We start from the raw sequence: 57,253 nt of genomic DNA, 5'->3' as shown, positions 1-57,253 counted from the left end.
GCTGATCGAGATCGATCTGGGAGCTGAGCACGGACCATATCGGCGCGAGTTGGCGCGCCATGAATTCGACGGGCTGATCGCTGAACTGGCCGAGCGCACGATTGGCCCCTGCAAGCAAGCGCTGAAAGACGCCGACCTCGTTCCCGAGCAGATCGATGAAGTCGTGATGGTAGGCGGCTCGACGCGCATTCCGCTGGTCCGCAGCAGAGTGAAAGAACTGTTCAAGCGCGAGCCACACATCGAGCTAAATCCGGACGAGGTCGTCGCGCTCGGCGCCGCCATTCAAGCCGATGTGCTTGCAGGCGGGCGAAGAGACTTGCTCTTGCTCGACGTCACTCCGCTGAGCCTCGGAATCGAGACGATGGGTGGGGTCGTGGCCAAGATAATCAATCGCAACTCGACGATCCCCGCTTCGGCAGCGGAGATGTTCACCACGTGGGTCGACAATCAAACCGGCATCGACGTTCACGTTCTTCAGGGTGAACGCGAGTTGGTCGAAGATTGCCGGAGTCTCGCGAAGTTCACTCTGAAGGGCATACCGCCCCAGCCCGCCGGGTTCCCTCGAATCGAGGTGAGGTTCTTGATCGACGCCAACGGCATTTTGACCGTCAGCGCGCGCGATTTGCGAACCGGTCAAGAGCATTCGATCGAGGTCAAGCCTTCGTACGGGTTGACCGATGAGCAGATCGAGAAGATGTTGATCGACTCGTTCGAATTCGCCGAAGAGGACATTCGCAAACGTCAACTCATCGAAGCTCGCAACGAAGCCGAGACCGTAATGCGCGCCGCGGAGAAAGCGCTGGCGGAGCACGCACAAGGGTTGATCGATGACGACGAGCGTACGGGAATTCGGCGCGCTCTCGATGATCTTCGCCAGGCTGTCGGCGGCGAGGACTATCAATTGATACGCGAAAAGATCAAAGGCCTGGACGACGCTTCGCATCATTTGGCGGAGGTCATTATGGACACCGCGCTGCTGACAGCGCTCAAAGACCGCAAGGTATCGGAAGTTGCGGAAGGCTAAACATGGAAGCGAGAGAAGGAATCGGTAGCGTCATCGTCGAAGAAGAGAAAGCGGAGACTGACAGGAAGACATGCAAGGTCACGTTCCGGCGCTCGAACACCGAGCCGGTGACCGTCGAGTACGAGCCGGGGGTGACGCCCTATCACGAGCACGGCAAGGAAGGGTCGCTGCTGGACATCGCGCTGAACTGCGGCGTTAACCTGGAGCACTCATGCGGCGGAAACTGCGCGTGTACAACCTGCCACGTGATAGTCAAACAGGGCGAAGAGAATTTGACGGAGATGGACGAAGACGAAGAGGACCGGCTCTACATGGCCGACGGCTTGACGCTGCATTCGAGGCTTGGCTGCCAGTGCGTGGTCACCGGCGACGTGACGGTTGAGATTCCGGACACGCTTGAATTCCTTCGTCACTAACGCGTGACAACGACGACCAGGAGCATTATGAGTATAGAATTCTGTCCGAAATGCAAATCGCCTCAGAATCTGCTGCTCTCGACTGCGGTGAGGGAGCAGGCTGACTCTGAAGGTGCGGTTAAGAAGATCATGACGAAGAACTACCAATGCGAAGTCTGTCATTCGTTCGTTCGCAGCGAGGAGCTCGAAGTGACCGATGAAGACTCCGGCGGCGAAGCGGCGACGACCGACGGTGCCGGAAACTGAGGCTTGAAGCCATTTCGCGATTGACCGAATTCATTGTGGAGGAACGATGCCCGAAGTGAATTGGACCGACACCGAAGAAATCGCCATCAGGCTGCTGGAAGCTCACCCGGATGTTGATCCGCTCACCGTGCGCTTCACGGACTTGCACCGATGGGTGATGGAACTGCAGGGTTTCGCCGGCGATGCCAAGGAGTCCAACGAGAAGAAACTCGAAGCGATTCAGATGGTCTGGTACGAAGAGTGGCAGGAGGAGCATGGATAGCAGCAAGCCGGTTCCGGGTTCAGGGTTCAGAGTTCCGGGTAAACCCTGAACCACGAACCCGGAACTCTGAACCCTGAAGTTATGAAGGTCTACCTCGACAATAGCGCGACGACGGCAATGGCGCCCGAGGTCATTGAAGCGATGCTGCCTTATTTCTCACAAGAGATGGGCAACGCGCAGTCCGTGCACTCTTTCGGGCAGCGCGCGAAGGCCGCCGTCGAAAAGGCCCGCCGTGAAGTCGCCTCTCTCATCAACGCTGCTCCTGCCGAAGTGGTTTTCGTATCAGGCGGAACCGAAGCAGACAACCTCGCGGTGCGAGGAATAGCCGACGCCCATCGAGAATACGGCCGGCACATCATTACGACTACGGTCGAACATCCGGCGGTGCTCGCAACGTGCGAAGCCCTCGAAGCGGCCGGTTATCGAGTCACTTATCTCCCAGTATCTCGAAGCGGGATCGTCAGCATTGACGATATGCGCCAGGCAATCAGCGACGACACGATTCTGATTTCAGTGATGCTCGCCAACAACGAGACGGGAACGATTCAGCCCATCGGGGAGATCGCCGCCGTGGTCGCCGAAGCTCGAACCCGGGGACTGGATCATCTACATCTTCACACCGATGCGGTTCAAGCAGTCGGCAAGATCCCGGTCGACGTTAAGAGACTCGGAGTTGATCTGCTGTCGTTGTCGGGCCACAAGATTCACGGGCCGAAGGGTATCGGCGCTCTGTACGTTCGAAAGGGAACACGCCTGGCGAAGCTGCTTCACGGCGGTCATCACGAGCGTGACCGAAGAGCTGGTACGGAGAACGTGCCGGGGATCGTCGGTCTCGGAAAGGCGGCTGAGCTTGCACGCATGCACCTCGACGAACGCGTAAGCCGAATGCTCGAGCTGAGGGATCACCTCGAGCAGGACGTGATTTTCCGTTTCCCAGATGTCCGAGTGAATGGTGATAGACAACAGCGCGTGCCCAATATCTCGAACATGAGCATTGATGGTATTGATGGTGAGAGCTTGCTGATCGCGCTTGATCTAAGAGGTATCGCGGTATCAACTGGCTCAGCGTGCGCTTCAGGGTCGCTCGAGCCAAGCCACGTACTGCAGGCGCTTGGGCTCACCCGCGATGAAGTACGCGGGAGCTTGCGCTTCAGCCTGGGGGCTTATACTACGCGAGAAGAGATCGAATACGCGGTTTCTGTCCTCGCGGAAACCGTGGTTCGGCTTCGCGAGATGATCCCGGCTGATGAAGCGGAAGCGACGAAGCTGGCTCTCTCGTAGATCTTACTAGGACCAACTAAACCCACGCACGAAGGATTACGAGATCGTTGGCTAATACCTTGTACATGGTCGTCGAGCACTTCAAGAACAAGGACGCTGTGCCGGTCTATCAGCGGTTTCGTGACCGTGGCCGGATGGCTCCGCAGGGGTTGGTGTACGTGTCCAGTTGGGTTGATGAAAACCTAGAGCGCGCCTACCAACTTATGGAGACGGCAGACCGGACGCTTCTCGATCAATGGATGGCAAATTGGAGTGACATCGTGGACTTCGAGGTGTTTCCGGTTTTGACTTCAAAAGAAGCGGCCGAGAAGATCGCGCCCTCGCTGGAACCGTGAACGCCGTGTAACCGATCTGAGATTCATAGTCGAAGGCAACGAAGATGTACAGCCCCCAAATCGCCGAGCACATCGCAAACCCCCGCAACGTCGGCGAGCTCGAAAACCCCTCAGGCGTCGGCGATGTAACCAATGAAGTCTGCCTTGACCGAATCAGGCTGACTATTCGGCTCGAGGGCCGCCGGCTCATTGAAGCAAAGGTCAAGGCGTCCGGCTGTCCTCCGACGATTGCTGCCGCGTCAGTGCTGACTGAAATGATCATCGGAAAGTCTGTTGAAGAGATTGGATCGCTCACTAGAAAAGACGTCGCAGATGCGCTGGGTCATCTGCCGCCCGCCAAGGCCCATTGTGCGGCTCTCGCAATCGATGCGCTCCGTGCCGCGATTGACGGCTTTGCGAGTTAGCCGTTTCGCCAGGATTGCGTTGGCGTTTACCCGGGGAGTACGGACCCGCACCCGGGACAGAATATTTCACCGGCCACGATTCGCAAATTACAATCCGAGCAGGTTGGGTTGAGTGGTTGCGTCGGTCGTTGAGTCGAGTCGACTTCGTCGATGAAGACTCCGCAAGTTATGCAGAACAAGTCATCGACTCCCGACTCGGCGCCACAGGCGAGACAGACGCCTCTCGATAAGGCGCCGATGAAGAGAAGCAGCGGACTCATCTCGGTGAGTGGACCGCTGGCGTAGGATATCTCGAAGGGTCGCAGATGAGCTTCGACGGGCTCTTTAGAGCCTTGATAGACGGACACAGATTCTACCGCGCGACGGGCGGGCGCTGAATCGGCGGCTTCGAGCACTGGCAGTTGAGTGAGCACCGGTTCGGCAACGGGCTCATTAGAACCTTGGTAGACGGACACAGATTCTACCGCGCGACGTGCAGGCGCTCCGTCGGCGGCTTCGGGCATCGGCGGTTGAGTGAGGACCGGTTCGGCAGGGAGAGATTGGGAGACCTCTTCCGCAGCAGCCGCATTCTGGAGACGTTCCACCAAGCGCCTTTGCTCCGCGGACGTTAACTCTTCGAAGGCCTTCAGTTCCTCGTAAAGGTCTATCTCGCCCGCGACAGTTGAGGTTGCTTCCGCGCTAGTCGGGCTAGCGGGGATCGCCGCGTCAGTCTTGTTGAACTCCATCCGAAGTTTTCTTTCGTTGAGAATCAATGAGGAGGCTGGGCGAGGTCATTCTACAATACGGTCCGGCGAGTTTGCTATAGAATTGTAGGACATGCCAAGCGAATCGGAAATCATCTCGCGACTGAGAAGGCTGGCCGGTGTCGGCGATGAAGTGGCGGTGGGGATTGGCGACGATGCGGCCGTAGTCAGCTTGCCCGGCGGAAGAGACCTGATCGCGTGCTGCGACCTGATGGTCGAGGGCGTGCACTTTCGCACGGAGTGGACTACACCGCGCCTCTTAGGCCGCAAAGCACTGGCGGTCAACCTGAGCGATATAGCTGCGATGGGCGGCTTGCCGAGGTTTGCGATGATAAGCATCGCGATTCCTCACAAGTGTTCCTCCGAGTTCATCGATGAACTGTTTGCTGGTCTGTTCGAACTTGCAGACGCCAGCGGTGTTTCGATCATAGGCGGCGACACATCAAGCTCGCGTGACTCGTTGTTCATCGACGTAAGTGTGATCGGCGAGTGTGAAAGTGGGCAAGCTGTCACCCGACGAGGCGCAAAGACCGGCGACAGAATCTATGTCAGCGGTTCGCTTGGCGCGTCGTCGCTGGGACTGTCGCTGCTCGAAGACGGGTTCAGGCTCGAAGATTTGAAAGACCGAAGTGATGCCAGGCAGCAGGCGATATTCAAGCACCTTGCGCCCGAGCCTCGATTGAAGCTCGGCCGAGCACTCGGTGAGGCAAGACTGGCGACGTCGATGATTGATATCAGCGACGGTCTTAGCACTGACCTGTGGCACGTACTCGACGAGAGCGATTGCGGCGCGATCATTCATGCCGAGGCCATTCCGATTGCCGAGTGTGTGCGCTCCGTCGCGGCGGCGGAGCCGGGACTTGATCCTCTGAGGTTGGCGCTTAACGGCGGCGAAGAATACGAGTTGCTTTTTGCCGTTCGGCCCGAGTACCAGCAACGAGCCGCCGAGCTGGCAACCGTGTGTGGCATAGAGATCACCGCAGTGGGTGAGATCGTAGCGGGCAGGGGACTACAGCTTGAACGCGAGGGCTCACTCGAAGCGGTTCAACCCGCTGGGTACGAGCATCGGTTTGACCGGTGATTTAGAAGTTCGTAGCGCGAGAAGTTTGTAGTACCGCCTTCAGGCGGAAGTTCGCAATTGCGATGTCTCCGACGCCCTACAAACTTCCGCCTGAAGGCGGGACTACAAACTTAATACGATGAGCCCGGATTATTTCTTGCTTTCAGTCTTCTGATTCAAGCTACCGCCCAACACCGCCATCAACGCATCCGGCAGCATCCCGCGCCAGTTCAGAAAATCATGTCCGCAATTGCATTCTCCGTAGCCGACCTCGTAGCCTTTCGCCCTCAAGATATCGCGCAGATGCCGGTTCACAGTCACCATGTCAGCACCGCCCTTCGGCGTCGGGCCCCTCTCAAAATCGCCAACGCTGAGATAGAACCGCAGCGGCAACTTCTTGCTGGCGACGAACTGACGAGTTAACCACTCGGGCTCGTTTTCACTGTCCGGCTTCCACCAGAACGAACCAGACTGGGATATCACGTTGCCGAAGATTTCCGGATGACGAAACCCGATGAAGACTGCGGCCAGACCGCCGAAGCTTACGCCGCTCACGACCGTCTGCCCTGGATCGGCGGTGACGTTGTAGCGTGCCCGCACCCACGGGATAGCTTCCTTGGCAATGAACTCTGCGTACGGCTCATAGCAAGCAAACTCGGTGACGCGAGAGTAGGGAGTCGGGTTGTCGAGCACGACGGCAACCATCGGCGGCAGCTTTGACTTCGCCAGAAGATTGTCCAGAATCGCCGGCGTCGGAACCAGCAGCGTGTAAATCGGCCCGTCGAACATCACGATCAATCCATAAGGCTTGCCGTCGCGAGTGTAACCGGGCGGCGTGTAGACCCAGCCTCGACGTTCGTTCTTGAGAATCTCGCTCTTTAGCTTCACGTTTTCCACCGAGCCCTTCGGGACTTCGGGTTGTCGCACACCCCACAGTTGCGGGGGCGCGCCAGGCAACTCCGCGATTGAGCCGCCGCGTTTGTTGAGCGGATCGATTCTGAACGTCGCAACCCGCGCCGGGATGTCCTTTTCTTCGAGGTCTTCGATCGGCACCAGCGAATCGTTAGGCGAGAGCTGATATGTGAAGCGCGCATCGCGCGGCAACCGGTATGTTTTATACCAGAGGTCGGTGTCCGGCAGGCGGCGCATTTGATTCTTCGCGATGCCGCCGCCGTTTAGGCCGGCAAAAACGAGAACGTTTCTCGTTTCTTCTCTGGCCCGCCAGAGAAAAGTCACCAGCACGTTTCGATCATCGGCTTGAATGGGTTCGACAAGCGGAGTGCCTTGAGAGGCGGCTTCTTTCCAGAACTGTTCAAGCGCATCGCGGCTTCCGGTCTCAAGCTCTTTCCGCAACCTGGCCAGTCGCGGGCTGTCCATCTCCTGCTTTGTCTGAAGCTCTGCTGTCGATGAAAAGCTCGAATCTGTTGTTGTGCCCGAAGCGGTGGGCCATGCCCGGAAGCCAGAAAACATCAGCGCGAATGCGGCAATCATCGCCAGTCTTTTCATCTCACTCGTCTCCTCGACTGTTCCAAATCTCTATTCTCGAGCTTCTTTGATTTCGTCTTCGTAGAAGAATGCCGGGCCGCAAGCGACGAGCAGCGTGATAGGTTGATCGCCGGTGTTTTCAAGAGTGTGCCGATGGCCTCGCGGGACGTAGACGGCATCGCCAGCTTCGACGTCACTAGTCTCGTCGCCAACCGTCATCAAGCCACGACCTGAAACGACGTAATAAATCTCTTCGATCTCGCGATGATGGTGTGGAGTCACGGCGCAGCCCGGCGGGAGTATCTCTTCAGCGAGACTGCATTGAGTGATTTCCGACGACGTCCGATCGATGAGCGGCCGAAGCTCGGAGCCGTGAGCCGTATTGATGATGCCGGCGCGTTTGCGGTTTACGATAATCATTGTTTGCCGAGGGACCACCCCTGCGGTTCCTGAGAAGCATTCTGCCACGTGCGGCGAGTTCGATCCAGCACCGTCCTTCGTAAGCGCGTGTCGCGGAGGCGGGCGGTGACCGGCCATTCAGCGCTTTGATTGTCCTTGATCTGGTCAGCGGAAAAGAATAAGATTCTCCCACGCGCACGCCCTCACATGCGCGTGAGAGTTTAACAACCAGGAGTTCATACAGTTGAAGCCCAATCGCAAACCCGCGACGCTTGTAACTTGCCTGTTACTGCTCAGCCTTGCAGTTGCGCAGGGAAGCGATCGAACCAGGCTTTCTCGAGTGCGCAGCGTCTCGCTGCCTTCGTCCGCCATCCTCGACGAGCACGCGCAACCGCTGATCGCCTCGAGCGGCAAAGTCGGCTTCGTCGCGTCGGTCACCGGCGGATCGCTTATCTCATTCAGCTTAACTTCAGGCAGGATTCTTTCATCGGTTGCTATCGGCGAGAGTTTGGGCTCGATATCGATCGTAGAGACGGCCGGTCGCAGGCTGATCGCGGTTCCGGCTGTGAATGATCCCTCGAGCGGTAGTCCTGCGACGGTGAGCGTCATCGATGCGACCAGCGCAAAGCGGCTCGAGTTGAAATCGCTGCTGGTGCTTCCTATCGACGCGCGGATCACGGCCGCAACCGGCGCGGTGCTGACCCGAGACGGACGGTTCTGTCTGATTGCATCGAGCTTCGACGTGCCGACCCTTTACTCGTTCGACGTAGAAACCGGACAGTTGGCTTCTCATCTTGCCCTGATCGGACGGCCATCCGAGATGGCGCTCTATGATGACGGCACGCGGCGAAGGTTGGCGGTTTCGAGCGCCGCCGGGAACAACCTATCGGTGATACGGATCGATGACCAGGGCGAGCTGACATCAGGCGTGAACTTCAACCCGTCGATCGCGCGCTTTGATGAAGCGAACAATCCGGCGTTCAGCTCAGATGGACGATTAGTCTACGTTGCAGCGTCGACCGGCGACCGCCTGTTCGCGTTAGACACCGAGAGCGGCATCATCATCGACAGCATCTCCATACCTTCTCCCGAACGCATAACCGTTGCCACGGGGCGAGACGGAAATGAAATGATAGCGGCGACTCGAATACGGCGGCCATCTAACGCCAAGCGCGGAGGAGTCACGATTATCGCAAATCAGGACGGCCGCCTCGTGGACCTGTCTGAATTCACGCCTCCCGAGGGGGTCGACTTTTCGCTCGCCAACAACGTCGCGTTCAGCGGCGACGCTTCGATAGCGTTCGTCGGATCGACTACGGGGATGCTGTTGGCCTTCAACACCGGCACAGGCGAGTTGGAATCCTATCACGAGGTTGGCAGCGAGCTTCGGCGAATTGCGCTGAGCGAAAAGACGCATTCAATTGCCGCGGTGCGCTCGGCGGCGAGTGGCGACCAGGTGACGATCATCAATTTCGATGTTGTCGGACCCAACGAGACGGACCCGTCAGCTCCGATGATCGAATTGATGTCGCCCGAGGCCGTAGGTCAGGGCAGGCTAAGGAATCTGAAGCTTATAGTCGCCGGGAGGAATTTCACCGAAGGCTCGTCGCTCTTAGTGAACGGTGTCGAGATGGGCGCCGACCTTGTGAGAAGGGGAAGCGCGCTCGAGACCAGGCTGCCCAAAGCACTGTTTGATCAAGTCACCTCGATCAACATTCTGGTCAAGGGCGCCAACGGAGCGCTGTCTCAACCAAGAGAACTGAGAGTGGTAAGACCCGACGCGCCGATGATAGATCGCATCAGCCCGGCCGAAGTGGCCGGACCGAGCACGCCGTTCACGCTCAGAGTGACGGGAAAAAACTTCCGCGCCAGCTCAACAGTAGTCGTTGCCGGCCGGCCGCTCAACACTCAACAAATCAGTACCGGCACGCTGCAAGCCGTCGTTCCCGCGGACCTCGCCGACAGCGTGAAAGCGGGCGGCGTTAAAGTGCAGGTGAGAGATTTGGCGGTGGCGGACCTGGTGTCGGCGAATGAGAAAGAGCTGCGCATCTTTGGTCCGCGCGTAACAGACTTGAAGACGACCGTCAAAAGCGTCGTTGCCGGCGACGGTAGCTTCGGGCTCACGATAGCAGGGTACAACTTCCGAGAAGGGGCTCAGGTCGAGCTGCGGGTTGGTCGCGACGTGTTTACGGCAGTCCAGGTTCAGCGCCTGAACAGCAAGGCTATCAAGCTGGGCGTTCCGACGCATATCTTTCAGGAATCCGGAGACCTCGAGGTGGTCGTGCGCAACCCTGACGGGAGCGCATCCGAGCCGCGCGAACTTGAAGTGCAGGCGCCTGAGATCACCACCTTTGCGCCGGGCAGAATCTTCGCCGGTTCATCCCAGGTGAGGATCGACATCCTTGGTAAGAGCTTCCGCAAGAACGCACGGGTGTACGCCGGAAATGCCCGCGTTGAGAACAAGCACGTGCGCTTCCGGAACAGCTCTCATTTGACCGTAACTCTCACGGCTGATTTGAACAGGCTGCTCGAGAAACCGGACACGCTAAGATTTCAGGTGGTCAACCCGAACGACGCAGACGGCGTGGCTTCAACGAACATGGGGCTGAGCATCGTCGGACCCGAGATCGCAGACGTCTCAATTCAGCCTGTGAAAGATGACGCTTCGCAGGTCCGTGTTGTGATTCGAGGCGCGAACTTCCGCAGAGGCGCAACAGTCGAGTTCTTTAAGTTGGGTATGGAGGACGCTCCGGTCATTCAACAGAAGCCCGAGACGTTGAAGGGCGGTCGGCTGATTGTGGTGGTTCCGGCGAAGAAGCTTGAGCGGATGGGCAGCTTCCAAGTGCGGGTGGTCAACGCCGGAACCGTGTCGGTTCCATCAGCCTTCTTCCGGCCTCGGCAGAGTGAAGTCGCGAGCAGCGATGACGAGTAAGTCAAAGGTTTTAAGAGTCGCGTAAGTTTTGAGAGGCGGGACTTCGGTCCCGCCTTTTGGTTTAGCGCTGCTCTCGATCACCCACCGGCTCGCCAACCGTTTCCGGTCTCCTCAGCACGTAACCCGCGCCCCGAACGGTGTGGATCAGCTTCGGCGAAAAGCTACGGTCTATCTTGTTTCGCAGATAGTTCACGTACACATCGATGACATTCGTGAAGGAGTCGAAGGTTTCATCCCACACGTTCTCTGAAAGTACCGTTCGCGAAAGCACTTGATCCGGGTGCCGCATAAAGCACTCGAGCAGCGCAAACTCTTTGGACGTGAGACTGATCGGCTGATTCGCTCGTGTAACGCGGCGGGTCAAAGGATCAAGGACCAAATCGCCGATTTGTAGCCGGAGACTCACTTCGGCACGGTCGCGCCGGCGCAGGGCTCGAATCCGGGCGAGTAGTTCGGCGAATGCGAAGGGCTTGGTCAAGTAGTCGTCGGCGCCGCTGTCCAGTCCGCTAACCTTCATATCAACCGAGTCGCGGGCAGTCAGCAGCAGAATCGGCGTCGAGATTCGGCTTTCCCGAAGCCTCCGGCAAACATCGAGGCCATCCATTAACGGAAGCGTGATGTCGAGAATGATTAGGTCGTAGGTACCGGTCGAAGCGCGATACAGCCCATCTTGTCCGTCGGTAGAAATGTCAACGGCGGCGCCTTCTTCCTCAAGCCCTCGCTTGATGAAGCTGGCCATCTTGGCTTCGTCTTCGACAACCAGAATACGCATTTGTGTCAGTATAAGAGCGCGAAGAGCACAAGGGCAAAGGGGCGTTCAGGGTTCCGAGTTCAGGGTTCAGGGTTCAGGCTGGGGTTGAGCTTCCCCAAACGACGTCGGACCTCAGGTATCCGAACTCCTCATCTTTTGAGGACTCGGAACTCTGAACCCTGAACCCTGAACTCCACTTAGCCCTTTAGCCCTTAGCTCTTCACCCTCTGTGTTATACTTTCGCTGGTTCTTTGGAGCGGGTTGGACGGTTGCTGGCGCTTACGGTTTCTAGTCTTTGAGATTTCAATTTGAGATTTCAAATCCTGGATCCGCGAGCGCGAGAGGAAAGTCCGAACACCGCAGGGCAACGGACTGGCTAACGGCCAGGCGGGGTGACCCGACGACAAGTGCAACAGAGAAAAGACCAGCCGATGGCTCCTGGGCGGCGGCGAAAGCTGCTTCTTCGGAGATCAGGTGATGGGTGAAACGGTGGGGTAAGAGCCCACCAGCACTGGGTGGTAACACTCCGTGGCTAGGCAAACTCTCCGTGGTGCAAGACCAAATAGGGAGGCGTCATCAGGGCTGCCCGTCCGAAGCGCGCACCGCAAGGTTGTCGCGCTACGACCTCCGGGTAGGTCGCTCGAGCGAGCGGAGTAATCCGCCGCCTAGATGAATGACCGTCGCTGACTTCTGATCGCGCTCGGGTGGCTGTGCCGCTCGGACACATCGGGAGCCGGAACAGGATTCGGCTTACAGACCCGCTCCAGAATCATCGGATGCACCGTAGGTTGTCTAACCTTCGGCTCGTTTCGTAGTTCCGCAGGTTAGACAACCTACGGTACGGTTTTATCGGAGACAAACGTGAACAAGAACAAGTACCTTATCGGCATCATCGGTTTGGCCATCGGATTCATTATCAGCTTCTTTCTCACGCAGAATTACAACAAGAGCAACGCGTCGCCGGCCTCGAATCCGACGCAGCCGGGGATGGCAAGCGCGGCAGGCGGCGGCCAGCAGGCCCAGCAAGCAATGATGGGTCAGGTACAGCAAGTCATCGAGAGCGCCAAGAATAGCCCCAACGACTTTCAAGCGCAGGTTGAAGCTGCGAAGATTTTTAATCAGGTCGGCCGGGTCGCCGAGACCGTCGAATATTTGAACAAGGCGTATGCCATCGACCCGAACCAGTTTAATCAACTCGGGGGCGCGGGCGCCTTCTTAGGTCAGTACTATTTTGACCAGAAGAACTATGCTGAAGCGGAGACATGGTTCAATCGCGCGATCAAGGCCGAACCGAAGGAGGCTGATCTCTACGTTGCGCTGGCTGAAACCTACGTTCAGCGCGAACCGCCGCAACCCGATCAAGCGATCCCGCAGCTTCAACAAGCGCTCGGCATTGATCCCAAGAACGGGCACGCTCTTGGCCATCTTGTTGAAGCCTACGTGTTAAAGAGAGACGCGCGCGCGGCTGAAGAGACGGTCAAACGCCTCAAGGAAACAGACCCGACCAATCAGAGGATCTCTATTTTGGAAACGCTGGTCGCGGACTTGAAGGCTGGCAAGGCGGTGAGCATTCCCAAGGAGTAGGCAAACTGCTGAATTGCGGCGATGCGTTTCGGATTCACGCATCCCGAAGTCGTCAAGCACAATGTTTTTCCGATTCATAGTCTATTGTCTCCTGGCTTACGTCGCGGTTCGTTTAGTCAGGCGGCTTCTGTCTTTGCCGTCTGGCCGCGGCTCTGGCGCAACAACCCGTGAAGGTCGTCCGGCACATATGACCCGGTGCCAGAATTGCGGCATGTACATAACCCACACAAGCGCCTTGCTCGTCGGCGGGCGCGAGTTTTGCTCTAAAGACTGTGCTCAGAAAGTTAACCGGGTTTGATTCCAGCGAAAAAAACTTTGATCTTATTTGGAAGATTCTTGAATCGTCCGCCAAAAACTTTCCGTCAATAATAAGTGGAGGGAAGAGACGAGAGAGCAGGATTTCCCTTCATTGGCCGGCGCTTCGGCAGAGTGGGCCGGGCCAATTGCCAAGCTAGCATTCCAATTGGCGCTAATTGTGAGCGTTCAGGACTGCGCCCCCGTAGCTCGGCGGTGTTCGGCGAAGGCAATACCGTATATGGAGGCAAGGAAGCCACAATGAAAATAAGTGATGTTCTACTACGCCTGGTCGGGGGGAGAACCCCTGGTTGCCCCAATGAAGCTGACATTCTCGCCTATTCCGAAAGCAGACTTCCAGCACACCGCAGTGTCCAGTGCGAGCAGCATTTCGCCGGGTGCGATGATTGCCGGCAAGTCCTGGCTTTTCTTGGACGCTCCGAGGAAGCGGCGGCTCCGCTCACCGAGGAAGCCGTGTCTGCACAGACCGAAAGAGTCCTCGCCTACATACAGAGAGATGAACGCAACCGCCGCAAGCCGGCTCAGAAAGCGCGAGCTGCCGGCGGTTTCTATGTTTCTTATCCGAGACTCGCGTCAGTCGGACTTGTAACATGCGCAATCGCCGCTGCGAGTCTCTTTTTGATTACCAGGGGCCAGGCGCCCGGCCAGGCCGGTATGGAGGCGCTCAGATTGGCCAATAAGGACGTGCGATACATAGAGGCTCGAGTCTCGGGTGGATTCAATCACTCTCGCTACGCGGGCGTGACTCGAGGCGGTGATCGTCACGATGACGAGCTGCAGTTCAACCTCGCCCTCATCAAACTGAAATCGGCCATGGATGTGACCGCTCCAGTCGACGATAGACACGTGTTGGCTCGCGTTTATCTGGCGCGCGGAACACGGGCCGATGCCCGGCAGGCGCTCGAGATTCTGAATCAACTGGCCGCCCGCGGAGTCGAAACGCCCGAAGCGCTCAGCGACACGGGTGTGGCGCTTCTACAACTGGATAGGTACTCCGACGCTATCGAGTATTTCAGCAAGGCTCTGGCGAAGTCTCCCCCTTACGGCGAAGCTCTCTTCAATAGAGCTCTTGCTGAAGAGCGCGCCAATCGCAATGACGACGCGCGGCGGGACTGGAAGCAGTTCATCAGCCAGGCATCGAATGATAATTGGAAGACTGAAGCAATTGGAAGACTGAAGCAATTGGAAAACTGAAGCGATTGGAAAACTGAAGCCATGCGCTTGAATTCGCTCAGCCGCCTGGCGAAGCAAGCGTGACGTCCGACCGCCGTCTATGCCGTAGATTCTCCAATCTGCCTGTTCGCTACTTCAACCACGCATCCCCGATCACGATATCGACCGCGACGGGCACGCTGCGGATGAACTCCCGTGCTGCTTCCATCATTTCGCGATCGAGAATCGCCGCGCACTCCTCGGCCTGTGCCTCGGCCACTTCGATGACAATCTCGTCGTGAACGCAGTTCACGATTTTCGCGTCCAGCGGCTTGAGCGCATCATACAGCAGCGCCAACGCGCGCTTGATGATGTCCGCCGATGAGCCCTGAATCGGCGCGTTCTTTCCGAGCCGCTGAGTAGCGCCCACCTGGCTGCGATCATTCGCGTCGAAACTGAAATAGATCAACCGGCCCGAGCGTGTGCGGCTTTCGCGATCCGTCACCGCTCGGTCGGCCGCATCTCGCAGGAACGCGGCCACTCCGCTATACGCATCGAAGTATTTCCGTAACAGTATCTCGGCCTCGTCGAGCGAGCATCCGATTCGCGCGCCTAACCCCTGAGCGCCCAGTCCGTACATAATTCCGTAGTTGAGCTGCTTTGCCGCCGCGCGTTGATCCTTGGACACCTGTTCCAGCGGGATGCCGAACATCTGACTGGCAGTCACGCAATGTAAGTCCTCGCCAGACAGCAGGGCTTTAACCAGCGCGGTGTCTTGGGACCAATCGGCGAGTATGCGCAGCTCGATCTGCGAATAGTCCGCGATCACAAGCTTGCGGCCCGATGGCGCGCGAAAGCACGAGCGATATTCGGGCGTGTTGGGTACCTGCTGTAGATTTGGGTCAGAGCAACTCATGCGTCCGCCAGTGGCGCCCATTTGCCTGAAGTCCGCGTGGATGCGTCCGGTGACGGGACTGACGTGTTCGAGCAGCGCAAGACCGTAGCTCGAAAGAAGCTTCTGGACACTACGATATTCCAAGAGCTTTTCGATCGCGGGATGATCCTTTGCAAGCGCTTGAAGGTGCAAGCTTCGCGTGCCTTCAACCTTGATGCCCATGTGGGCAAGCGCGTCCGTTATCTGCGTCGGACTATCGAGGTTGATGTTTGGCGGCTCGCCGAACAGCGTGAGCTGGGGAATCCCCGCTGCCAGCTCACGTTTCAGCTCATCGGACAACACCTCGTGCGCGCGCTCGAGACCGGCTACGAGCCGGCGCCAGCAATCCACATCAAGCGCCATGCCTGCGAGCTCCATCGCCGCGATAGGCAGGACGCAATCAAACTCGAGCCTGGCCACTTCCTCCAGGTTCAGTTCATGAAGGCCGGCCGAAAGTTTCTCGTAGAGCGGCAACATCAACGCCGCATCCTTCGCCGCGTACTCGTATTGAGCGTCGGTGAGCTCCCGCGACCAGTCGCTAATCTGGAGGGATTTGTCCACGAGCTCGCCGAGATGACGATCGCTAACAGCGGCGAGGCCGTGCCCGCCTTCGTGTCGACCGGCGCCGATCAACTGGCTCGCCAGCAATGTGTCGAACAGCCCGCGCGTTTCGAGATCGAAGTGATGAAGCAGCATCTTCACATCGAACTTGGCATTGTGGAGAGTTTTGATCGGCTTGGTCGATGACAGCAGCTCGCGCAGCCCCGCGTGTCTCATCGCCGGAAGCTGAAAGAGGTCGATGACGAAGCTCTGTTCGGGAGTTGCAAACTGAAGCAACCTCACTCTGCCCTGAAGGGGATCGAGCGAGGTAGTCTCGGTGTCGACACCGATGATCTGATGGCGAGAAATGGCTTCCAGAGCCTTTTCCAGGGCTGGCTCCGTGGTAACGAGTTGAAAGGGCGCCCTGCTCACTCTGCTTTGCCTCGCTTCACGCCTTCGGCTGTCGCATGCTTGATCCCGCGCAAAAGGGCCGTTCGGGCTCGATCGGACGCTCGCTTGAGAAAGTCACACGTGCTCGATATAGTTGAGATTCTTACATCAAGGTTGGACACAATCAAGCACCCGAAGTCCCAACGTCATGTTAACAGCTAGTCCAAGCGAGCCCACAACACAACGAACCAGGCAGCGGCGCGAGGAGTTCATGCGCCGGATACACGGCGGCATCGCGATATTCCCTACCACGCCGACCGCTCTTCGCAACTCGGACGTCGAGCACGAGTATCGTCAGGACACGGACTTCTATTACCTCACTGGTTTCGAGGAACCGAATGCTGTCGCCGTGCTCGCACCGAACCATCCCGAGCACAAGTTCGTCCTGTTTGTTCAACCAAAGGACCGCGAGCGCGAAGTGTGGACCGGCTGGCGCTCCGGAGAAGAGGGGGCGAAACGTGAGTACGGCGCTGATGCTGCGTTCACTATGGACAAGCTGGATGAAGAACTGCCTAAACTTGCCGAGAAGGCTGATCGGATTTATTACCGCTTTGGCGGCGATCCATCATTCGACGAGCGGCTGATCGGTTTGATGCGCCGGTTCCAGCGCCAGCGGCAGCGAGAAGGGACAGGCCCGAACTCGGTGATTGACCCCGCGGAGCTGCTGCACGAAATGCGGCTGATCAAAACCCCTGATGAGCTCGAACTGCTTCGCCGAGCTGTAGACATCACATGCGAAGGTCATCTTGCCGCGATGCGCGCTATGCGCCCCGGCGCTTACGAATACGAGATCGAGGCCGAGCTGCGCTATATGTTTCGCAAGAAGGGGAGCCCTCGCTCCGGGTATCCGCCCGTTGTAGCGTCGGGCGCAAACGCGACCGTGCTCCACTACACCACGAACAACCGGCGGATCGAGGACCGCGATCTCGTGCTGATTGATGCGGGGGCCGAATTCGGCTACTACACGGGCGACGTAACCAGGACATGGCCGGCGCGGGGGAGCTTCACTGAGGATCAGGCCTTGCTGTATCAGCTAGTGCTCGACGCGCAGGTCGAAGCCATCAAAGCGGTGCGGCCCGGAGCTACATTCATCGAGCCTCACGACCGAGCCGTCCGTGTGCTAACGGAAGGATTGATGCGGCTCGGCTTGCTCGAAGGCGAGATCGATAAGCTAATCGAAGAGGAAGCGTTCAAGAAGTTCTACATGCACCGAACCAGTCACTGGCTTGGAATGGACGTGCACGACGCTGGGCCATACAAAGTCGCGGATGAATGGCGCCGGCTTGCGCCGGGAATGGTTATGACAATTGAGCCCGGTCTTTACATTGCTGAAGACGCGGAAGGCGTCGACCCCCGCTATCGAGGAATTGGCATCCGCATCGAAGACGACGTGCTCGTGACTGAACAGGGAAACCAGGTACTTTCAGCGCGTGTGCCGAGAACCATCGAGGAGATCGAAAGCGCTATGACGGGCTCGAGCTCCGGCGGGTAACCGCGCAGGGAGTGATAAGGAGAGAGGATGCTTCGGAGGCAATTGATGGCCGGCTTCGTGACACTGCTAATGTCGCTGACCGCTTATGGTCAAGTTCCTCAGCAGTCAATGAAGGGTTATGAGCTCTACAGTTGGAAGGTCAAAGGCAAATGGCATTATTCGCTTTTCGTCGGGACCAACCGCGCGAAAACCTATGGAGAAATCACATCCCGGGGCGCGGAGCGCATAGGGATCGAAGCGCTTGAAGCTGAACTCAAAAAGATTCCAAGAGGCGGAGAGGTGTTTTGGATGGGCGATGCGCCTGCCGGCGCGAGAAGGCCGGCAACGGATCGGGCTATCGATTTCAAGCACCCGTCCCGCAAGCGCATAGAGAGCGTGAGAGCGATTTGCGACAAGTTAGGCATCCAGCTTAGGCTTGCTTGAGCGACCGGACTTTTTAAGACTTGACCCGCCAACGAGACGCGCCGTCATATAGAATCCGCTTTTGACAATGCTCTCTTCCTCTGGTTACTATCTCCTCGTTCACAGTATGTCTGCCGAGGTTGCTCGCGGCGTTTTTGTTAGCGCGAGACGAGCAACGCGGGGGAACCAAAGCCCAGCCAGGAGCTGGGCACGGGGCGCATCGAGCAACGCGGCTTTAGCCGCGGATCTCGTAGGACACTTCCAGTCCGAGCCCGTCAGCTAACCTCGTAGGCTAAAAGGAAGGGCATTACGCCGCGACGAATCATACGGAGCGAGGGCGCCTCGCACCGTTCATGATCTGCACCTCGCGCGGCTAATTCCCTCTGTAAAAGTTAAAGAGCATTTTCGTTCGGTGGACGAGCGAGGTCTACTCTTAACCTTAGAGGAGATAGCCTTCTATGAACACTAGAGCAAGCAAACGGAGAGGTGTATGCGTGGCATTAGTCACCTCATTCACGGTGCTTTTCATCATAAGCGCGCTTCAGGGGTGCGGAAGCCCGTCGGGCAAGGGCGGCAACAAGGTCACGCTGATTCTCGGCGGCTATACGACGCCGCGCGAGGCATATGGCAAAGCTGTCATTCCCGCGTTCCAAAAATACTGGAAGGACAAGACCGGGCAAGATGTTGAGTTCCAGGAATCCTACCAGGCCAGTGGCGCCCAGTCTCGCGCGATCATCGGCGGGTTTGAAGCCGACATCGCCGCGCTCTCGCTCGAAGGCGACATAGATAAGATCGCCGAAGCCGGTCTCATTACCCACGACTGGAAAGCGAAGCCTAATCACGGAATGATCAGCAGCTCGATTGTTGTCATCGCTGTGCGTCAGGGGAATCCGAAAGGCATAAGAGACTGGCAGGACCTCGCTCAACCGGGTCTGAACGTGCTGACTCCCGATCCGAAAACATCAGGGGGCGCACAATGGAACATCAATGCCATTTACGGCGCGGCGCTCCGAGGCTTCACGGGGGTTGCCAAGGACGACAAGGCTGCTGCATCCGAGTTCCTCAAGAGCATTCTTCGAAACGTTTCGATCATGGATAAAGGCGCGCGCGAGTCAATCACCAACTTCGAGAAGGGCATCGGCGACGCTGCGATCACATACGAGAACGAGGTCCTCGTTGGGCGACAGGCGGGGCAGACCTACGACTATGTGGTCCCACATTCGGTTATTTTGATCGAGAACCCGGTCGCGCTCGTTGACAAGAATGTCGATAATCACGGCGCGCGCGAAGTCGCCGAAGCTTTTGTTCAATTCCTTTGGACGCCGGAGGCGCAGCGTGCGTACGCAAAATTTGGCTTGAGGCCCGTCGATCAAACCGTTGCTCAAGAAGTCAGTGCTCAATTCCCGGCTGTCCAAGATCTTTGGAAAATAGACTATCTGGGCGGGTGGACAAGAGTGATCGACGAGATATACGGACCGCAAGGCGTCTATTCGAAGGTCACCGAGGAGCTTCAGAAGTCGCGATGAGTAGCGCGCAAGCAAATCTCAATACTCCCAGGCCGGCCGCTTCGGCTCGCGCTCTATTGCCCTGGGGAAAGTGGGGGCTGAGGGCCACAGCTTTTGTCTATCTCGGCTTCATGGTAGTGCTGCCTCTGACTGCGATCGTTCAGAACGGGTTCGCCGGCGGGCTTACAGCGTTTTGGGGCGACGTGACAAACGCCACGGCTTTTGCCGCGCTAAAATTGACGCTGATGACTGCAGCTATCATCACGATCATCAACTCGGTGATGGGCACGCTCACCGCTTACGTGCTGGTTCGGTTTCCGTTTCCCGGAAAAGGCCTGCTCAACGCAATCATCGACATGCCGTTTGCGATTCCAACTCTAGTGACCGGAGTGATGCTGGTCGCGCTTTACGGCCCGCAGCGCACGGTCGGTGCGTGGCTCAATGCGCACGGCATTCAGGTCATCTTCGCGACCCCCGGAATAGTGCTCGCGCTACTGGTCATCACTTATCCGTTTGTCATTCGCGCCGTGCAACCCGTGTTGATGGAGTTGGAAAAAGGACAAGAAGAAGCAGCCTACACGCTCGGCGCGTCAAAGTGGACGACGTTCCTGCGGGTGGTGTTACCGACGATTGCACCGTCCATCATCACAGGGTCATTGTTGTGCTTCGCGCGAGCGCTCGGCGAGTTTGGCTCGGTCGTCGTAGTCGCGGGGAATATTCCCGGAGTCACGCTCACCGCGCCGGTGTACGTGTTCGGGCAAATCGAGTCGCAGAACCAGCGCGGAGCCAGCGCGATGTCAATCCTTCTGCTGGTGCTCTCATTCACTTTGATTGTGACTGTCGAGTGGCTTCAGGGCCGCAACAAGGAAAGTCATGTCTCGGGTTGATATGAACAGCCTTCACCGCAGAGGCACAATAGACAAAGAGGCTACGCAGACGAAAAGCTCGGCGCCGCCTCCGCGTTCTCAGCGGCTTGGCGGTGAAGGGGCTTCCGGCAATAACGCTCTCGGTTTCGCGCGCGCGAGGATCATCGAGGTAGCGCTGATCGCGATTGTCGTGTTGTATGCCGCGGGGTTGCTGGTAGCTCCGCTGGTGGCGATTATCTCGGGCGCTTTCGGGGAAGGTGCTGGCGCGTTTTGGCGCGAGTTGACCTCGGTCGATGCGCTCAGTTCCCTCAAGCTGACTCTGATGATGGCCGTCGGCGCGACCGTCATCAACACGTTGTTTGGACTTTGCATCGCGTGGGTATTGGTGCGCGACCAGTTCTGGGGCCGGCGGATTCTCAACGGGCTCGTTGACATGCCGTTCGCGGTCTCGCCGGTAGTAGCCGGCTTCATGTTGATACTTTTGTTTGGCAGGACCGGATGGCTTACCCCTTTAACGGACGCGCTCGGAATCAAGGTAGTCTTTGCTTTGCCCGGGATTCTGCTTGCGACGATCTTCATATCTTTGCCGTTCGTGATACGCGAAGTCGCGCCGGTCTTGAGCCAGGTCAGTCTCGATCAAGAAGACGCGGCATTAACCATCGGTGCGAGCCGGCTGCAGACCTTCTGGCATGTCACCGTGCCGGCGATACGCTGGGGATTGCTCTATGGTGTGTCGCTCACCTTTGCGCGCGCGGTCGGCGAGATCGGCGCGGTCCTGGTTGTAAGCGGCGGCGTGAGCCGCTTGACCGAAACGTCCACTCTTTTCATCTACCGATCGCTTGATGACCGCAACTACGTCGGCGCGAACGCAATGGCGGTGCTGCTGGCGGCGATATCGTTCGTCATCTTGATGGGGATCGAGTTTCTCAAGAAGCGAACCGAACATACACGCATCCTTTAAGCCTTGGTCCTCAACGACTGCGCCGAGAACCCATTCATGGAAACAAGGAGAGCCTTATGAACTTCGATAGAAAGCCATCCCTCTTTCATCTGCTCCTCGCGATCTTCGCGCTGCTTGTCCCGCTGGCTTCAGCGCAGGCGCAAGCGAACAAGTCAGAAGCGCCGGCAGTTTCGAATCAAAAGCCGGAACAGCAAAGCGACACGAGCGGGGCGTCAGAAATGGAGCAGTTGAAATCACAAGTGAAACAGCTTCAAGCGCTCATTGAACAGCAGCAGCGCGCGCTGGCGACTATTCAAAAGCGCCTCGACGAAACGGACGGTAAAGCGCGAGCGGCAGCGGCGGTGTCCTCAACGGGACTCGATGGAACTGTCGGCGTATCCGCGGACCTTCGCACCGCATCGCTCCAAGCCGGCCAGGCGCCCAAGGATGCGCCTGCCGCGAGCCAGGCGAAGGCTCAAGATAAGCCGGCAGTCGTTGCAGGGTGGGATAGGAATCATGCCTTTCTGCGCAGCGCTGACAGCAGCTTCGAGACTTATATTGGAGGATACGCGCAACTCGATGGCCGCGCTTATCAATCGGGCGATCATCCTCCTAACACTTTTCTGATCCGGCGCGCCCGATTAGCGGCGGAAGGCAAAGTAGCGCGCTACTTCGATTTCAAACTCGAAGGCGACTTCGCCGACACGAGCGGCACTTTGCTGCGAGACTTCTATGTGAACATTCATCGCATCGATGAGTTTCAACTTCGCTTCGGGCAATTCCGGGTGCCCATCAGCCAGGAGGAGATTAGAACCGACAGCTTTCAGGATTTCGTCGAGCGTTCGATGGTGAATAACCTCGTGCCAAGTCGTAGTCCCGGCTTGATGGCTTGGGGTACTCTAAACTGGACGAAAGACGAGATCATCCAAACTGGGGAGTTCGAGTACTATATCGGCGCCTTCAACGGCAAAGGGCTGCTCGCGAATAATAACAACGGAACTCCCGAAACCGCGATTCGTTTGCGATTCGCTCCCTGGAGAAACGGGAAGGGTTTCATCAGCAAAGGATTCATCTTTGGCGGCGCGTTTACTCAAGGTCGCAGCCTGGGAGGCACAAGTGTGCGAGGGCAAACCGAAAGCCGGAGCTTCAGCTTCTTCACTCCCGATACGATCAATGGAAAATACATTCGGGCAAACGGCGAGATGACCTGGCTGCTCGGACCCGCAGTTATCCGCGCCGAGTATGATCAAACGAATCAGCGCCGTGACAACCTCGGCGTCGCCGGCCGAAACCTTCCGGGCGTCGTCGCTAAAGGGTATACGGCGCAGTTCACTTACATGCTGACCGGCGAAGATAAACCCGAAGCCGGAACGCTTACGCCAAAGCATAACCTGTTCAGCGACGGAAAAGGCTTGCACCGTTTTGGCGCGTGGGAGTTGAAGTTCCGATATGCCAACCTTCAGATCGCTGACAGCACGGCGAAGTCGAATCGCGCAGAGTCGTTTTACTTCGGCCCGAACTGGTATATGAACCGCTACGTGCGATACATGCTCGACATCGGTTTTGAGCGATTCAAAGATCCGGCGCGCTCGCCCAAACCCGGCGATAGAAACTTTTTCGTCGTTCTCAGCCGCGTTCAAGTGGCGTTTTGAGCGATGCTGAAGTATGAATAGTGAAGGCTGAATTGAATGATGGCTTCATCGTTCATCATTCAGCCTTAATCGTTTTCCAGGATTTCGATGTCAATTGTTCTTGAAGAAATATCGAAGCGCTACGGTAATCAGTGGGTGGTCGACAACGTCTCGCTGGAAGTGGCGGATAAGGAGTTGTTCGTGCTGCTCGGGTCGAGCGGGAGCGGCAAGAGCACGGTGTTGCGAATGATCGCAGGCTTGAACCAGCCCACCAGCGGAAGGATATTGCTGCACGGAACGGATGTAACTCATTTGCCGCCGCAGAAGCGGGGCGCCGGATTCGTCTTTCAAAACTACTCGATCTTCCGTCACATGACCGTTGCAGAGAACATCGAGTTTGGACTGCGAATCCGAAAGACGCCAAGGGAGGAGCGCACTCGGCGTCGAGAGCAGTTGCTGGAGCTGGTTGGGCTCGCAGGAATGGGCGGCCGCTATGCGCATCAGCTCTCGGGGGGCCAACAACAGCGCGTCGCGCTTGCCCGCGCGCTGGTTTATGAACCGAATGTGCTGTTGCTGGACGAACCGTTCGGCGCGTTGGACGTCAAGATTCGTTCGCAGCTAAGACGCAGCCTGAAGGAGATTCAACAGCGGCTCGGCGTGGCAACCATTCTCGTCACCCACGACCAGGAAGAAGCATTCGAGCTGGCCGACCGCATCGGAGTGCTCGAACGCGGCCGGCTGCTCGAGGTCGGCGCGAGCGAAGCTTTATATGCGCGTCCACGGTCTTTGTTCGCGGCCACGTTCCTCGGCGCAGGAACGGTGCTGGTCGGTCGAGCTGAACAGGGACAAGCGCGATTCGGCTCTCTCACCCTGCCTATACCTGTCGAGAGCCCACACGACGAAGGCGCGCGCGTGCAGTTGCTTTTCCGCCCGGAGCAGGTGGTCCTCGACTCGGATGTTTCGCCTCCAGAGGCGCCCGTGGTAGGGAAAGGGACGATCATCGAAGAAAGTTTTGCCGGACCGTTGCGCCGCGTGCGAGTGAGATTGCCCAGGCCCGCCGGAACGCGGCAGCTTGCTCCACCGCCGCCGTTCGGCGAAGAGTGTTTGCTGATCGATGCGACCTTGCCATCCGAGGTTCAGGTCAACGGAAAGGAAGTGTGGGTTGGCGTGCGGGCGTGGACGATTCTGGATCAACCCGACGCGCACTTGCTCGCGTGCGATCCGGGTGAAGGCTCGACGGCGCCGCTTGCGATCACCCGCTTGCTCGCCGAGCGATTGCGAGGTTCGATAACGGTATTGGCCGTAGCGGAGGACCCGGACAAAGCCGAGGCCTTGCGAGCGAAGCTCACCGAGCGGGTGAAAGCCGAGTCATTGGCTGAAGCCGCGCTGCGCGTCCGCTTCGGGAATGCAGCGGAACAGATCGCTGCCGAGCAAGCTGCATCGCTTTACGAAATGTTGGTGATGACGGCTCGCGCGCGGTCGCGGCCTTCGCGAATCCCTGTGCTCGAAGCCAGAGCGATGGCGCGGCAGCTAGGTGAAACCTTGATGACCGTGCTGCGGCACGCGGATATTCCAGTGCTCATCGCGAAGGGAGAGCGGACCCGTCTCGATCGCGTATTGATTTGCACGGCGGCAGGCGAGCCCGGCAAGAGCGATGTCCGTGTGGGCGGACGATTGGCGCGACGCGTGGGAGCAAAGGTCACGTTGCTGTACGTAGCAAGGGAATCGGGGGAAGTGACTCCGCTCGCGCGCAGTCACCTGGATCGCGCGGCGGCGACGCTAAAGGCAATCGATGTTGAATGCGAAGTGCGAATCAGGAGCGCGGCGACTCCCATTGCCGGAATACTGGCCGAGGCCGCGGCGGGAGATCATGATCTGATAGTCATCGGCGCTCATGGCCCGGGCTCTCGAAGTCGTTTCAAACTCAACGACGTGATGCTTCAAGTGGTGGCGACGGTACAACGCCACGTACTCGTTGTCCCGCCCGACAGGGTTTGATGCATGCGCTTCACTAATGATGGAGGTATCCGCGCAAATCGGCCGAATCAGTGTCATCCGTGGTCTATGCGGCGCTGGCAATGCGATTATTACGAACTCATAGACCACCGATCACACGGGGTTGACGGATTCGCACCGATTTCGTACCCGTTTGATCGATAGCTCGATAGCGCAAACCGCGAGGTCAAAGATTGGCGAGCAAGCAAGAGAAAGAGCACGCACGCAAGATCATCTCGCGTCTCAAGAAGGCATATCCCGACGCGAAGTGCAGCTTGAACCACAGCAATCCGCTCGAGCTGTTGATCGCAACGATACTCTCGGCTCAATGCACCGATCTGCGCGTCAACATCGTCACCGCCGATCTGTTCAGGAAGTACCGCTCGTGTGCCGACTACTTGAAGGTTCCCACCAGCGAGCTTCAGGACGACGTTCGCACCACCGGGTTCTTTCGCAACAAGACGAAATCGATTCAGGGCGTTTGCAGGGTCCTGAGCGAGAAGGGCGACCGGGTCCCCGAAACGATTGAAGAACTCCTGGAGCTTCCGGGTGTGGCTCGCAAGACGGCGAACGTGGTGCTCGGGAACGCATTCGGAATCGCGAGCGGCATCGTTGTCGACACTCACGTATCGCGGTTGTCACAGCGGCTCGGCCTCACCACAAATAAGCAGCCTGAGAAGATCGAGCGCGACCTTGTGGAGATTGTCCCAAAGAAAGACTGGATTGATTTCTCGCACCTGCTGATCTATCACGGGCGGCAAATATGCAAAGCCCGCAAGCCCCTGTGCGAGAAATGCGTTTTAGAAAAGTACTGCCCTTCCTCTCGGCTGAAGACCGGCAAAGAGCCTGCTTGAGATGCGCTACGTCACCACTTCAGCGGACGCTCGTCGTCTTCCAACCAGTCGCGAGTCATATCACACCACAGGGCCAGCCCGCGCCATTCATCGAATCGCGAGTAGTATCGCTCGATCTTTTGGTCTGAAGTTTTGCGCGCGCCGTTGCGAATGCGAGCGAACTTGCCTCGAACCCATGAATCGAGCGCGAGACCGTCGTAACGGCCCACAAGTTTCAAGATGTTCTCCGCGGCATAATCGCCTACGCCTTTGACGCGCTTTATCTCGCGCTTCAGCTCGGCCGTGGCCAGCTCGCTTGTCAGCCAACTCTCAGCGTCTATGTCTCCGCCCACCACGCGCTCGGCAAGTTCCTTCAAGTAAGGCGCTCGATAGCCCGCTCGAACTTCTTCGCGGTAGAACGCTTCAGTCGCCGAAGCCATCGCTTCCGGCGTTGGAAACGCGCGGCGGCCGTCGTTTGACTCGCGACCCAGCGCGGCGACAAGTCCATTGATCATCTTGTCGGTGAGCGCCCAGGAACAGTTGGTCGTACAGATCATCTTCACCAGGTCTTCAAACACGGTAGGCGCTCTAAGCATTCGCCCGGCGCCGGAGTTTGCGATCCACGAAAAATCAGGATCGCGTGCTACCGCGTCGTAGAAGCGCGTCATATCGTCGTCGAGCCTGAGCATGTGCCTCACGTCGCGAGTGATCTTTTCAATCGCGCGCAGTCCAACGCTGCGCCCGAGGTTGACCTTGACGGCTCGACGGCCTTCGGAGATTGCGACGGTGAGGGGCCGGGCTTTGCCGAGATCGATGACTCTTGAGAGCGTCCAGTTGCTCTTGTCTAGCTCGAAGGGCGGCAGGTCATACCAGCCGTGACTGATCGCGGTGCGTTTGAAGTTGAAGGTGAGAGGAATGGGGATCGAGAGTTTCATAAAGAGTGACCAGTCGCTCGTTGTCCTACATCAGTCTTCCGGTTTCTTGAGTGGGCAACATCCAGGCGCCTGACTCTCCGGGCGCCTGATTCTAACACGCGTCACTGAAGATGCCTGGCTGGATACCATCGTGCTTTAGCCGATGGAGTTTCAGCTCCTGGAACCAAGGCGGCAGACGATGCGGATTCGAGGGGATACCATCGTGCTTTAGCCGATGGAGTTTCAGCTTTAGCCTAACAGACGACTTGCGGCTCCAGGATACCATCGGGCTTTAGCCGATGGAGTTTCAATTTCAGCCGTTACAGATGGAAGGAATGTGCTTCTCTTCCTGGTACGTTAGGCTGAAGTTGAAGCTCCATCGGCTAAAGCCCGATGGTATCTGGGGCACGCACGTCTTGTTAGGCTGAAGTTGAAGCTCCATCGGCTAAAGCCCGATGGTATCCATGCGGCTTTCCACCGACTGCCAGTGGGTGGGATTCGCGCAAGACACTTTTCTGGTCGTTCCACTCCTAATCACCCCCAGAGTATGAGATCGATGTACCGGAAATTTGCAAACAAAACCCAATCCAATATAATCAAGCAGCGACGGCTAAGTCGCCGCGATCATCGCTGGAAAGTTTGCCAGCAGGATCACTCAGCGGCATCCAGATCATCGATCGCACAGGTATTACTCCCGACGCGTCAATCGGCTCACAAGTTCTTATGGAAATAATAAATCGGATTCCCAGAATGGTGTCCACCAGTCGCGAGCTGCGAAGCAAAGGAACGCGCATCGGCCTCGTGCCTACCAGAGGCGCGCTTCACGAAGGGCATCTATCGCTTATGAGCCGGGCGCGAGAGTTGTGTGAAGCGGTGATTGTTTCGATCTGTCTTGACCCCCGATCTGATGAAGGCTCGGATGAAGGCTCGGAGGAACCCCGTGTGGATCTCGCCCGCGATGCTGAGTTGGCCTTTACTCGCGGAGTCGATCTTATCTTCGCGGCTGCCGCGGAGGACATGTTTGCGCAAGGCTTTTCAACTTTCGTGACAGTCGAAGGGCTGAGTGAAAAGCTCGAGGGGGCACGCCTGCCCGGTCATTTTCGCGAGGCCACGACTGTGGTGAACAAGCTGCTCAACATCGTCCACCCTCATTTCGCATTCTTTGGACGCAAAGACGCCCAACAGGTCGTCATCGTGAAGCGAATGGTCCGAGAGCTTGCAATGGATGTTGAGATAGTTGTTTGCCCTACGGTGAGGGAAGAGGACGGGCTAGCGCTGTCACCGATGAACGTTAATCTGTCTACCGAAGAACGAAAGGCCGCGATCGTGCTGCGCCGTGCGCTGGAGCGCTGCCAATCACTTTGCAATGGAGGCGAGCGGGATGCTGCGCGACTGGTTGCTTCAATGCGGTCGATGATCGAAGCTGAGCCGCTCGCTCGCATCGACTACGTTGGGATCACGGATACTGAACGACTGGATCCAGTGGATACGATTTCTGCCGTCTCTCCCACGCTGGTGTCGCTGGCCGGGTACATCGGCGCGACGCGGCTGACTGACAACATCGTGTTGAATGGCGAGCTGTAGCTGGTTAAGTGGGACGGCACAACTTCCGATTAGGTTGATCGAGGTGCAGCATGGAGTGCCATCATCGGGGAATTCAAACTGTTGGATTAGGAAATATCGGCCGCCGATGTCCTTGGCTTCATAGTCATCGCCGTCATCAAAAGAGACTTGATAGTAATCACCAGCTTCTGATGCCGACGCATGTTTGAATGTCTTCTCAATCATATCATCCTAATCACCGCCGCATTTCAGCGGGTCTAACGATCAGGTTCACCGGGGCCCGCGCCACGGCCCTGAATGAAACGGACTGTCTCAGCGGCGCGGGCTCCGATGCAACCGCTAGTTGTTAGCCCGCGGCCGTCGCTCGGCAGACGCGAATTGTGTGGTTATCACGTTCTCGTACTCGAACTCATCGCCGCCTTCAATGCTCCACGTCACCCGGCACGGCGTGCTAAAGAAGCACCATACGCATGCCGGCACACAGGCTGGCTCGCGAACGCATTGCGGCCTGTCCGATGAGATCTTGTCGGATGTCAGCTGCGCTTCAGCCCGTCGCGCCAGGCGATGGCTTCGAGTTCGACCCGGACTGCGTCTTCGACGGCAATCACGGGGCGCGCCTGGAATTCGAAAGCCGGGTACGTCGAGCAGAACTTGTGAACGGCCAACGGATCGTCGCAGTCCACTAACACGTGCCCACCCCACTCGCCCACTCGCACTACGAACAGCTCGATCTTGAATCCGGCGGGCGCCTTCCATTGACCGAACACCTCGAGTATCCGCTTCTGGGCATTCTCGTACTCCGCAGGCGAACCTTGCGGGCGTTCGAACCAGCTGATCATGTACTTCATTGGCATCCTCCTCGATTGAGTTGAAATCCTCCGAACGACTGCTGTTTGGACGGGCTAACGTTCGGGTGACCGAGCGCGCGTGTAACATTCAAGGTTCATGTCAACACTCGGTCGCGCGCTTCGGTCCACCCTGGGAGTTAGGCCACGTCTTTCTTGTGAGCTTCCATGTACGCTCGCAATAGCGCATTGATCCGAGTCTGGTAGCCTCGCCCCTGCTTGCGGAACCAATCCAGCACTTCGAGATCGACCCGTATTGTCAACTGCGCCTTGGGTGGAACCGACTCAAGACCGCGTCGCACAATCGCTCGTGCGAACTGTTCCGGCGTTACCTGCGGAATGTCGCGAGTATCGATCTCGTCATCAGTCATGGCTGACAACCGCTTGAAATCACTGCCCAATTTCTTTGTAGTAGCCTTCTTCCTCATAGCTCGTCGCTCGTCATGCCGAGATATATCGGATCACCTCGTCAGTTTCAGTGTGGGCGATGGCCAGGACGACGCCTTGGAGCAACGCAAACGTAACGAAGCGATGCTCGCCGTAGTCAAAGCGGTCATCCAAAACCGTCACCGTGTCACCCGCAAAAATAGGATCGAGGTCAGCGAAGTCGACGCCGTGCTTTTCAAGGTTCGACTGCCGCTTCCTCTCGTCCCATTCGAATCGCACGCGAACGAGTGTAGCTACACCGCGTAGGTACGTCAACTCCGAGCCTTTTGCGGGCGCAGGTGGCATAACGAGAACAAGATCAGCTACAGGCGGAGCCTGTTAGCTGCATCGCATGGTTAGGCGCTTTGGTGGGGAATGAATAGTAAGCCAAATCCAATGAGGACATAAAAGCTGAGGCAAACAATGCCAGATACAGTGTCGCTAAAGAAATGAAATATGTCTGCGGAAAAATACCTTGCCATGTCGGGAGACGCCCAAACGCAGAAGAACGAAAGCATCGCGAGCGCAGAAAGGGCTGAAGCACTCAGCAAGACAATGCCTGTATCGCGTCGCGTGTGACTGAAGCCTCGGAAGAAAGCTCCGAGCAGAAGGAATACAACCGCCGGAATACTGAAAACAGCGATGATGACTGCCTTGATGTGCCAAGGAGGTTGGTTGACGAAGGCGAGGATGTTCACCACGTAAAAAAAGAACGCAGACAATGCTAGCGTGGATCTAAAAAACTCGAGGGAGACTAATCCAGCTCGGCTAGTCTGGCCCGGACCAAATCCTTCACTAATTCTCTATCGATTTCCCAATCGACAGGGACCTGAAAGCAGTTCTTCAATACCACAAACTTCCCCAACCTCACCTTAAAGTCTTCAATTACACGAGAACTCCAGGGTGAAAATGTTAGATGATGCTTGTAGGCACAAACGCCAACTACATACTTCCCATTCCGGTGGATGGTAGGTACGTTCCAGGAAATTTTGGACTCTAGTTCCGGAAATTGGGTAAGAATCAAATCAATTACGGACCTGAGGGTCCTTTCTTTCGTAGGGTCCAGTGAGGCTAAATATTCCTCAACTGAATTGAATTTTGGGGAGTTCATTTCTTTCCGCCAGAAGTATTGAGAGCGACGGCCGCGCGGATGAGCGCCTTGAACGCATTCGCGTCAATCTCCTCACCCTCGTGAATGTCGATGGCGCGCCTTGCGTTCCCGTCAAGGCTCGAGTTGAAGAGCTTGGCAGGATCTTTCAAGGAAGCGCCCTTAAAGAAGGTCAGCTTCACTATCGACTTGTACGACTCTCCCGTGCAGATGCCCCCGTCATGGGACCATATCGGGGTCCCCATCCACTTCCACTCTTCCACAACATCAGGGTCGGCCTCCCTGATGAGGGCGCGCATCCTTGCTAGTGTATCGCCTCTCCAGTCCCCCAACTCGGCAATCCTTTCGCTGATTAGTTTGGAGGCCGCCTTGCCTGCTGCCTTTGGTTGACTCTTCATCTTCCTACCTTTCGTTGGGGATAGGCCGCATTGCCCACGTTTCCAACGTCCGATAACACTACGTTAGGTTGTAGGAAACAGGTGTAATAGTTTTTTTTCATAAAGCGGGTTTTAGCGCCTAACGGCATCATTAACCGGGCCGCGCCTGGAGTCTTGGGGTCAAGCGAAGCCTCCGTTGGCGCGGCTCCGGTTGAATGGGTGTTAGGTGTCTGTATTTGGGTAGCAGCCTCGGCAGGGTAACTCATCCCGCCTGACCTGACTAACTCAGCCGCGCGGCAGCGTGTACCAAGAACTTCAGGTTGCGCGTGCCGCACCGTAGCCTGGCCCGCCTTGCCACCGCTAGCTTAAAACCCCTGCTAGCTTAAAACCCCTTACGAGTGGGCGGGCAAGGCGTCTACAAAATAAGCCGCGCGTGCCGCCCGTGTCCTGACATCGTTTACCCTTTCCGCTCAACCTGTAACCTTCAGACGCCTAACATGAATTAGGAGGCCTGAGCGCCGCCATCAGCGGGGTTCGTTCGGCAGCATTCTGACGCCTACTTCGCCGAGCGGCAGAACAGTATGGGAACAAAAGCTCCAGATAAACATCGCGATACCGCCCGCGATGCCTGCAAGTATGATTCTCATTTCTTTTTTCCTAAGTGGTGGTTTTCAGTTTACCGCCCATAATCGTCATTGGAATTAGAAGCGCCGTAAAGATAACGTGATACCAAATGGGAACATACGGCCAGGACAGAACCACCTTCAGTAAACCAAAGGCCACCAGCAGAAAGCCGAGGACTAGCGGCGCGCGTTTGTTTTCACCGGCGATCAGCGCGGCCAGAAATCCGGACATCACCGAGACTATTGAACCGAGGACAATATGCATGAGAAGAAGCGTCGTGTCCGCTGTGAACTGACCGCCATTGGCAACGGCCGCTTCGAACGCGAGTTGATGAGCGCCGTACCACTCCGGCCAAATGGCCGAAAGAACCTTCTCGCTTCCGACCCAAACTATCGACCAAGCAAAAAATCCGGCAATGACGCCCAAAACGATTCGTACCATAGATTTCCCCTATTTATTTCTTTGAAATGTCTTCACCAAGAATCAGCGCGTAACCGTTTGGGTCCTTTATCCCAAACTCACGCATCCGATAGGCCATGTCCTGCGGTGGGAACATTACTTCAGCTTTATCTTTCAGGCTGCCCCAAAGCTCATCGATGTTCGATACGTGCAGATTGAGCGAGCCAGTCATCACGATTCCGGGAATATCGACTCGCAAGTTCGGGTGTGCCCGAGCGAATCGCTCCAGTGAAGTGTCCGGAGCACCGGCCGCGCGTTGGTCGGCTCTCCCCTTCAGCTTGCTGAGCGCCCAGATCGACAACGGAATAGTGAGGGCGCCACCGCCGATCAGAATTGCCAGGAACTCGCATGTCACAGCCTTGTACGCCTAACGTTTTACATCACCGGCTCGCCGAAGGCGAGTCCGGTGCATGTAAGGGTTAGGCGTCGGCATTTGGATTTCAGGCATGGAACTCACTGTCCCGGAGGTGGCTGCCAAAGTTCGACCTTGTTGCCCTCTGGGTCCATGACCCAACCGAACTTCCCGTACTCGGAATCGTCTGTCTTCTCCAGGACGTTACATCCTTCGTCCCGAAGCGCCTGAAGTACAGCGGCCAAGTCTTCGACGCGATAGTTGACCATGAAGGTCGACTTGCTTGGTGCGAAGTGCTCACCATCAGCGGCGCCGATGGACCACACGGTCGTTCCCTTTGTCGGATTGCCCGCTGCATCGGTCCAGGTGAACGCGGTGCCTCCCCATTCCTGGACGTCGATTCCCAGGTGCTGCTTGTACCAAGCTCGCAGTGCGACAGGGTCGTTCGCGTTGAAGAAGATTCCTCCGATACCTGTGACTCTCTTCATTTGAGCCTCCGAAGTGCGGCCAAGTTGGAGCGTACTGCGTCTGATCTCTGAAACCTATTTCGTTCTGCGGCGATTTTCTTCATTGTTCGAATCCTCTCGCCCGTCAGCCTAGGCCTTCCGCCTTGGTTCCCGCGTCACCCGAAAGGATGATTCTGCAGCGAAACCGTGGAAATCACCCTTTCAGGGGATGAGTCCCGCCTCCTTCGCGAGCTGCACGGCCTGCGTCCGGCGCCGCGCCGAGAGCTTGTCGAAGAGCCGGGCGGCATGGGTCTTTGCGACGCCTAACGTCAGGCGTAACCGGGCCGCCGTGTAACGCGCCAAAGAACCATAAGAAATCCGCTTCGGCGGCTCCGGTTCACGCCATTGTTAGGTGCCGCCATACGCAGGGCTAGTGACTTATCGCGGCGGCTCGGCTAACGCGAGGTGCTGAAGCAGTACAATGCGCTGTGCGTCCGCACGTAGACCCGTCCATCGCTCAGGGCGGGCGTTGCATTGACCTCGTCGTCCATTTCGTTGACGGCGAGCACCTCCCACTCCGCACCAGCTTTGAGAACGGTGATCTTGCCTTCGGTATTCGCGAGGAACACCTTACCGTCCGCGGCAACCGGTGACGCATAGTACTCGCCCAGCGCGCCGGGGCTCCGGCCCTCCTTCAGGATGCGGCCTGTCGCGGGATCAAGCGAGGTGATGATGCCGCCGGTTTTCACCATGTAATACACGCCCTGGTACAGCAGCGGCGCCGGAATGTACGGGATGTTCTTCTTAAGGCGCCAGCGAATCGCGCCCGGCTCGAGCTGGCCCCGCGCGCTGCCCGGGCGAACGGCGATCGTCCCCCACTCGCCCACGTCATACGCCCGCGTCTTGTTCCATTCCTGGGCGACGATGAACTTGTCGTCGTTCTCATCGATCCAGCCGAAGTGCTCCCCAAGGTCCGCATCACCGCGAAACTCTTGCAATGACAGGCGCCCGTCCTTGTCCTTGTCGTATTGCGACAGCACCGCGGCGAAGGTCGGCATCGACGGCTCATTGCTGCCAAGGGTGGTGATCATCAGGGTGTCACCGTGCGCCAACGGCGTGCCCATTGCGCCACCGGACGCCACCGGCAGCCACCAGCGCTGCGCGCCGGACGCGAGATCGTAGGCGTCGAGACGCGTCGAGCCGAGCACGATCAAGTCCGCGCGCGTCGCGTCCGGTCGAAAGACCATGGGCGTCGACCACCCAATCATCATGCCTGGCCGGCCGGTCTTCCATCGCAGACGCCCGGTCGAGCGGTCGAGCGCAATGACAAAGGACCCCGCCTGCTGGTCGCATACCAGCACGACCGTGCCCCCTTCGATGATTGGCGAACCTGCCATTCCGTAGAAGTTCTTAAAGGGGCCGAGGCGGGAGGTCCAACGCACTTGCCCGTCGTTGTTGTACGACACCAATCCAAATTCAGGGAAGAAGGCCACGACCCCGCTCTCGTCGGCCGCTGGGGTTGGCGATGCCGGATCATTGGCTTTGTATGCGGCCTGCACTCGCTCTCGCCGGACTTCCCGGCGCCATAGTTCCCGGCCGGTCCGCGTGTCCAGGCAGAACGTGATCAACCGGTCGCCTTCGCTGGCGGTGCCGTAGAGCCGGGTGCCCACTACGATCGGTGACGACTGCCCGTAGGGCACCGACGCCTTCCACGCCACGTTCTTGGTAGGCGAAAACTCGACGGGATACCCGACCGACAAATCGACACCAGACCCGTTTGGCCCGCGAAACCGCGCCCACTGCGCGTCGGCGCGGTCAACGGTGACGATCAACAGCAGACAGGACACAACGAAAACAAATGAGCGCTTCATAAAAATAGGGCCTCCTGATACGTCAAGCGGGTTGCTGGCTTCTTCGGAACCTGGCAAGAGCGAAAATCTGGACACTACTCCCCAAGGAGCTTGACTGCTGTTAGTTCTGACAATTGAATTTCAATTTTTTGCATACGGCAAACTTACTACTTTACGCCGATTGGCTCAACTGATCTTCGCGAGGACCTAACGCTGACGATCAGCGGGCGCGCGCGACGGCGTCAAGGGCCGAGGACGAACTATCGGTGCGCGCGCTCCGCTGGATAAGCAAGTTAGGTTTCACTTGGCAGGTAGTTCGCGAAGAACGCACGGTCAAGTTCATACACCGTGCGTGGTTTCAGGCCGAGCCCAACACGCTCGAACATCTCGACGAGCTTGTCGCCATCGACGAGTTCGACCGGAGGAGCACCATCCCGGTCGGCCTCGCGACGCGCATCCGCCGTGAACGTGCCGGTGGTGATGATGATGATGCCCTTGTCAGCGCGGCCGATCATTGCATTTCGAAAGTCACCGACCTGAGCCCTGGACACTGAACCCTTGTATCGCTTGCACTGGAAGAGGACCTTGAAACTCACAAAGGGATTGACCTGCAGAATTCCGATGCCATCAATACCCTCATCTTTGGACCGCCCGGTGACGGTTACTTTCTCGAAACCCGACTCCCGAAGCAGGCGACCGCAGATGCTCTCGAACCCTTGAGGGGTCACCTTCTTGAGGATCTCGAGCAGGAGATACCGATTGTCCTGGTCGGCGACGACCTCCGCAGCGGGCACGGGAGCGTCTTCCTCGTCGGCATCGTCGCTCTTTCGCTTGGCTGCGGCGTGAATCTTGCCCCACTTGAGAGCTAGCCGGTGCGCCGCCTCGTCGTCGAGCGAAGTCTCGAAGCCGGTGGAGGTCAAGGACCACACCCCGTGAGTCGAGCCATCAACGAGGCCTTCCCAGACCAGGTATTGGCGTGCCCAGTGAACTTGGTTATAGAACCGCGTCTGGCCCGACTTCAGAGTAGCCTCAAGATTGGCGTCGGAGAGCCCGTGGCGATCTGCAACGAGGTCAAGTACCTCGCGCGGCTTGCCGGAACCGCCGAGTTCCCGCAGCGCATCGAGCACCGGACCCATCCATCTCGCAAACTTGTTCTTACGTTTCGCCATCGGACATTCTGTGAAACCTAACGCCACGCGTCAGCGGGCGCGAAACATGCGCCTCCACCATCGCTGCCCACTTCTCTCTATTTCGATTGGAGGTAGGGGATCGTCGGGGTCGCTCACCTGAGACGTATCAAGATAGATCTCCCCGTCCTGCCCCTGCACTCTTGCGCCCAACCTACCTGCTATTTGAATCATTTTAGCGACAATAGCCTTATCTGGGTTCTTGCTGTAGATGTTCCCGTTGTCCCAATCTAACCATGCCTCCGGATACTTCGAGGGTCCATCCCACAAGGCAAAATAGGGTCCATTGTATCCAGCCAACTTCAACTCCTGGTCAGCTTCAACAAGCTTCACCCATTCTTCCGCAGTTATCTCTCGACCTTCGTTTTCTGGCCAAAACTCCGCTCGAGTTATGAAGAGATCATAGCCCATAGCGCCTCTCAGTTGCCTAACGTCAGGCGTCAGCGAGCGCGCGGCGTTGCACTCGCACTATAGCGAACACCGGCCCGCGCGCTCCGATGCACTCCGGAGTCTAGGCGCGGCCTATTTGATTTTCTTCGCCCTCCCCGTTTCACGGCCTTCAAGCTGAACTACCAGATAGGCGACTTCTCCTTTTTCATCTTTGACGAAGCTGTAGGTGAGGCGTCGATTCTCGTTCATGAAAAAGTTGGTTGCGCTTTCCGGCAGCAGATCTTGTTTTTCCGAGTTCGACCCTTGTTGCAACCGTAACTTGTCGCCTTCGCGGGTGACCGCGAAGACCACCGATGGATGCTGATATTGCCCGGTGTAGGCATCAAGGATTTTGGGGTCTATTCTTGCGACCGTGCGCTCCGGTATTAAACCAGGTATATAAAACGCCGCGATGCCGAGCGCGATGGAATTCGGGTTTGCATTGTCGCCATTCGTCAGGACAACTACGGTCAGTTTATCGTCCACGAATCGCGCGATTTGGGCGCGAAAACCCGGAAGCGAACCGCCATGGTGCACCAGCTTGTGGCCCGCCACGCTGCTTAGTTCCCAGCCGAAGCCGTAAGGATGAGTTGCGCCGCTGTTCAATTTGACCGGCATCCACACCTGGCTGAGGGTAGACTGCTTGAGAATTCGGTCGGTGTAGAGCGCAGCATCCCACTTCGCCAGGTCAAGAACGGTGGAAAGAAATGCCCCGCTTGGGCGCAACGCGAAGTAGACGCCGGCGTTTTGCAGCTTGCCATCCGTCCAGACATATCCGTTTGCGCGGTTCTGAACCAGCGCGGTCATGGTGGTCGTGCGTGTGGCGTTCATTTCGAGCGGCGAATAAAGACGCTCGTTCAAGTAGTCGCCCCACGGCATGCCGGTAACTTTTCGAATGATCTCGGCCAGTGAAAAGTACCCGACATTGCAATATTCCCACTTCTCCCCCGGCGCAAACCGGAGCGGCAATGGGTAGGCAGTCTTTATTACGTCAGCGTCATTTTGGATTTTGAGCGGATCGAAGCCTGGCGCCTCGCGGACGAGTCCCGATGTGTGGGTCAACAGATGTCGGACGGTAATCTCTTTCCAGGTATCGGGTGTGCCTTCAAGAAACTTGCTGATTTTGTCATCGAGGCTCAACTTGCCGTCCTGAATCAGGATCATGATTCCTGTGGCGATTAGTTGCTTGCTAACGGAACCGATTTTGTAAACGGTTTCTGGTCTGGCAGGAACATTCAGTTCAACATTTGCCAGGCCGTAGCCCTCCGCCTTGATGATCTTCCCGTCCTTTAGGACAGCGATCGATGTGCCGGGAATATGCTGTCTCTGCATCTCGGCTTTGACGTAGTCGTCTATTTTGTCTGCGCGCGCAGCGACCGTCGCGGTGAACAATAAGACGAGCGCGAAAAAGGGAGTACGTTTGCCGTGCATGGTTTTCCTCCATCCCTGTTTAGTTGAGTTTTGTTTCTACTAGCCAACGCAATAGTAACGTTCCGCCTGCGATCTTCTTTAACACCACGCCCACCCGGAGCCGCTCTAGCGGTTGGGATGATCGGGCGCGCGAACGGCACTCAAAGCAACCATAAGAAACGCACCGGTCAATCCCGGTTAGACCGCTCGCTTGGAGATTGGATGGTCGTCATTGAGGTCCAGCAGATCCCACAGATTCCCATACAGGTCTTCAAAAACAGCAACCGTGCCATAGATTTCTTTCTTAGGCTCTCTGACGAACTTTGTTCCGTTGGAAATCATATCGTTGTAGTCCCTCCAAAAATCATCCGTATTGAGAAATAACAACACTCGCCCGCCAGACTGATTGCCAATGAAAGATTCCTGTTCCGGTTTTGACGCTCTCGCTAGTAACAACGTAGTTCCAAGCGAGCCAGGCGGAGAGACCACTACCCAGCGCTTATCTTGCTCCGGCTGATAGGTATCTTCAACCAGTGTGAAATGAAGCTTTTTTGTGTAAAACTCTATGGCCTCATCGTAATCTCTAACGACCAAAGCTATATGTACGATTGATTGTTTCATCCTAGCACTTCTTCGATGTGGAGGTATTGCCGTCGAACGCCCAGGTTCAACCGGGGCGGCGCAGCGGACGAAGGCTGAGCATCTGCGTGCACCCGCTCCGTTGCAACCGCTAGTTTGGCGGCGCGATAGAGTTAAGCCCGTCTTCAGCGCCGCGCGCCCAAAACCAGGCTCACTGTCTGGCCAACGAGGATTGTGCCGGTTTGCACCACAGTTCCATAGACGCCCGCGGTGTTCTTGTTCAGTCGCACGACTGTCTTCATCGCCCGCACGTCCTTTGAGCCCGTGTCCGGATCGAGGTTAATCATCATACATCGCACGTCGCGCGCCGTCACACTTACGGCTGGCCTTGGCTCACTATCGCCGAACACCAGTGTCCCGCCAACCCACCCATCTTCGAGAAACGGCTCTGGATTGCCGGTCTCAAGCACAATGTTGGCTCGGAACCGCCGGCGATCGAGATCCACTCCCGCCTCGCGACCGATGCCGGCAATGGTCGCCAGGCTAATGACCGATACCGGCGCATCATCGAAGATCCCGTGCTTGAGCTTCATCAATTCCAGGCTGCTGCCAAAACGCTCGGCAACCTCGCTCTGGAGCTCTGCGCTGCGCAACTCTACGTTCGTTCCGGCGGGCGTGCGTACGTGAGTTGGCAGAGGCTCGCCGGTGCTCTCATCGAGACCGAAAGCGTGATACAGGAGGAGTTCATGGAGGCGGCTTGCCGAAAGCCACGGGAAGCCGCTGTCGTCTCCCAAGCGCCGGAAAGCGAAGCGCCGATCACCATCGAGACCGTGCCACCCGAGAAATGCCGACTCCGTCGCGGTACCTGCCATCGACTTGACGGGATACCGCACAAGTTCGCAGACATGCCCGAGTTGAATCATCATACAGTCACTCTACGTCAGGCCGTTGCAAGCCGCCGAACGCCCGAACTGAGCGGCAAACCGCAGCGGACGAGCGCAGCGAGGGCGCGAGGTTTGTCCGCTCGAGCGAGTTGTTAGGCGGCGACCTGTCTAGCCAGTTGTTTACTCCCAATCCTTTTTCAGCATCAGCTCATCTATCCTGTATGCGTGAAGCATCTCATGCATCAGCAGGTGCCTGAACATTATATACACCGAGTAGTGGCTGAACGCCTCATGCTCGGCCGTCCGCTGCCAATCGTCTGCGGATAGCTCCTTCAACCGCTTAACGACCAGCGCCCGCTCCCGCACGTACCGGCCCAGCGCTTCGTCCAGATCAACGCTCAGTAGTGAGCCGGCCTCCTCGTCCGGTGATGGTTCCATAGACTTTATTTGGGGGAGCGGGTCAGAGAGCATCAACTCCAGGCGTGAGAGGAATGTCGCCTGCCCGGTAGATATGTGACAGGCATGCTCGTGAGCGGACCACTTGTTCGGCGCAGGGCGGCGCTTGAGGTTCTGGGGCGGCACCTCGCGGACGAGGCCAATGATAATGCCGGGTGCGGCCTCTAAAGTAGCTATCAACGTTTGCGTATCCATAATCTCCTCCGAGTCGCGGCCAGGAAGCCGGCCGGGTAGCAGGGCGATGTTGCCACCGCCCCGCCCCCTAAAAACCGGACTTGCAAGTTTCCCGACATCCGGCTCAAGCATCTCATAAGGCCCTCGCGGGACCCGGCAATGTTCTACTTCAAACACCGCCTTCACGATACTCATCTGATGCCAACGCGCTTTCGCGGGAGAGCGCACCAGCTTAAGCTGCGGCTGTCATCTGCATTCTCTCCTAAGTCGGTTTGTCAGACTCTCTCGTGACCAGACACCAGTTGGAAGTCAGCCTGCTTTCGCTTGAGGTGATGTTGCGCATTACTCTGTTGCGCTCAACCTCTATCCGCTCGATTACAGAACGGCCTTCGCTTTTTCCACACTCCCATACCCGCAGTCCCTTGGGTTCGCCTTACGGCTCGCTTTCCCTTGAGTTCGACTTCTGTCTTGGAAAAGAAGTCTTGCCATCGGGAGAACTACGGGCTTACCACGTTTCGTGTGAGTGCCAGAGTGGGTTAGGTCTCGCCTCTCTGCCGGTGGCGCGAGGTCTGCGTCAGGTGAGTTAGGAACACCTGAACTTGGCCACGTACCTTTTGGTCCAAGCCTGTGTCTGTCGAGTTGATTGTATTCAACCGAGCAGGCGTCAGCATCTTTGGCTTGTTCTCGTATAACGACATTTATCAGCGATTCACAATGTGTTGACCATGCCACTCGATCCTAGCTCCCGACCGTGTTGATGCTAACAGTCGCAGCCACTTCTCACGAATAAGGCTGCCATCCCGAAGGACGAGGCTACATTGTCCCAGAGGCATCGAACCTCACCGTTGCCAGTGACGCACGCTCTGGTAGGATACTGATGGCAGAACATCAGGTTGTGTCCTTCAAACAACAGTCACAACAGCCACTCACGCGACTTCGTGTCGCAACCTAACGTTCGAGTTAACCGGACCGCTGCGGCCTGCCGTAGCGGGTCCGGTTGAACGAGGGGTTAGGCGTCGCTCTCACGACGGGTATCGCTTTCGCACCTCGGCCACTGACGCTTTGACGAGTTTCTCAAGGACTCCGACGTCTATGTCTGAGAGCCTCTTGATGTAGAGGCAGACCTTGCCCGTCCTGTGCTTTCCAATCTGCTGCAGGAGTTCCTCGCGAGATTCAAAACCATCTGCGATGTAGACAACAATCTCTGGCCTTCTAAACGAGAACCCGGCGAGGCATGCGTCGCCTTCGTGCCCAGTCTCGTACCGGTAGTGGTAGCTGCCGAAGCCAACGATGCTTGGCCCCCACATCTTGGGCTCGAATTTCGTCACTCTCTTCATGAGTGCGGATATCGCCGCACAGTCGGCTCGGCGACGCGGATCCTCGATGGTGTCGAGATACTCCTCAACGCTTGCTTCCGTCTGCTTCGTCTTCAGTTCAGCCATGGAACCTCCGGGGCGAAAAGGAAGTGGCTTGCGACGGTCCAAAACCGGCCATCACGCCGGGGGTGTCCACCGACCCCGACCCCTCATCGGCCGAGCCGCAAACGCGCCTATTGTGGGACTGTCCGCGGACGAGCGCTTTCAGAGCGCGATACGACCGACGATGCCGCAGCACATCCGACCGAGATAGAGGAAGGCGAGACCACCGAACACCTTGCGTTCGGTGATGTCCTTCCGGGTGCCGAACGCCTGGCGGATGCGATTCGCGAGCTGCTCGTCGTACGCCATCGGGATCCTGCTGCTAACGGTCCGCCATCTGCTTGCCGTGATGGCGCGTGTGGAGTTCCACGAAGCGCACGCAGTCCTCCACGGGCACCGCACCGAAGATCGTTCGCATCCGCTCGCCGTGCGAGGCGGCCTGGCGGCAGGCCTCGTCGAACTGCTGGTGCGCCGTCTCGAGGCGAACGCGTCCCTCGGCAGGCGTCGCGGGCCCGCTCGCGGGATCCATCGCCTTGTGGGCCTTCCACCCCTTTGGGAACACTGCCTTCCTCAGTATTCGCTTGAAGAACAGGAGCCGGAGGATGAGGAGAACGACTGCGGGAAGCTTTGGAAGCTTTGAGGGACGGCCAGCCGCTATGTTGGCCGCCTCCTCAAGGCCGCGGGCGACGTGCTCCACGATCTGGCTGGGCGACCACTTTCCCGGCGCACGTGGCGAAGTCCAGGCGGTCCCTGTGCGCTCGCCGGCGATGATCAATTGCTGAATCGCATCTTTGCTTGCGTCGAGTGCCGTGTTGATGTCCGCCATCGCGTCCTCCGTTACCCAAGAATGATCCGGCGATCCTACTCCTCGTCAAGCAGGCCCGTCGTCAACGGCATCGCAACAAGGCATTAGACGTCCGCAAACGGGTTCTCGTCAGCGGTGGGTCCGTAGACCGATGGCACCGGCAAGTCGAGGAGCCGCAGGTAGACGAGCAGCTTGCCGGACCAACTCTCGCGCGATCCGCGTCGCCGGGTCCTTCAGCGAGAGGACCGGGATGCCTCGCAACGCGCGCACGCGGCGAGCCTGCTGGAACTCGTCACTCACTGCGGCCTCGCCAATGACAAGCTGCGAGACCCGCAGTTCGTAAGCAGCCCGATCCCGCCACCAGTCGCGCGTCAACGTCTGATGCGCCGCCAGCACCGCGTCGCGACTTGGTCGCGCGGTCAAATAGCTGACAATTGTCGTTTCGACGTACACCGACGCCACGCCTGATGATCGCACGACCTCGAACACGTCATCTCGGGTGGTCAGGTTTCGTCGGCCCAACGCCAGGCGTCAGCGGGCGCGCGACGTACCTACTCGGATCACGGCGAACCCGACTCGCGCGCTCCGCTGCACGCCAGAGTTAGGCGCGGCCTCGGATGCAAGCACCTACAAGGATTGGTTACTTAATCCCACTTACGTCTTAAGGTGCATAGACTGCATCTTTCACATTGAGCCTTAACGTGTTTGGACCCGGCTTGAGTTCTACCTTCAGGTTCCAGGCAACAGGACCCTGCCGAACCGGCTTTTGGACCCGATAGTACCAACCATACAAGTAGTATGTTCCCGCCGCAACGCTGGGGAAGGTGCCCCTGGCGTTGGCGTCAGTTGTCATCTCTGCGGCGCTATGTGCGCGTATCGCTTTCATGACGCATTCAAGGTCAGCCTTCGCTTCGCTCACCATTACCGCGGGGCCTTGACCAGCAGGCAGCGATAGCAGCCCGCCAATCAGCGGCATCTTGTCCCCCTGCGCCACTCCTCCGATGAAGGCCAGATTGGCGAACCGGTCACCCATCAGTCCGGGCCCGAGGCCCGCGCTCTGCAACACGTTCTCCGCGTCGTCGTCGAGCAGGTAAAACGTTGCGTTTGTGAAGTTTTCCCGGGTCTGGGACACGACCTTCCCTGTATCGAGGTTCGTGACGGTATGAATATAGGGTATCCCTATCACGGATAAAGTGCTGTTTGGTCGAACACCTGGCTTAGTAGTCTTGGGCTGGTCTGTTACGGGGCACGGATTAGTTGGAGCCGCGGCCCGTCTGCCGCCATCAGGCGTGTTAGCTCGTTTATCAGGCGTGTTAGCTCGTTGCTCCCTCCCTGCTTGTACCCGTGCACGCGTCTGGGATTCAGTATTGAGGTATTGGGTGCGAAGAGCGGGTGAGAGGAACCGCTCGAACAGACTATCGAGGAAGGCTTCATCCGTCTCGTAGAATGCATGCATCTTATACCACTTCGGTTTGTCCGGGTACGAAGCGTAAGGCTGCCCGGCAGACTGGTAGCCGCCGCTGTATCCACCCAGCAGCCGTTTCTCGTCGGGGGTGAGTTCATTCCGAGTCCATCGCAGGCCAGAGAGTTCCTTGATGACCTGCTGTAGTTGCCAGAACGCGCCCATCTGACGCGCCGCCGTGTCCATAGGATCGGTGCCTTTTATCTCAGCCTTCACACGCTCGACTGAGGGAAACTGGCTTGGGTAGGGCGGATTCGTAGCCTGTGCTCTGGTGGTTGGAAGCGATGCAGGTGCAAGGATCAGACCCAAAGCTGCAAGAGCCACGATTGCGAGAACATCGATTCGGTTTCTCATTTTGTTCCTCCTTACGTCGATCTATCAATCGATACCGGATTCACCTCGTATGTTGGGGCAGCTCACCTCGGCGCTTCCACGGGTTTTACACATCTATATCCTAAATACGCCGGAGCGAATCGCTTGCGCCTCGGCCATACCTTTCCATCGTAAACAATGATGTATGCCTTCTCGCCATCAACTTCAGTTGCCGTCCACCAGTAGATTACCTGCGAGTGGACGTTCCAGAGCGGCGTTTCTTTGTCGGGGCGAACTTGGTAAGTCGCCGCTCTGGTCTTCCCGTCCCAGATTCCGCCACTGTTAACGCCATGACGCGACATTGAGCGCACCGCTTCTTCCACCGTCGGCAACCGCCATACATTCTGCGGAGCTTCAGCTAACGTTTTGCCATCGGCCGATAAATGCTGGCAGCGGCTAACAGCTTCGTGCCAAGTAACGCCTTCACGAGGCCAGCCGACGCCTTCTGCCGCCCAAACCAGCCGGACTCCGTTGCCCTCCACCAGACGAGATTGTAAGTTGCCATCGTCAACGCGCCCGGCGATGCGCACGGCAGGCTCTAGGCCGCAGACGACGAGGATGAGGGCAGGCAGTCCCATTGCGAAGAAGTACGCCGCACGGCGTGGCTGCGGGCGACCATACCAGTAGAGCGCTCCCAGTAAGAGCATTGGCGCGATGATGAATAGCATCGCTACTGTGTCATTTAAATCAAAGAGCAGCAGGAATAAAAGAAGCCCACCGAGCGCGTGGGCGCTGCTTCCCAGGCGCGGGAAAGCGATGGCGAGCAGGGTCAGCGACACGAAGATTATCACCGGGCCGAGGTATTGCACGAACATCAGTCCGACGTTTAAGAGCAGCGACTCATGAAACCAACCCTCATGAAAGTTCTCGATGATTCCCCAAAATGCCCAGAAGCTGGCAATTGAGGTAGATAACAGGACTGCCAACCATCCAAGAACTTGCCTCTTCGACCAACGATCCATAAGAGACTTAACACTAATGTTGTTATGGAGAATAGTCATAGCGATAAGCCGCCGAACGTTCGCGTGACCGAGCGCGCGTGTAACACTCAAGGTTCACGCCAAACTCGATCGCGCGCTTCGGTCCACGCGGGAGTTCGGCGCGTCCTCCAAGAATGTCAAACGAGCCAACCGAGTTGCTAAACACGCTTTCCGCGCTCCGGTCCAACGACGTGTTCGGCGTCATTTTCCACCCTTCGTTGGTGTAATGACAACCGTCGGAGCATGCGCCGTGATACGAATAATTGCGGGCTCCGGAATCAAGTGGTAGTGGCACCTTCCATCGCGCGACATTAGAACAAATTTGCCCTCTTCTGCTTCCTGAACACGACCGCGATTTGCACCTCCGCGAGTCGAGAGCTGGGCGTCGCAATTAGGACAAACGTACCGAAGATTCCTTGGACTATTGTCTAAGTTATTGCCATTAGCATGGTCAAGGATTATTGGAAGCGGTTTGCCTGCCCAGACGAGCGGTTGTGTATGGAACGGACAAGTTGGTATGTCGCAGCGAACAGGCAGACCTTTTTCTTCGCGCCACATTGCATAGTGACGCCGCACAGTTGATCGGCTCGTTGGCGTTGGTTGGTATCGGAGAATCTTCCCAGTCTGACGAATGTTCATAGATTTTGCTGTTCGATGGCGCTTCATGATGACGCCGAACGTTCCGCATCACCGTGCCGCGTAGTTTGCGGCTACGGTGCATGCGGGAAGTTGGGCGGCGGTGGAATGGAAAAGAGTCCTCGCTAGCATGACACTTGCAGCTCCAGTGTCTATTCCATGATGTCTGGCTGCCGCTGACTGCTCCAGGGTTTCCTATTCAGATTTTCTCCACAATATTCGAGAAATTCCTTGTCTTCGTCTTGTAGTTCTCCGAAGAAGAGCGTTCCATAGACTTCCAAGTCCGCTCGCATTCGCGCGCGAAGTAGCGACAGTTGGCGAATCGACATTTCGCCCCGCTTCGCCGAACGTTGCTCTTCGGGAAGCTTCTGTAATGCGTCATAAATCTTTGAAGGTTTCAATGCAGAATCCGGACAAATGAGATTGTCTTTCGTCGCGAGGTATAGACTTCTTGTCCCGTCGCCGAGAAATAACCCGTTGCCACTCTTGTAGTACCATTTGGTAAATTCCACGTAGAGATTGCCGCGTTCTTCTTGTGTAACTGGTCCTCGAGGCATGCCCACGTGCCATTCCTTAAGTCTCGTCGGACTTGCCACGCCAGTTATTGTCCAAAGCTCGGAATACGACTTCATTCGCCGGTCTGCGGTTTTTTGCTTCACCTGACGCCGGAAGCTATGGGTGAGATATAGCCCGATAATGCCGAGGAGTATCGTGACAAGGATTTTAAGGATCTCCATCTTTTCCTCCGGTTGCGGCGCAAGTGTGATCTCCCCGGCTGCACCCAAAGAAGGCGCCCAACGCAGAGTTCACCGTGCCGCCGTTGATGAAAGCCGAATGCGCCAGAGTCGAAACCCTGTGAAGCGTACTTCGGCGGCTACGGTGCAACGAGAGTTAGGCGGCTTCAAATGGCGAGCGCTTCCTTCTGGCTTTCGCCGTTAGCTCTTTTCGAGTAACCGCGAAACTCCTTGCTTTCGCAGTTAGCTCTTTCCGAGTTGTGGCGCGTTGACCGGGCGCGCGCCGAGTACTGATGGAACGTTAAGAATTCTGCTTCGCTGCCTCCGATCCAGCGCCTTGTTGGCCCGCTTATTGGAAACTTACGCCCCCTCTTCTGCCGCTTGTAGAATAAGTGGGTAGAGCACCGAACGATGGCAACGGCTCTCATCGGCACAGAAGCACCCGATGGCAATAGGTGTCGTCCTGGCAAGTTCAGCCAACAGCTTGATAACTTGCCGGGCGTCCGTGTTCTTCATTTCGTTCTCGTACCGCTTTGCCCAGGCTTCGTGTGTTCGCTCCTTATTTTTTGCCCACTGAAGAAGTTCTCTGCTGGGTGCAAGCAAAGGAAGCCACACGTCGAAGTAGTCGAGCAGAGCGTAATCTCTCTTGAACACGCCGCGAGGCAAGTAGCGTGTCGTGCCGATGCGTAATCCTTCCCCTCTTTCGCGTGGGCTGCCGTATTGGTAAGTGCAGAGTTTTAGCTTTAGCATAGTCAACAGTATTGGTGTTTTGCAGATAACATAAGGTTTGATATGACCATCTGGAATAGCTCTATCTGTACTCTTCACGATTAACGATGTCTTCTTCGGCTTTGGGTCTTTAAAGGGCGTTAGGTCTGAAACTCGGAAAGTGGTTACGGCACTGCTTGAGTCCTTTTTGTCAATCTTGATGGCCTCAAGGTTGGCGTAATAGATAAGGTCGCTTGTATGTTCAGCCGCAGCAAAAATGACCAACATTCTCATGTTATTGCGCTGTGCTTCTTGCAAAAGTCTATTAGCCGTTGCCCAGTTCCTATTCTCTGCAATTTCTCCTTTGCCTCCTTTCAGGAACAGGTTTTTGAGCCTATCTGTATGAACTATGGTGTAAACACAAACTGGTGATACAGACTTCTTACTCATTAATATCCTCCCTAAGTTTTTATCGCCTCACTTCTAAGTTACTTCTCTCAACCTAACGTCCGAGTTGACCGGGCGCGCGAGCGGCACTGGTCGAACAATAAGAAACTCGCTTCGCGCGCTCCGGTCCAACGACTTGTTCGGCGGCGATGCCGATGGGGACAAGCTCACAAAGATTTCAGGCGTGACTAAAACTCAACTATTGATTGACAACCGGACTAATAACAATTGAGTAGTTGAGTTCATAAACACCTTCGCACTCGGTATTGTGGGAGTGTTGCTTTCCCTCGACAAATGTATTATCTCCAAGGCTAAGATTTGCAACCTCCTTTATATGGTCGTGATGGCCTTTCCAATCGAAGCCATCACCATCAAGGGTTTCCAAAAACACGCCAATCTTCACCCTAGTCACGTCTGCTAAGTTGGTAACGCGCTCGCCAGCGAAAAAAGTGCATCGGCTATCGTTTCCGATTTTACCTTCCTCCTCTACATAAACATCATCATAGCTCTTCGCAAATACCCGTGCTTCGCCCCCTGTACCCGTGACGTAAATAGCGAGACGGATGTTCATGTCTTCGTCATCGTCAGCACAATCAACGATTTTGAGTTTGTTGATTATTATTGACAAGGTAGCCGTTGTGGTCAATGAAAATGGTTGACCTGTTTCTTTTAACTGTTCCGTGTTTTCCTCAGCCATACATTCCTCCTGTGTTTAAGCAGATGCTTTAACTAAGCGGTTTGTCTATCGCCGCATCCGAAATAAGCGATAGCCGCCGAACGTTCGAGCTAAGCGGGCGACGACGGCAGGACGCCAGGCCCGGGCTGGCGAAAATGTACCGCGTACCGCCAGCCCGGGCCTGGTGGCATGCCGTTGGCGCTCCGCTTGAGCGAGGGTTAGGCGCCGGCTTTGCTGCGACGTGCATGAGGGTTATTTCCCGGCCGGTGGTTGCCAAAGTTCAACCTTGTTGCCTTCCGGATCCATGACCCACCCGAACTTCCCGTACTCTGAGTCATCGGTCTTCTCAAGCACTTCGCAGCCTTCATCGCGGAGCGCTTGAAGAAGCGCTGCCAAGTCTTCCACGCGATAGTTGACCATGAAGGTCGACTTGCTTGGAGCGAAGTGCTTGCCGTCCGCTGGACCGATCAACCAGGCCGTAGTCCCCTTGGTCGGGTTGCCTTCGGAGTCAGTCCAGTCAAAGGCTGCTCCACCCCAGTCTTGTACGTCAATGCCTAGGTGAGTCTTGTACCAGGCACAGAGTGCCGTCGGATCCTTCGCGCTGAAGAATATGCCACCAATTCCAGTTACTCTCTTCATCTGATCCTCCGAATCGAGCCGGACGCGAATGGTCGCCATCCGACGCCTAACGATTGAGTTGACGCGGCGGCGCGAATCAAAGCACCCTCCGCCGGATAAATCTAGTTACGAAACACGCTCCCGCCGCTCGCGTCCAACGATTCGTTAGGCAGACCTATTGGGGGCCGGCCAGCCTGAACGTCATCAAAGACTTTTCGCATCTATAATAGGACATTCTCACCGCTGCCGTAGTCGCCGGTCCCTGCTTGATCCGCTTATCCGCTTGAAATTCCTATCCGCCCCGCGTTCGCGTCTTAGCCTTCACCCTCCAGCGACTTCGTGATGTCTCGCTTCAATAGCGCCATGATCTCCGCATTCTCTTGCATCCCCGGCTCGTCCGGATGCGCGCGAATGAGCAGGTCTGCCTCTTGTAACAGATCAAATCCCGGTTGCCGATTTCCCTCTTGAATGCGGTCAACCCCGGCTTTCATCAGGACCTTTACAAGATCGTCGCGAAGGTTCGCATCGTTGGGATACGATTGCGCCAACAATCGCAGTTCTTGCACCAACTGATTCTGCCGCGCCGGGTCCTGCTCCTTCGTCATTGCGCCGATGGTGTTGCCCAACCCCCGCGCGAGCGCCGCGCGAACACCACTCTCCGCTACATGCGCGCGCCCCAGCTCGCGCAGCTCATCCAGCAACTGATCGCGCCGCGGCAGCTCGTCCTCCTTGGCGCCGTATAGCGCGTTGTACAAGCCCTTGGCCAACTGCTCGGCGATGGCCACGTCTTTTGGGTGCGCCTGCGCCAACTCGCGCAACTCATTAAGCAGGTCGTCGCGCCGCGGCAGCTCGTCCTCCTGCATGGCGAACACCTGCGCATCGTACAATCCCCTTGCCAGCCGCTCACGCACGATCGGCTCGTCCGGGTGCGATCGTGTCAAGTCGCGCAACTCCTTGAGCAGATAATCACATCGTGAAAAATCGCTCGCTTCGCTACAGGAGTTCACGCAGCCAGAGAGCATCATGGCGGCCACACGCGCGAGCTTCGGGTATTGCCGCACGAAGGCCATGGCTTGTGCAACTGCCTTCAGCTCATCCGCCCCCCATTCCGGGGTGAAGAGGCCTAACTTGATCAGCGTGCAGAACGAACGCGCCGCGGCGTCGAAGCATGCGGATCCGCCGTCGACGCCGAGTTGGATCGCGGCGAAAAGCGTCGACAGCTCGCCCTCGTCCCGCACACTCGATGCCAGATCGATCAGCAGCCGCTCCGCAACCGCGCGACGACGGACGTTCCAGGTGGGATGACTGATAAACATCTTGCGGGCGCGCTCGTACCGGGCCGTCAGGCCGAACGAGCAGTGCTGACCATCCCTGTCGCGCTCCAGCACTCCGCAATCGACCAACTCGTCCATCGTCTCTGGCGCTTCGGCTCCCAGCGCCATCTCCTCAAACTCGCTGGTGCCTGCTCCGTACTTCGCCTCCGGCAGCAGCGCCATCCGCGCCGCTACCTCGAATAGCGGCCACTTCTTTTCCCGATACAGTTTCTCAAATGCCGGCCCCAGTTCGCGATATTGAAATTCCCGCGCGTCCTTGGTCAGCCGGTCAAGCTCATCAACCGATTGGGGTTTCTCACGCAACCATCGACCGATCACGCCGGCGTGGCCGTCAATCAGATCCATCACCTCGAACCCGTTCATCTGTGCCGTCGCTTTCACTTCGGCCTCCAGATATTTCAGGAGGCGATCCTGTTCAGCCGGATCGCGCAGGTCCATCTGGCCAAGGTCGTAGACCGCCGCGCTGCTGGACTCGCCGGCGAAGAGTTTGGCTTCCGCGTAGGTTTCATCCTCGTCTTCGGATTCTGCCGCCGAGCGGCTCGTCAACAGGAAATGCACCGGGGGCCATTCGTCGCTGCGGCTGAGGTACTGATGAAGATTGCTCGCCTGGCGACCGCAATCAGGGACTTGCTCGAATGCGTCGAGGATCACCACGGCGGGGGCTTTGGTCAGCTCGTGAACGAGCTTCAGCAGGTCGCGCATCTGCTCATAGCTCAGTCGGGGAAGCGTCAGGCCGCCATCGACCAGCTTCTTGTTGACTTCGACAAGGCCGGAGAAGAATGTCTGTATCGCATCTCGCGTAATTCCGGTGGGATCGAACGCAGTGATGAGGCTCGCCAGTCTCCCGCCGGCAGCGCCGAGCATATTCAGCCAGCTCCCGCGCTGCTGGTGCACGACCGCTTTCGCCTGCTCCAGCCACGTGCTGTTGCTCAGCCAGTTCTCGTACAGGTCCGCTATCGCGCGAAGCAGCAGGTCATGCACTTCGCGGCGGCCTTCGTAGTAACCGACCAGGTACTTTGGACTTTCGCTGCGGCGGAGCGTGTCGCGCACCGCTTCCAGCAGGCGGGTTTTGCCCTGTTGCGGGCGCGCGGCCAGCGTCGTCAGCCCGGGCTTGCTGACACGCTGAAGCAAATAGTTCAGATCGCGCTCGCGGCCGAACATTGGGGTAACTGTGGGTTGCGGCATGGCAGACCAGTTTAACCGTTGAGTCAGATCGTAGACGACAGAAAGCCGCGCGCCGGCCTGTGGCCGCGCGCCGGTTGACATAACGCCCCTACTATTATAGGAACCTCGCTGGCCGACCACGGCTCCAAGTCCTGGGTGTGCAAGGAGAAACCAAGTTCGCCCCTGATTGCAACTATCATGACCCCACGCGCGGATCTACCGCCTGGCGTTTCAGCCGGCCCCTCCACAGTTCCTGACCACTCAATTCGTATCGCCTTTGCGCTGGCAATCAAGACATCCGCCTTTGTGGCCTTCCAATTGGTTCTTCGCTTCTTCACGCCGCCTATCATGCTCTCCGCAAAGGCATCGAGCGTCACAGACCGACCCGAGGCGACATCGATGAGGCTTATTAATGTCACCTGGATGAGGCCTCGAGTTCCGTCTTCGCGTGCCCCTGTCGCAAAGCCGAACGTCTTCAACGCCGGACCGGGGCTCGCCTCGCTGTCGAGCTTGTAACCGGGCGGCAGATCCAACGTAAAACTGTACCCACCGAAGGCTCCGGTTCTCGGCATTCGCTCCAACATTGAGCGTCAAGAGAAGGAGTGGCGCCATCAAGACGCATCGCCTGAGGTCGCGAGCTACTGATCTCGTAGGCACAACGCCAAGTCTGCCTAACGCTACGAATGAGCCGCGCGCCTCGGCGAACCGATCGCACAAGGATACTGGGCGCGTCGGCTCCATTCGTTGTTAGGCGGCAGACTCAGAATATAGTTTCGCTCCGGTGATCTTTTCCGCCTTGCGAATTATCCGCGTCGGCAGGCGTGCCTTTGCACTCTCGGTTAGTTCTTCAAGTCTCCTGGCGATGTGCTCTTGGTGCGCAGCACGCTCACCCTCCGGCCGGGAAAGCGCGGATGCAGCCGATATGGCTATGCTCTTGTGGAGTTGACCGAGGCGGACGCACTCGGCCTGATATTCATCGCATTTCAGTGCCTTGTGAATAGCCATCAAAATAGCCGCGCATCCGGCGAATACCGATGCCGGGGGCAGTGACAGGGAGTAGACTACAAAGTCTCTTGACTTGGCCTCAGGGAGCGCAGCGACGATCGCCGCAGCGGTCGAGAGAACAGCCGGAATAACCACGAACATCAGGTTCGCCCACCAGAGCCTGCTCAGCTCGAGTCTGTACCCTTCGGCGACCAACGTGGCATATGCCTTGGTGTGTTCAAGCCACTCGTTGATGTTATTCATGTATCCCCCGTTTTAATCGATACCTCACCTCGCCGCCTAACATGAATTATACGGCCCTGTATAATCCGTTTATCCAGAAGATTCTTTCCGCATAATCCAATGCGATCCGAGACCGTCTGGGTCCGTTATTCTGTCATCGTTCAACAGATTACTTCGCAGAAGCTGATGTAAATTCTCGAAGTGTTAGCCAGACCGTTCGTTTCCGCATATTCCCGCTTTGTATAATCAGGTGGCTGCGACTCACAACAGATCCGCCGGGCTGCGCACGCCCCGGCCGCCTTTGTTCAACACGTGAGTGTAAATCATCGTGGTATTGAGATCGTTGTGTCCCAACAACTCCTGAATCGTCCGAATATCGTAGCCATCCTCCAGCAAATGCGTGGCAAATGAATGACGCAACGTGTGAGGTGTGGCCGGCTTGCCTATGCGGGCGCGATTGACGGCTAGCTTCATCGCCTTCTGCACCGCTGTCTCGTGAAGATGATGCCGGCGTTCGATCTTGGCTTCCTTGTCGAAATAGCGAGTGGGCGCGGGGAAAGCCCACTGCCAACCCCACTCACGGTCGGCGTTGGGATACTTCTTGGCCAACGCATATGGTAGTACCACTCGACCGGCTCCCTCGCGCAAGTCGCGCTGGTGCAGTCTCCAAACGTCCCTTAAGTGCGCAAGCAGCGGTTCCTTCACCGACGCTGGAAGCGTCGTGATTCGATCCTTTTGTCCCTTGCCGTCACGAACTAGAATCTGCTTGGTAGTGAAGTCGATGTCCTTGAATCGAAGCTCCAAACATTCGTTGAGACGAAGCCCGGCGCCATACAACAGAGTTGCTACCAGCTTTGGTGCGCCGTCCATCGAGTCGAGAATTGTTTTGACTTCTTGGCGGGTTAACACAACCGGGAGGCGTTTAGGTTTCTTCGCTCGCACTGCGGGATTGACCCACTCAAGAGGTTTCTCCAGGACTCGCTGGTAGAGAAACAAGATCGCCCTCAACGCCTGGTTCTGAGTAGACGCACTGACCTTCTTGTTGACTGCGAGGTCGGTTAGGAACTGGTTGATCTCGGGCTCACCCATATCTTTCGGGTGACGCTTCCCATGAAATAAGATGAATCGCTTGATCCAGTCTACATAGGTCTTTTCAGTACGTTTGCTGTAATGCCGGGCGCCAATCGCCTGCCGCACCTGATCGAGAAGTTTCGGTTTGGGCACGGCAGATTGAGCCAGTCGCTGGTTGCTGTCGGTCGTTACACGGGAAGTGCCGGTCTGCATGAAGGGGCTCCGTTAACGGGCGCGACTATATACGGCGCCGCGATCTTAGACAAGCCCAAATGGGTCCCGGATTGCCAGATCGCCCCCGCACCGGCGGAAGCAGCAAGGCTCTTCCGCATAGTGTTCGAGCGCGCCCAACATTCCTACTTGTTTACCAATTCAGGGCATTGGGTCAGTGCGATGAATTCTCGCGATTGCTGAGTGCTCGAAGCGTTACCAGGTGTGCTCGACTCACTCCGCCCTGCCTGCAGGGAGCTCGATGATGAAGCGCGCGCCGCAAGGCTGATTGTCCTCGACCCACACGCGCCCTTTGTGGTCGGCAATGATGTGGCTGACGATGGCCAGACCGAGGCCGGTGCCTCGGTTGCGAGTGGAGAATTTCGGCAGAAAAAGTTTGTCACGATCGCGCCGGCTTATCCCGTGACCGGTGTCAGCTACAATCAGCCGCACTGAGTCGCTCGCCTTCATATACAAAGATTCGAGCGCAATGAGTCTCTCGACGGAAACTTCATGCCCATCGTTTGAGCCGTTGCTCCCGTCTCTCCCATCGGTGCCCAGCGCTTCCACTGCGTTGTCGATCAGATTTACCAGGGCGCGCTTGATCTGCTCCTTATCCAGCCGCAGCGCAGGCAAGTCATCCGCGAGGCGGCAGTCGATGCGAATCCCGTCGAGCCGCTCAGCGTAAAGGTTGACTGCATCGCGCACGACGTCATTCAAAGAAGCTTCAACCGGCTGCGCTTCCGGCAGACGAGCGAAGCGCGAGAACTCCTCCACCATCCGCTGAAGCGCGGCCACTTCGCGCACAATAGTCGACGTGCCTTCGCGGACGACTTCGTCAAACCGCGGCTCCGTTTTGGCGGCTAGACTCCGTTCGTAGTTTCGCATTATGCGTTCGGCTGAAAGCTGAATCGGCGTGAGCGGGTTTTTTATCTCGTGGGCCATTCGGCGGGCGACCTCGCTCCACGCCGCAGCCCGTTCTGCCTGGATCAGGTCGGTCAAATCTTCGATCACGATAACCAAACCTTCGATGGTGCCTTCGGAAGTTCGAAGCGCAATCGCGGTGGTCGCCGTAGCCAGAAAGCTGCTGTCGGCTCGTCTGAACTCTATCTCAGCCTGAGCAATCTCGCTTCGCCGCGCCCGGCGGCAGAGCGCGGCGAGCTCTTCGCCTTGAGGTCCTTCGACTACTCGATCGATCGGGGTGTGGTTCTCGGGCTTGTCTTTGAGGCCGAGCATCCACAGCGCCGAGCGGTTGATGGTCGCGATACCGGCATTTTCGTCGGTTGAGATCACCCCGGTCGATAAAGATTCCAGCACAGTCTCGATGTAACGGCGGCGGTTGTCCAACGCGAGATTGATCCGGCTGAGGTCTTCGGCCGCGTGTTCGAGCCGCTCTCGGTTCTCAGCGAGCATTGCGGCCATCTGGTTGAACGATTTCACCAGCACGGCCAGTTCATCCTCGGCGACCGTCTCAACCGGGTGCCCGAAGTCGCCTTGCGCGACTCGATCGGTTGCTTCGGCCAGCGCTTGAATGGGGATGGTTATCCCGCGCGCCACGTAGAGCGCAAGCCAGCTTGCCGAGAAGATCAACAACAAGGTGACTGCGGCAAGCAGCAATATATAAATCGCTTTGATTCGTTTGATCTTTCCCAGGAGGCTATGAAAATTTTCGTGTTGCTCGCTGATGGTCGCCGCGCGCTGAGTGAGTTCAGGCGGGAACTCGCTCGCAACGATGAGCGCTTGCGGGTCGCTTGCGCCGCCTGATAGCCGGACCGCCGCGATCACGAAGATCGCCGTCGGGCTGTCACCCTCGTCACTCCCGCTGAATGACTCGGCCCCGCCGCTAATCTGCTGTTGGGCGGCGTTGAGCGTTTCCTCGATGAAGCGTTCAACCTGTCTCTCGCCTCGCTGGATGGTTTTGCTTCCGCCCGGAAACACTAGCCGCACCAGCGACAGATCGTAGTCGGACATCTCTCGATCAAGCTTCGATCTGAATGCCGGGCTGTCGTAATCGCCCTGCCCACCGTTTGATATGCTGCGAGCAATTGCGCGCGCGCTGCCCACAAGATCAGCCTCTTCTTTCTTGAAGTAACTTTCTTCGATAGCGCGGGCATCGTCGACGATCTGGCGCGCGGGCTCGCCAAACCAGCGATCTATGCTGCGATTCAGAAGCCCGAACGCGAAAAAGAACAGCAGCAGAACCGGCAAGAGCGAGAGGCCTATTGCGTAGCTTACCAAGCGCAATTTGAACTTCGAACCAAGCTTGGCCGCGCGCCGCTCGCGCACGAGTTTCAGCACGTTCCTCAGCAACACGAACAGCAGCGTTACGAAGGCAAGAAAGTTGAGAGTTGAGAGCGCGTACAAGAGGAGCGTCTCGGCTGCGGTGTCAGGCGTGACGAACGGTGTCAGGTTGAACCCGCCCTGGGCGATGAGCGAAAGCATCAATAGCAACAGGACTATCGAGAGAATGATAACCTTCGTCAGCCTTCGCCGCCCGCGTTCGGTGAGGCGAGAGTCGCCGGATTTTTGCGAAAGGTCAGTCACGATGTCGCCTGTGATTGAGGCTGCCTCGATGATTCAGGATTTGATTATAGCTTGGACACAGCGATTGCCAAGTCAGAAGTTTCGACTCTGTTTGACCCCGGGCGAGCCTTCTTGAACCAGGCAGGGCGGGCAGGAGGCCCGCTCCCAGCTCTCATACCCGTGAGCTTTACTGTGTACGAATGACCTCAAGCACCGCCTCCGCGACACGCTCGGCGGCGGAGCCCCCCTCAGCCGCGAGCGACTCGCGTACGAGCTGAAGATCCTTCCGCATTTGAGAAAGGCGAGCCGGATCAGAGAGAATGGCGGTCACCTCGCCCGCGATCTTCTCTCCCGTCGCCTCGTGTTGCATCAACTCGGGCACGATGCGACGCCCCGCGATCAGATTGACCATGCCGAATGTGTCGAGTTGAATAAGCGGCCGGATCAGGCGCCAGTTTAACGCCGAACCTCGGTAGATGATGACCATCGGCGTGCCCGCCAGCGCGGCTTCCACGGTAGCTGTTCCGCTGGCGACGACCGCGAATTCGGAATGGCACAGCGCGTTGTATGTGTCTCCCTCGATGATCGTAATGCTCAAGTTGTCCTGTCCGGCGCCGGCGCCACGAGCCTCGAGCTGCGCCTGTCGGATTGGCGCTTCAACCTGTTCCCGGCGGACAGTCGACGCGAGAGGAACGACGAATTGCGGAGCTTTCCATTGCGGATTGCGGATTGCGGATTGCGGATCGTTCGATTGCGGATTGCGGATTGCGGATTGCGGATTTGAGATCTCAGATTTGAGATTTGAGAT

At 57.3% G+C, this 57,253-nt stretch carries 57 protein-coding genes, 1 other RNA gene and 1 riboswitch (1 of these 59 cut by a window edge); of the genes, 21 read left to right on the top strand and 37 right to left on the bottom strand.

What is annotated here, in order from left to right; translation table 11 throughout:
• From hscA to AABO57_23990, 7 genes are all read left to right on the top strand, one after another.
• Window positions 1-1,024: the 3' portion of a Fe-S protein assembly chaperone HscA gene (hscA, locus tag AABO57_24020; GenBank protein ID MEK6288796.1), read on the top strand. The gene continues 857 nt to the left of window position 1, outside the view; 1,024 of the gene's 1,881 nt are visible here — the last part of the coding sequence; the start codon falls outside the window, past its left edge; the stop codon is at window positions 1,022-1,024.
• A gap of 2 nt (window positions 1,025-1,026) precedes the next feature.
• Window positions 1,027-1,440 carry a 2Fe-2S iron-sulfur cluster-binding protein gene (locus AABO57_24015; protein ID MEK6288795.1) on the top strand — a complete coding sequence of 138 codons (414 nt, stop codon included), beginning with the start codon at window positions 1,027-1,029 and terminating at the stop codon, window positions 1,438-1,440.
• 27 nt (window positions 1,441-1,467) lie between these two features.
• On the top strand, window positions 1,468-1,686 hold the full coding sequence (locus AABO57_24010; GenBank protein MEK6288794.1) for a hypothetical protein: 219 nt from the start codon (window positions 1,468-1,470) through the stop codon (window positions 1,684-1,686).
• A 46-nt stretch (window positions 1,687-1,732) separates the two neighbouring features.
• Window positions 1,733-1,948: a Fe-S cluster assembly protein IscX gene (gene iscX / locus AABO57_24005; protein MEK6288793.1), complete on the top strand. Its 216-nt coding sequence runs from the start codon at window positions 1,733-1,735 to the stop codon at window positions 1,946-1,948.
• Window positions 1,949-2,029: 81 nt separating this feature from the next.
• Window positions 2,030-3,229, top strand: coding sequence for a cysteine desulfurase NifS (gene nifS / locus AABO57_24000; GenBank protein MEK6288792.1), 1,200 nt, complete (start codon window positions 2,030-2,032; stop codon window positions 3,227-3,229).
• 47 nt (window positions 3,230-3,276) lie between these two features.
• Window positions 3,277-3,564, top strand: a complete 288-nt coding sequence (locus AABO57_23995) for a DUF3303 family protein (protein MEK6288791.1) — start codon at window positions 3,277-3,279, stop codon at window positions 3,562-3,564.
• Window positions 3,565-3,608: 44 nt separating this feature from the next.
• A complete protein-coding gene (locus tag AABO57_23990) occupies window positions 3,609-3,968 on the top strand; it encodes an iron-sulfur cluster assembly scaffold protein (protein MEK6288790.1) in 360 nt (119 codons plus the stop codon).
• A gap of 26 nt (window positions 3,969-3,994) precedes the next feature.
• Here the strand turns inward: AABO57_23990 and AABO57_23985 are convergent, their stop codons facing one another.
• Entirely contained in the window at window positions 3,995-4,693 is a 699-nt protein-coding gene (locus tag AABO57_23985; GenBank protein ID MEK6288789.1) for a hypothetical protein, read from the bottom strand.
• 91 nt (window positions 4,694-4,784) lie between these two features.
• On the opposite strand from AABO57_23985, the gene thiL reads away from it, so the two are divergent.
• Window positions 4,785-5,792 (top strand): thiamine-phosphate kinase, encoded by a 1,008-nt coding sequence (gene thiL, locus AABO57_23980; GenBank protein ID MEK6288788.1) that lies wholly within the window; start codon window positions 4,785-4,787, stop codon window positions 5,790-5,792.
• A 129-nt stretch (window positions 5,793-5,921) separates the two neighbouring features.
• Here the strand turns inward: thiL and fes are convergent, their stop codons facing one another.
• Entirely contained in the window at window positions 5,922-7,277 is a 1,356-nt protein-coding gene (gene fes / locus AABO57_23975; protein MEK6288787.1) for an enterochelin esterase, read from the bottom strand.
• Window positions 7,278-7,307: 30 nt separating this feature from the next.
• Window positions 7,308-7,676: a cupin domain-containing protein gene (locus AABO57_23970; protein ID MEK6288786.1), complete on the bottom strand. Its 369-nt coding sequence runs from the start codon at window positions 7,674-7,676 to the stop codon at window positions 7,308-7,310.
• Window positions 7,677-7,899: 223 nt separating this feature from the next.
• On the opposite strand from AABO57_23970, the gene AABO57_23965 reads away from it, so the two are divergent.
• Window positions 7,900-10,587 carry a hypothetical protein gene (locus AABO57_23965; GenBank protein MEK6288785.1) on the top strand — a complete coding sequence of 896 codons (2,688 nt, stop codon included), beginning with the start codon at window positions 7,900-7,902 and terminating at the stop codon, window positions 10,585-10,587.
• 61 nt (window positions 10,588-10,648) lie between these two features.
• On the opposite strand, the gene AABO57_23960 is transcribed toward AABO57_23965, so the two are convergent.
• Complete coding sequence (locus tag AABO57_23960) at window positions 10,649-11,359, bottom strand: response regulator transcription factor (GenBank protein MEK6288784.1); 711 nt, start codon at window positions 11,357-11,359, stop codon at window positions 10,649-10,651.
• 232 nt (window positions 11,360-11,591) lie between these two features.
• On the opposite strand from AABO57_23960, the gene rnpB reads away from it, so the two are divergent.
• From rnpB to AABO57_23945, 3 genes are all read left to right on the top strand, one after another.
• Window positions 11,592-12,107: RNase P RNA component class A (gene rnpB / locus AABO57_23955), an RNA gene on the top strand.
• Between the two features lie 92 nt (window positions 12,108-12,199).
• Window positions 12,200-12,922, top strand: a complete 723-nt coding sequence (locus AABO57_23950; GenBank protein MEK6288783.1) for a tetratricopeptide repeat protein — start codon at window positions 12,200-12,202, stop codon at window positions 12,920-12,922.
• A gap of 555 nt (window positions 12,923-13,477) precedes the next feature.
• Complete coding sequence (locus AABO57_23945; GenBank protein ID MEK6288782.1) at window positions 13,478-14,431, top strand: tetratricopeptide repeat protein; 954 nt, start codon at window positions 13,478-13,480, stop codon at window positions 14,429-14,431.
• A gap of 109 nt (window positions 14,432-14,540) precedes the next feature.
• On the opposite strand, the gene AABO57_23940 is transcribed toward AABO57_23945, so the two are convergent.
• The gene (locus AABO57_23940; GenBank protein MEK6288781.1) at window positions 14,541-16,295 is read right to left on the bottom strand and encodes a DNA polymerase; all 1,755 of its coding nucleotides are present in this window, start codon (window positions 16,293-16,295) and stop codon (window positions 14,541-14,543) included.
• 166 nt (window positions 16,296-16,461) lie between these two features.
• On the opposite strand from AABO57_23940, the gene AABO57_23935 reads away from it, so the two are divergent.
• The 8 genes from AABO57_23935 (at window position 16,462) to nth (ending at window position 25,998) form a co-directional block, all read left to right on the top strand.
• Window positions 16,462-17,805, top strand: a complete 1,344-nt coding sequence (locus AABO57_23935; GenBank protein ID MEK6288780.1) for an aminopeptidase P N-terminal domain-containing protein — start codon at window positions 16,462-16,464, stop codon at window positions 17,803-17,805.
• 27 nt (window positions 17,806-17,832) lie between these two features.
• The gene (locus AABO57_23930; protein ID MEK6288779.1) at window positions 17,833-18,228 is read left to right on the top strand and encodes a hypothetical protein; all 396 of its coding nucleotides are present in this window, start codon (window positions 17,833-17,835) and stop codon (window positions 18,226-18,228) included.
• Window positions 18,229-18,329: 101 nt separating this feature from the next.
• Window positions 18,330-18,516, top strand: a riboswitch (cyclic di-AMP (ydaO/yuaA leader).
• A gap of 149 nt (window positions 18,517-18,665) precedes the next feature.
• Entirely contained in the window at window positions 18,666-19,733 is a 1,068-nt protein-coding gene (locus AABO57_23925; GenBank protein MEK6288778.1) for a sulfate ABC transporter substrate-binding protein, read from the top strand.
• Window positions 19,730-20,599: a sulfate ABC transporter permease subunit CysT gene (gene cysT, locus AABO57_23920; protein ID MEK6288777.1), complete on the top strand. Its 870-nt coding sequence runs from the start codon at window positions 19,730-19,732 to the stop codon at window positions 20,597-20,599. Before AABO57_23925 ends, cysT begins: the two co-directional genes overlap by 4 nt.
• 1 nt (window position 20,600) lies before the next feature.
• Window positions 20,601-21,539 carry a sulfate ABC transporter permease subunit gene (locus tag AABO57_23915; GenBank protein ID MEK6288776.1) on the top strand — a complete coding sequence of 313 codons (939 nt, stop codon included), beginning with the start codon at window positions 20,601-20,603 and terminating at the stop codon, window positions 21,537-21,539.
• A gap of 56 nt (window positions 21,540-21,595) precedes the next feature.
• A complete protein-coding gene (locus AABO57_23910) occupies window positions 21,596-23,170 on the top strand; it encodes a porin (protein ID MEK6288775.1) in 1,575 nt (524 codons plus the stop codon).
• A gap of 87 nt (window positions 23,171-23,257) precedes the next feature.
• Entirely contained in the window at window positions 23,258-25,147 is a 1,890-nt protein-coding gene (locus AABO57_23905) for an ATP-binding cassette domain-containing protein (protein ID MEK6288774.1), read from the top strand.
• Between the two features lie 191 nt (window positions 25,148-25,338).
• Complete coding sequence (gene nth, locus AABO57_23900; protein ID MEK6288773.1) at window positions 25,339-25,998, top strand: endonuclease III; 660 nt, start codon at window positions 25,339-25,341, stop codon at window positions 25,996-25,998.
• A gap of 11 nt (window positions 25,999-26,009) precedes the next feature.
• Here the strand turns inward: nth and AABO57_23895 are convergent, their stop codons facing one another.
• The gene (locus AABO57_23895) at window positions 26,010-26,912 is read right to left on the bottom strand and encodes a Fe-S cluster assembly protein HesB (GenBank protein ID MEK6288772.1); all 903 of its coding nucleotides are present in this window, start codon (window positions 26,910-26,912) and stop codon (window positions 26,010-26,012) included.
• A gap of 618 nt (window positions 26,913-27,530) precedes the next feature.
• Between AABO57_23895 and panC the strand changes: the two genes are divergently transcribed.
• Entirely contained in the window at window positions 27,531-28,475 is a 945-nt protein-coding gene (gene panC, locus AABO57_23890; GenBank protein MEK6288771.1) for a pantoate--beta-alanine ligase, read from the top strand.
• A 512-nt stretch (window positions 28,476-28,987) separates the two neighbouring features.
• On the opposite strand, the gene AABO57_23885 is transcribed toward panC, so the two are convergent.
• From AABO57_23885 to AABO57_23735, 31 genes are all read right to left on the bottom strand, one after another.
• The gene (locus AABO57_23885) at window positions 28,988-29,302 is read right to left on the bottom strand and encodes a DUF3303 family protein (protein ID MEK6288770.1); all 315 of its coding nucleotides are present in this window, start codon (window positions 29,300-29,302) and stop codon (window positions 28,988-28,990) included.
• Window positions 29,303-29,439: 137 nt separating this feature from the next.
• Complete coding sequence (locus tag AABO57_23880; protein ID MEK6288769.1) at window positions 29,440-29,727, bottom strand: BrnA antitoxin family protein; 288 nt, start codon at window positions 29,725-29,727, stop codon at window positions 29,440-29,442.
• Window positions 29,728-29,740: 13 nt separating this feature from the next.
• On the bottom strand, window positions 29,741-29,965 hold the full coding sequence (locus AABO57_23875; GenBank protein ID MEK6288768.1) for a BrnT family toxin: 225 nt from the start codon (window positions 29,963-29,965) through the stop codon (window positions 29,741-29,743).
• 867 nt (window positions 29,966-30,832) lie between these two features.
• The gene (locus AABO57_23870; protein MEK6288767.1) at window positions 30,833-31,231 is read right to left on the bottom strand and encodes a DUF1801 domain-containing protein; all 399 of its coding nucleotides are present in this window, start codon (window positions 31,229-31,231) and stop codon (window positions 30,833-30,835) included.
• Window positions 31,232-31,734: 503 nt separating this feature from the next.
• Entirely contained in the window at window positions 31,735-31,857 is a 123-nt protein-coding gene (locus AABO57_23865; protein ID MEK6288766.1) for a hypothetical protein, read from the bottom strand.
• A gap of 10 nt (window positions 31,858-31,867) precedes the next feature.
• Entirely contained in the window at window positions 31,868-32,275 is a 408-nt protein-coding gene (locus AABO57_23860; GenBank protein ID MEK6288765.1) for a hypothetical protein, read from the bottom strand.
• A 13-nt stretch (window positions 32,276-32,288) separates the two neighbouring features.
• Window positions 32,289-32,648 (bottom strand): hypothetical protein, encoded by a 360-nt coding sequence (locus tag AABO57_23855; protein MEK6288764.1) that lies wholly within the window; start codon window positions 32,646-32,648, stop codon window positions 32,289-32,291.
• Between the two features lie 98 nt (window positions 32,649-32,746).
• Window positions 32,747-33,133: a VOC family protein gene (locus AABO57_23850; GenBank protein ID MEK6288763.1), complete on the bottom strand. Its 387-nt coding sequence runs from the start codon at window positions 33,131-33,133 to the stop codon at window positions 32,747-32,749.
• 413 nt (window positions 33,134-33,546) lie between these two features.
• On the bottom strand, window positions 33,547-34,962 hold the full coding sequence (locus AABO57_23845) for a PQQ-binding-like beta-propeller repeat protein (protein MEK6288762.1): 1,416 nt from the start codon (window positions 34,960-34,962) through the stop codon (window positions 33,547-33,549).
• A 272-nt stretch (window positions 34,963-35,234) separates the two neighbouring features.
• A complete protein-coding gene (locus tag AABO57_23840; GenBank protein MEK6288761.1) occupies window positions 35,235-36,077 on the bottom strand; it encodes a restriction endonuclease in 843 nt (280 codons plus the stop codon).
• Between the two features lie 63 nt (window positions 36,078-36,140).
• The gene (locus tag AABO57_23835) at window positions 36,141-36,539 is read right to left on the bottom strand and encodes a hypothetical protein (protein MEK6288760.1); all 399 of its coding nucleotides are present in this window, start codon (window positions 36,537-36,539) and stop codon (window positions 36,141-36,143) included.
• A 111-nt stretch (window positions 36,540-36,650) separates the two neighbouring features.
• Entirely contained in the window at window positions 36,651-37,988 is a 1,338-nt protein-coding gene (locus tag AABO57_23830) for a serine hydrolase (protein MEK6288759.1), read from the bottom strand.
• A gap of 177 nt (window positions 37,989-38,165) precedes the next feature.
• On the bottom strand, window positions 38,166-38,588 hold the full coding sequence (locus tag AABO57_23825) for a VOC family protein (GenBank protein MEK6288758.1): 423 nt from the start codon (window positions 38,586-38,588) through the stop codon (window positions 38,166-38,168).
• Between the two features lie 143 nt (window positions 38,589-38,731).
• Complete coding sequence (locus tag AABO57_23820; protein ID MEK6288757.1) at window positions 38,732-39,472, bottom strand: MOSC domain-containing protein; 741 nt, start codon at window positions 39,470-39,472, stop codon at window positions 38,732-38,734.
• 138 nt (window positions 39,473-39,610) lie between these two features.
• Window positions 39,611-40,255, bottom strand: coding sequence for a DinB family protein (locus AABO57_23815; protein MEK6288756.1), 645 nt, complete (start codon window positions 40,253-40,255; stop codon window positions 39,611-39,613).
• A gap of 827 nt (window positions 40,256-41,082) precedes the next feature.
• On the bottom strand, window positions 41,083-41,502 hold the full coding sequence (locus AABO57_23810; protein MEK6288755.1) for a DUF1801 domain-containing protein: 420 nt from the start codon (window positions 41,500-41,502) through the stop codon (window positions 41,083-41,085).
• A gap of 138 nt (window positions 41,503-41,640) precedes the next feature.
• Window positions 41,641-41,787: a hypothetical protein gene (locus AABO57_23805; GenBank protein MEK6288754.1), complete on the bottom strand. Its 147-nt coding sequence runs from the start codon at window positions 41,785-41,787 to the stop codon at window positions 41,641-41,643.
• 13 nt (window positions 41,788-41,800) lie between these two features.
• Window positions 41,801-42,304, bottom strand: coding sequence for a DinB family protein (locus AABO57_23800; protein ID MEK6288753.1), 504 nt, complete (start codon window positions 42,302-42,304; stop codon window positions 41,801-41,803).
• A 108-nt stretch (window positions 42,305-42,412) separates the two neighbouring features.
• On the bottom strand, window positions 42,413-42,805 hold the full coding sequence (locus tag AABO57_23795) for a hypothetical protein (GenBank protein ID MEK6288752.1): 393 nt from the start codon (window positions 42,803-42,805) through the stop codon (window positions 42,413-42,415).
• Window positions 42,806-42,944: 139 nt separating this feature from the next.
• A complete protein-coding gene (locus AABO57_23790) occupies window positions 42,945-44,099 on the bottom strand; it encodes a hypothetical protein (protein ID MEK6288751.1) in 1,155 nt (384 codons plus the stop codon).
• Window positions 44,100-44,161: 62 nt separating this feature from the next.
• A complete protein-coding gene (locus AABO57_23785; GenBank protein ID MEK6288750.1) occupies window positions 44,162-45,118 on the bottom strand; it encodes a DUF1566 domain-containing protein in 957 nt (318 codons plus the stop codon).
• Window positions 45,119-45,885: 767 nt separating this feature from the next.
• Window positions 45,886-46,518, bottom strand: coding sequence for a hypothetical protein (locus tag AABO57_23780; GenBank protein MEK6288749.1), 633 nt, complete (start codon window positions 46,516-46,518; stop codon window positions 45,886-45,888).
• 309 nt (window positions 46,519-46,827) lie between these two features.
• Complete coding sequence (locus AABO57_23775; protein ID MEK6288748.1) at window positions 46,828-47,625, bottom strand: DUF488 family protein; 798 nt, start codon at window positions 47,623-47,625, stop codon at window positions 46,828-46,830.
• A gap of 196 nt (window positions 47,626-47,821) precedes the next feature.
• Window positions 47,822-48,319, bottom strand: coding sequence for a hypothetical protein (locus tag AABO57_23770; protein ID MEK6288747.1), 498 nt, complete (start codon window positions 48,317-48,319; stop codon window positions 47,822-47,824).
• A gap of 231 nt (window positions 48,320-48,550) precedes the next feature.
• A complete protein-coding gene (locus AABO57_23765) occupies window positions 48,551-48,937 on the bottom strand; it encodes a VOC family protein (protein MEK6288746.1) in 387 nt (128 codons plus the stop codon).
• Between the two features lie 293 nt (window positions 48,938-49,230).
• Window positions 49,231-51,516 (bottom strand): hypothetical protein, encoded by a 2,286-nt coding sequence (locus AABO57_23760; protein MEK6288745.1) that lies wholly within the window; start codon window positions 51,514-51,516, stop codon window positions 49,231-49,233.
• Window positions 51,459-51,986, bottom strand: coding sequence for a hypothetical protein (locus AABO57_23755; GenBank protein ID MEK6288744.1), 528 nt, complete (start codon window positions 51,984-51,986; stop codon window positions 51,459-51,461). The genes AABO57_23760 and AABO57_23755 overlap by 58 nt, the downstream gene beginning before the upstream one ends.
• Window positions 51,987-52,161: 175 nt before the next feature.
• Window positions 52,162-52,662, bottom strand: coding sequence for a hypothetical protein (locus AABO57_23750; protein ID MEK6288743.1), 501 nt, complete (start codon window positions 52,660-52,662; stop codon window positions 52,162-52,164).
• Between the two features lie 240 nt (window positions 52,663-52,902).
• Window positions 52,903-53,925 (bottom strand): integron integrase, encoded by a 1,023-nt coding sequence (locus tag AABO57_23745; protein ID MEK6288742.1) that lies wholly within the window; start codon window positions 53,923-53,925, stop codon window positions 52,903-52,905.
• A gap of 231 nt (window positions 53,926-54,156) precedes the next feature.
• The gene (locus AABO57_23740) at window positions 54,157-56,466 is read right to left on the bottom strand and encodes an ATP-binding protein (GenBank protein MEK6288741.1); all 2,310 of its coding nucleotides are present in this window, start codon (window positions 56,464-56,466) and stop codon (window positions 54,157-54,159) included.
• Window positions 56,467-56,632: 166 nt separating this feature from the next.
• The coding region (locus tag AABO57_23735; GenBank protein ID MEK6288740.1) for a hypothetical protein at window positions 56,633-57,253 on the bottom strand (621 nt) is incomplete at its 5' end.

Source organism: Acidobacteriota bacterium (assembly GCA_038040445.1).
GTDB lineage: Bacteria > Acidobacteriota > Blastocatellia > UBA7656 > UBA7656 > Onstottus_A > Onstottus_A frigus.
The sequence above is the reverse complement of the archived record's forward strand: the minus strand, read 5'-3'. Positions and strand labels throughout refer to the sequence as shown.

What these genes read in the sequence shown, in the direction of transcription:
- AABO57_23850 (MEK6288763.1), bottom strand. Translation starts at nt 33,133, where the DNA reads ATGAAGAGAGTCACAGGTATCGGAGGAATCTTCTTCAACGCGAACGAC.
- AABO57_24015 (MEK6288795.1), top strand. Translation starts at nt 1,027, where the DNA reads ATGGAAGCGAGAGAAGGAATCGGTAGCGTCATCGTCGAAGAAGAGAAA.
- AABO57_23765 (MEK6288746.1), bottom strand. Translation starts at nt 48,937, where the DNA reads ATGAAGAGAGTAACTGGAATTGGTGGCATATTCTTCAGCGCGAAGGAT.
- AABO57_24010 (MEK6288794.1), top strand. Translation starts at nt 1,468, where the DNA reads ATGAGTATAGAATTCTGTCCGAAATGCAAATCGCCTCAGAATCTGCTG.
- AABO57_23990 (MEK6288790.1), top strand. Translation starts at nt 3,609, where the DNA reads ATGTACAGCCCCCAAATCGCCGAGCACATCGCAAACCCCCGCAACGTC.
- AABO57_23860 (MEK6288765.1), bottom strand. Translation starts at nt 32,275, where the DNA reads ATGGTACGAATCGTTTTGGGCGTCATTGCCGGATTTTTTGCTTGGTCG.
- AABO57_23840 (MEK6288761.1), bottom strand. Translation starts at nt 36,077, where the DNA reads ATGGGTCCGGTGCTCGATGCGCTGCGGGAACTCGGCGGTTCCGGCAAG.
- AABO57_23905 (MEK6288774.1), top strand. Translation starts at nt 23,258, where the DNA reads ATGTCAATTGTTCTTGAAGAAATATCGAAGCGCTACGGTAATCAGTGG.
- AABO57_23985 (MEK6288789.1), bottom strand. Translation starts at nt 4,693, where the DNA reads ATGGAGTTCAACAAGACTGACGCGGCGATCCCCGCTAGCCCGACTAGC.
- cysT (MEK6288777.1), top strand. Translation starts at nt 19,730, where the DNA reads ATGAGTAGCGCGCAAGCAAATCTCAATACTCCCAGGCCGGCCGCTTCG.
- AABO57_23745 (MEK6288742.1), bottom strand. Translation starts at nt 53,925, where the DNA reads ATGCAGACCGGCACTTCCCGTGTAACGACCGACAGCAACCAGCGACTG.
- AABO57_23945 (MEK6288782.1), top strand. Translation starts at nt 13,478, where the DNA reads ATGAAAATAAGTGATGTTCTACTACGCCTGGTCGGGGGGAGAACCCCT.
- AABO57_23880 (MEK6288769.1), bottom strand. Translation starts at nt 29,727, where the DNA reads ATGAGGAAGAAGGCTACTACAAAGAAATTGGGCAGTGATTTCAAGCGG.
- AABO57_23790 (MEK6288751.1), bottom strand. Translation starts at nt 44,099, where the DNA reads ATGAGAAACCGAATCGATGTTCTCGCAATCGTGGCTCTTGCAGCTTTG.
- AABO57_23760 (MEK6288745.1), bottom strand. Translation starts at nt 51,516, where the DNA reads ATGTCAACCGGCGCGCGGCCACAGGCCGGCGCGCGGCTTTCTGTCGTC.
- AABO57_23915 (MEK6288776.1), top strand. Translation starts at nt 20,601, where the DNA reads ATGAACAGCCTTCACCGCAGAGGCACAATAGACAAAGAGGCTACGCAG.
- AABO57_23970 (MEK6288786.1), bottom strand. Translation starts at nt 7,676, where the DNA reads ATGATTATCGTAAACCGCAAACGCGCCGGCATCATCAATACGGCTCAC.
- AABO57_23805 (MEK6288754.1), bottom strand. Translation starts at nt 41,787, where the DNA reads ATGGCGTACGACGAGCAGCTCGCGAATCGCATCCGCCAGGCGTTCGGC.
- AABO57_23815 (MEK6288756.1), bottom strand. Translation starts at nt 40,255, where the DNA reads ATGAGTATCGTGAAGGCGGTGTTTGAAGTAGAACATTGCCGGGTCCCG.
- nifS (MEK6288792.1), top strand. Translation starts at nt 2,030, where the DNA reads ATGAAGGTCTACCTCGACAATAGCGCGACGACGGCAATGGCGCCCGAG.
- AABO57_23830 (MEK6288759.1), bottom strand. Translation starts at nt 37,988, where the DNA reads ATGCACGGCAAACGTACTCCCTTTTTCGCGCTCGTCTTATTGTTCACC.
- AABO57_23845 (MEK6288762.1), bottom strand. Translation starts at nt 34,962, where the DNA reads ATGAAGCGCTCATTTGTTTTCGTTGTGTCCTGTCTGCTGTTGATCGTC.
- AABO57_23770 (MEK6288747.1), bottom strand. Translation starts at nt 48,319, where the DNA reads ATGGCTGAGGAAAACACGGAACAGTTAAAAGAAACAGGTCAACCATTT.
- AABO57_23825 (MEK6288758.1), bottom strand. Translation starts at nt 38,588, where the DNA reads ATGAAACAATCAATCGTACATATAGCTTTGGTCGTTAGAGATTACGAT.
- thiL (MEK6288788.1), top strand. Translation starts at nt 4,785, where the DNA reads ATGCCAAGCGAATCGGAAATCATCTCGCGACTGAGAAGGCTGGCCGGT.
- AABO57_23925 (MEK6288778.1), top strand. Translation starts at nt 18,666, where the DNA reads ATGAACACTAGAGCAAGCAAACGGAGAGGTGTATGCGTGGCATTAGTC.
- AABO57_23870 (MEK6288767.1), bottom strand. Translation starts at nt 31,231, where the DNA reads ATGAAGAGTCAACCAAAGGCAGCAGGCAAGGCGGCCTCCAAACTAATC.
- AABO57_23810 (MEK6288755.1), bottom strand. Translation starts at nt 41,502, where the DNA reads ATGGCTGAACTGAAGACGAAGCAGACGGAAGCAAGCGTTGAGGAGTAT.
- AABO57_23800 (MEK6288753.1), bottom strand. Translation starts at nt 42,304, where the DNA reads ATGGCGGACATCAACACGGCACTCGACGCAAGCAAAGATGCGATTCAG.
- AABO57_23750 (MEK6288743.1), bottom strand. Translation starts at nt 52,662, where the DNA reads ATGAATAACATCAACGAGTGGCTTGAACACACCAAGGCATATGCCACG.
- AABO57_23835 (MEK6288760.1), bottom strand. Translation starts at nt 36,539, where the DNA reads ATGGGCTATGATCTCTTCATAACTCGAGCGGAGTTTTGGCCAGAAAAC.
- AABO57_23960 (MEK6288784.1), bottom strand. Translation starts at nt 11,359, where the DNA reads ATGCGTATTCTGGTTGTCGAAGACGAAGCCAAGATGGCCAGCTTCATC.
- AABO57_23775 (MEK6288748.1), bottom strand. Translation starts at nt 47,625, where the DNA reads ATGAGTAAGAAGTCTGTATCACCAGTTTGTGTTTACACCATAGTTCAT.
- AABO57_23895 (MEK6288772.1), bottom strand. Translation starts at nt 26,912, where the DNA reads ATGAAACTCTCGATCCCCATTCCTCTCACCTTCAACTTCAAACGCACC.
- AABO57_23755 (MEK6288744.1), bottom strand. Translation starts at nt 51,986, where the DNA reads ATGCCGAGAACCGGAGCCTTCGGTGGGTACAGTTTTACGTTGGATCTG.
- AABO57_23820 (MEK6288757.1), bottom strand. Translation starts at nt 39,472, where the DNA reads ATGATGATTCAACTCGGGCATGTCTGCGAACTTGTGCGGTATCCCGTC.
- AABO57_23885 (MEK6288770.1), bottom strand. Translation starts at nt 29,302, where the DNA reads ATGAAGTACATGATCAGCTGGTTCGAACGCCCGCAAGGTTCGCCTGCG.
- iscX (MEK6288793.1), top strand. Translation starts at nt 1,733, where the DNA reads ATGCCCGAAGTGAATTGGACCGACACCGAAGAAATCGCCATCAGGCTG.
- AABO57_23865 (MEK6288766.1), bottom strand. Translation starts at nt 31,857, where the DNA reads ATGAGAATCATACTTGCAGGCATCGCGGGCGGTATCGCGATGTTTATC.
- AABO57_23910 (MEK6288775.1), top strand. Translation starts at nt 21,596, where the DNA reads ATGAACTTCGATAGAAAGCCATCCCTCTTTCATCTGCTCCTCGCGATC.
- AABO57_23785 (MEK6288750.1), bottom strand. Translation starts at nt 45,118, where the DNA reads ATGACTATTCTCCATAACAACATTAGTGTTAAGTCTCTTATGGATCGT.
- AABO57_23935 (MEK6288780.1), top strand. Translation starts at nt 16,462, where the DNA reads ATGTTAACAGCTAGTCCAAGCGAGCCCACAACACAACGAACCAGGCAG.
- AABO57_23930 (MEK6288779.1), top strand. Translation starts at nt 17,833, where the DNA reads ATGCTTCGGAGGCAATTGATGGCCGGCTTCGTGACACTGCTAATGTCG.
- fes (MEK6288787.1), bottom strand. Translation starts at nt 7,277, where the DNA reads ATGAAAAGACTGGCGATGATTGCCGCATTCGCGCTGATGTTTTCTGGC.